The sequence below is a fragment of the Shimia haliotis genome (assembly GCF_900114415.1).
Classification (GTDB): domain Bacteria; phylum Pseudomonadota; class Alphaproteobacteria; order Rhodobacterales; family Rhodobacteraceae; genus Shimia; species Shimia haliotis.
In genome coordinates, this window is sequence record NZ_FOSZ01000008.1 from 1 (window position 1) to 54694 (window position 54694).

61 protein-coding genes, 1 tRNA gene, 2 pseudogenes and 1 riboswitch (1 of these 65 cut by a window edge) are annotated in these 54694 nt (G+C 57.7%); of the genes and pseudogenes, 22 read left to right on the top strand and 42 right to left on the bottom strand.

The genetic code is table 11. The annotated features are described in order from the left end of the window. On the top strand, positions 1–2919 hold a 2919-nt coding region (locus tag BM069_RS16190), incomplete at its 5' end, for a VCBS domain-containing protein (protein ID WP_093325290.1). Positions 2920–3105: 186 nt separating this feature from the next. Here the strand turns inward: BM069_RS16190 and BM069_RS19940 are convergent. From BM069_RS19940 to BM069_RS16220, 7 genes are all read right to left on the bottom strand, one after another. Further along, positions 3106–3327, bottom strand: coding sequence for a hypothetical protein (locus BM069_RS19940; RefSeq protein WP_212611551.1), 222 nt, complete (start codon positions 3325–3327; stop codon positions 3106–3108). Then, positions 3275–3460: an AAA family ATPase gene (locus BM069_RS19945; RefSeq protein ID WP_212611552.1), complete on the bottom strand. Its 186-nt coding sequence runs from the start codon at positions 3458–3460 to the stop codon at positions 3275–3277. The genes BM069_RS19940 and BM069_RS19945 overlap by 53 nt, the downstream gene beginning before the upstream one ends. Positions 3461–3643: 183 nt before the next feature. After that, positions 3644–4018, bottom strand: coding sequence for a hypothetical protein (locus BM069_RS16200; protein ID WP_093325292.1), 375 nt, complete (start codon positions 4016–4018; stop codon positions 3644–3646). Then, positions 4015–4233, bottom strand: a complete 219-nt coding sequence (locus BM069_RS16205; RefSeq protein ID WP_139216228.1) for a DUF3955 domain-containing protein — start codon at positions 4231–4233, stop codon at positions 4015–4017. Before BM069_RS16205 ends, BM069_RS16200 begins: the two co-directional genes overlap by 4 nt. A 76-nt stretch (positions 4234–4309) precedes the next feature. Beyond that, positions 4310–4594: a hypothetical protein gene (locus BM069_RS16210; RefSeq protein ID WP_093325295.1), complete on the bottom strand. Its 285-nt coding sequence runs from the start codon at positions 4592–4594 to the stop codon at positions 4310–4312. A 236-nt stretch (positions 4595–4830) separates the two neighbouring features. Then, positions 4831–5601, bottom strand: coding sequence for a hypothetical protein (locus BM069_RS16215; RefSeq protein ID WP_093325296.1), 771 nt, complete (start codon positions 5599–5601; stop codon positions 4831–4833). A 44-nt stretch (positions 5602–5645) separates the two neighbouring features. Continuing rightward, entirely contained in the window at positions 5646–6161 is a 516-nt protein-coding gene (locus BM069_RS16220; RefSeq protein WP_093325430.1) for a DUF805 domain-containing protein, read from the bottom strand. 134 nt (positions 6162–6295) lie between these two features. On the opposite strand from BM069_RS16220, the gene BM069_RS16225 reads away from it, so the two are divergent. Next, positions 6296–6514: a hypothetical protein gene (locus BM069_RS16225; RefSeq protein WP_212611553.1), complete on the top strand. Its 219-nt coding sequence runs from the start codon at positions 6296–6298 to the stop codon at positions 6512–6514. A gap of 164 nt (positions 6515–6678) precedes the next feature. Here the strand turns inward: BM069_RS16225 and BM069_RS16230 are convergent. From BM069_RS16230 to BM069_RS19865, 4 genes and pseudogenes are all read right to left on the bottom strand, one after another. Then, positions 6679–6852 (bottom strand): annotated as a pseudogene (locus BM069_RS16230) (transposase zinc-binding domain-containing protein); the annotation flags it as partial. Between the two features lie 12 nt (positions 6853–6864). Beyond that, positions 6865–7752: a tyrosine-type recombinase/integrase gene (locus tag BM069_RS16235; protein WP_093325300.1), complete on the bottom strand. Its 888-nt coding sequence runs from the start codon at positions 7750–7752 to the stop codon at positions 6865–6867. Positions 7753–8124: 372 nt separating this feature from the next. Continuing rightward, a complete protein-coding gene (locus BM069_RS19860) occupies positions 8125–8427 on the bottom strand; it encodes a hypothetical protein (RefSeq protein ID WP_170846767.1) in 303 nt (100 codons plus the stop codon). After that, entirely contained in the window at positions 8428–8889 is a 462-nt protein-coding gene (locus BM069_RS19865) for a hypothetical protein (RefSeq protein WP_170846768.1), read from the bottom strand. It abuts the gene before it with no gap. Positions 8890–9096: 207 nt separating this feature from the next. Between BM069_RS19865 and BM069_RS16245 the strand changes: the two genes are divergently transcribed. Beyond that, the gene (locus tag BM069_RS16245; protein ID WP_093325301.1) at positions 9097–10089 is read left to right on the top strand and encodes a toll/interleukin-1 receptor domain-containing protein; all 993 of its coding nucleotides are present in this window, start codon (positions 9097–9099) and stop codon (positions 10087–10089) included. Positions 10090–10217: 128 nt separating this feature from the next. On the opposite strand, the gene BM069_RS16250 is transcribed toward BM069_RS16245, so the two are convergent. Together BM069_RS16250 and BM069_RS16255 are read right to left on the bottom strand one after the other, a co-directional pair. Then, on the bottom strand, positions 10218–11075 hold the full coding sequence (locus BM069_RS16250) for a hypothetical protein (protein WP_093325303.1): 858 nt from the start codon (positions 11073–11075) through the stop codon (positions 10218–10220). Between the two features lie 216 nt (positions 11076–11291). Then, a complete protein-coding gene (locus BM069_RS16255; protein ID WP_050687582.1) occupies positions 11292–12386 on the bottom strand; it encodes a tyrosine-type recombinase/integrase in 1095 nt (364 codons plus the stop codon). A gap of 253 nt (positions 12387–12639) precedes the next feature. On the opposite strand from BM069_RS16255, the gene BM069_RS16260 reads away from it, so the two are divergent. From BM069_RS16260 to BM069_RS16285, 5 genes are all read left to right on the top strand, one after another. Further along, on the top strand, positions 12640–13176 hold the full coding sequence (locus BM069_RS16260) for a helix-turn-helix domain-containing protein (RefSeq protein WP_242656127.1): 537 nt from the start codon (positions 12640–12642) through the stop codon (positions 13174–13176). Positions 13177–13180: 4 nt separating this feature from the next. Continuing rightward, the gene (locus BM069_RS16265; RefSeq protein ID WP_050687580.1) at positions 13181–13477 is read left to right on the top strand and encodes a hypothetical protein; all 297 of its coding nucleotides are present in this window, start codon (positions 13181–13183) and stop codon (positions 13475–13477) included. Positions 13478–13481: 4 nt separating this feature from the next. Next, positions 13482–14381 (top strand): HNH endonuclease, encoded by a 900-nt coding sequence (locus tag BM069_RS16270; protein WP_050687578.1) that lies wholly within the window; start codon positions 13482–13484, stop codon positions 14379–14381. 130 nt (positions 14382–14511) lie between these two features. Further along, the gene (locus BM069_RS16275) at positions 14512–15897 is read left to right on the top strand and encodes a transposase (protein WP_093325306.1); all 1386 of its coding nucleotides are present in this window, start codon (positions 14512–14514) and stop codon (positions 15895–15897) included. A gap of 388 nt (positions 15898–16285) precedes the next feature. After that, entirely contained in the window at positions 16286–16948 is a 663-nt protein-coding gene (locus BM069_RS16285) for a L,D-transpeptidase (protein ID WP_046212120.1), read from the top strand. 73 nt (positions 16949–17021) lie between these two features. Here BM069_RS16285 and BM069_RS20075 read toward each other — a convergent pair whose 3' ends face one another. Continuing rightward, on the bottom strand, positions 17022–17294 hold the full coding sequence (locus BM069_RS20075) for a hypothetical protein (protein WP_081806555.1): 273 nt from the start codon (positions 17292–17294) through the stop codon (positions 17022–17024). Between the two features lie 184 nt (positions 17295–17478). Here BM069_RS20075 and BM069_RS16295 point away from each other — a divergent pair, with 184 nt between their 5' ends. Beyond that, the gene (locus tag BM069_RS16295; RefSeq protein ID WP_081806556.1) at positions 17479–19827 is read left to right on the top strand and encodes a heavy metal translocating P-type ATPase; all 2349 of its coding nucleotides are present in this window, start codon (positions 17479–17481) and stop codon (positions 19825–19827) included. Positions 19828–19921: 94 nt separating this feature from the next. Beyond that, positions 19922–20398: pseudogene (locus tag BM069_RS16300) on the top strand (L,D-transpeptidase family protein). Between the two features lie 240 nt (positions 20399–20638). Here the strand turns inward: BM069_RS16300 and phnE are convergent. From phnE to BM069_RS16320, 4 genes are read right to left on the bottom strand one after another with little or no spacing between them, the layout of a single operon-like run. Continuing rightward, positions 20639–21382, bottom strand: coding sequence for a phosphonate ABC transporter, permease protein PhnE (gene phnE / locus BM069_RS16305; protein ID WP_046212119.1), 744 nt, complete (start codon positions 21380–21382; stop codon positions 20639–20641). Further along, on the bottom strand, positions 21382–22152 hold the full coding sequence (locus tag BM069_RS16310; RefSeq protein ID WP_035253388.1) for a phosphonate ABC transporter ATP-binding protein: 771 nt from the start codon (positions 22150–22152) through the stop codon (positions 21382–21384). The genes phnE and BM069_RS16310 overlap by 1 nt, the downstream gene beginning before the upstream one ends. Continuing rightward, on the bottom strand, positions 22149–23009 hold the full coding sequence (locus BM069_RS16315) for a phosphate/phosphite/phosphonate ABC transporter substrate-binding protein (protein ID WP_035253390.1): 861 nt from the start codon (positions 23007–23009) through the stop codon (positions 22149–22151). Before BM069_RS16315 ends, BM069_RS16310 begins: the two co-directional genes overlap by 4 nt. Continuing rightward, positions 23009–24862 carry a cytochrome c peroxidase gene (locus BM069_RS16320; RefSeq protein ID WP_035253393.1) on the bottom strand — a complete coding sequence of 618 codons (1854 nt, stop codon included), beginning with the start codon at positions 24860–24862 and terminating at the stop codon, positions 23009–23011. Before BM069_RS16320 ends, BM069_RS16315 begins: the two co-directional genes overlap by 1 nt. Before the next feature lie 137 nt (positions 24863–24999). On the opposite strand from BM069_RS16320, the gene mntR reads away from it, so the two are divergent. After that, positions 25000–25449 (top strand): manganese-binding transcriptional regulator MntR, encoded by a 450-nt coding sequence (gene mntR / locus BM069_RS16325; protein ID WP_035253395.1) that lies wholly within the window; start codon positions 25000–25002, stop codon positions 25447–25449. A 138-nt stretch (positions 25450–25587) separates the two neighbouring features. Here the strand turns inward: mntR and BM069_RS16330 are convergent, their stop codons facing one another. From BM069_RS16330 to BM069_RS16385, 12 genes are all read right to left on the bottom strand, one after another. Further along, positions 25588–26091 (bottom strand): hypothetical protein, encoded by a 504-nt coding sequence (locus tag BM069_RS16330; RefSeq protein WP_035253397.1) that lies wholly within the window; start codon positions 26089–26091, stop codon positions 25588–25590. A 68-nt stretch (positions 26092–26159) separates the two neighbouring features. Then, entirely contained in the window at positions 26160–26858 is a 699-nt protein-coding gene (locus BM069_RS16335) for a CbtA family protein (protein ID WP_035253423.1), read from the bottom strand. A 4-nt stretch (positions 26859–26862) separates the two neighbouring features. Beyond that, positions 26863–27033, bottom strand: a complete 171-nt coding sequence (locus BM069_RS16340) for a CbtB domain-containing protein (RefSeq protein ID WP_074964317.1) — start codon at positions 27031–27033, stop codon at positions 26863–26865. A 34-nt stretch (positions 27034–27067) separates the two neighbouring features. Next, positions 27068–27281, bottom strand: a riboswitch (cobalamin riboswitch). 144 nt (positions 27282–27425) lie between these two features. Then, positions 27426–27761: a DUF1636 family protein gene (locus BM069_RS16345; RefSeq protein WP_035253399.1), complete on the bottom strand. Its 336-nt coding sequence runs from the start codon at positions 27759–27761 to the stop codon at positions 27426–27428. Between the two features lie 265 nt (positions 27762–28026). After that, complete coding sequence (lspA, locus tag BM069_RS16350) at positions 28027–28509, bottom strand: signal peptidase II (RefSeq protein WP_035253400.1); 483 nt, start codon at positions 28507–28509, stop codon at positions 28027–28029. Between the two features lie 99 nt (positions 28510–28608). After that, a complete protein-coding gene (locus BM069_RS16355) occupies positions 28609–29064 on the bottom strand; it encodes a DUF411 domain-containing protein (protein WP_035253402.1) in 456 nt (151 codons plus the stop codon). A 3-nt stretch (positions 29065–29067) separates the two neighbouring features. Further along, on the bottom strand, positions 29068–30222 hold the full coding sequence (locus tag BM069_RS16360) for a M23 family metallopeptidase (protein ID WP_425288689.1): 1155 nt from the start codon (positions 30220–30222) through the stop codon (positions 29068–29070). A gap of 208 nt (positions 30223–30430) precedes the next feature. Further along, a complete protein-coding gene (locus tag BM069_RS16365; protein WP_035253406.1) occupies positions 30431–31063 on the bottom strand; it encodes an SCO family protein in 633 nt (210 codons plus the stop codon). Continuing rightward, entirely contained in the window at positions 31063–31503 is a 441-nt protein-coding gene (locus tag BM069_RS16370) for a copper chaperone PCu(A)C (protein WP_035253414.1), read from the bottom strand. The genes BM069_RS16365 and BM069_RS16370 overlap by 1 nt, the downstream gene beginning before the upstream one ends. A 46-nt stretch (positions 31504–31549) precedes the next feature. After that, entirely contained in the window at positions 31550–32209 is a 660-nt protein-coding gene (locus BM069_RS16375; protein WP_035253415.1) for a DsbA family protein, read from the bottom strand. After that, a complete protein-coding gene (locus BM069_RS16380) occupies positions 32206–32628 on the bottom strand; it encodes a disulfide bond formation protein B (protein ID WP_035253416.1) in 423 nt (140 codons plus the stop codon). Before BM069_RS16380 ends, BM069_RS16375 begins: the two co-directional genes overlap by 4 nt. Before the next feature lie 5 nt (positions 32629–32633). Beyond that, positions 32634–33197 (bottom strand): SCO family protein, encoded by a 564-nt coding sequence (locus BM069_RS16385; RefSeq protein ID WP_046212147.1) that lies wholly within the window; start codon positions 33195–33197, stop codon positions 32634–32636. Between the two features lie 206 nt (positions 33198–33403). On the opposite strand from BM069_RS16385, the gene BM069_RS16390 reads away from it, so the two are divergent. The 3 genes from BM069_RS16390 (at position 33404) to BM069_RS16400 (ending at position 35613) form a co-directional block, all read left to right on the top strand. Next, positions 33404–33832, top strand: coding sequence for a MerR family transcriptional regulator (locus tag BM069_RS16390; RefSeq protein ID WP_035253418.1), 429 nt, complete (start codon positions 33404–33406; stop codon positions 33830–33832). 91 nt (positions 33833–33923) lie between these two features. Beyond that, the gene (locus BM069_RS16395; protein WP_035253419.1) at positions 33924–34685 is read left to right on the top strand and encodes a transglutaminase-like domain-containing protein; all 762 of its coding nucleotides are present in this window, start codon (positions 33924–33926) and stop codon (positions 34683–34685) included. Further along, a complete protein-coding gene (locus BM069_RS16400; RefSeq protein WP_035253420.1) occupies positions 34675–35613 on the top strand; it encodes a cation diffusion facilitator family transporter in 939 nt (312 codons plus the stop codon). The genes BM069_RS16395 and BM069_RS16400 overlap by 11 nt, the downstream gene beginning before the upstream one ends. 267 nt (positions 35614–35880) lie before the next feature. Here BM069_RS16400 and BM069_RS16405 read toward each other — a convergent pair whose 3' ends face one another. Further along, positions 35881–36441, bottom strand: a complete 561-nt coding sequence (locus BM069_RS16405) for an ester cyclase (RefSeq protein ID WP_050687619.1) — start codon at positions 36439–36441, stop codon at positions 35881–35883. Positions 36442–36568: 127 nt separating this feature from the next. Further along, positions 36569–37465, bottom strand: coding sequence for a LysR family transcriptional regulator (locus BM069_RS16410; protein ID WP_050687543.1), 897 nt, complete (start codon positions 37463–37465; stop codon positions 36569–36571). Between the two features lie 127 nt (positions 37466–37592). Here BM069_RS16410 and BM069_RS16415 point away from each other — a divergent pair, with 127 nt between their 5' ends. Genes BM069_RS16415 through BM069_RS16430 form a run of 4 tightly spaced genes read left to right on the top strand, consistent with a single transcriptional unit; the run spans position 37593 to position 40470 of the window. Then, positions 37593–38168 carry an NADPH-dependent F420 reductase gene (locus BM069_RS16415; protein WP_050687541.1) on the top strand — a complete coding sequence of 192 codons (576 nt, stop codon included), beginning with the start codon at positions 37593–37595 and terminating at the stop codon, positions 38166–38168. A gap of 23 nt (positions 38169–38191) precedes the next feature. Continuing rightward, positions 38192–38614 (top strand): DoxX family protein, encoded by a 423-nt coding sequence (locus BM069_RS16420; RefSeq protein ID WP_050687539.1) that lies wholly within the window; start codon positions 38192–38194, stop codon positions 38612–38614. A gap of 49 nt (positions 38615–38663) precedes the next feature. Further along, entirely contained in the window at positions 38664–39494 is an 831-nt protein-coding gene (gene ygiD / locus BM069_RS16425) for a 4,5-DOPA-extradiol-dioxygenase (protein ID WP_093325309.1), read from the top strand. A 13-nt stretch (positions 39495–39507) separates the two neighbouring features. Next, positions 39508–40470 (top strand): glutathione S-transferase family protein, encoded by a 963-nt coding sequence (locus BM069_RS16430; RefSeq protein WP_050687535.1) that lies wholly within the window; start codon positions 39508–39510, stop codon positions 40468–40470. A 468-nt stretch (positions 40471–40938) separates the two neighbouring features. On the opposite strand, the gene BM069_RS16435 is transcribed toward BM069_RS16430, so the two are convergent. From BM069_RS16435 to BM069_RS16450, 4 genes are all read right to left on the bottom strand, one after another. After that, positions 40939–42495 carry a relaxase family protein gene (locus tag BM069_RS16435; RefSeq protein WP_093325311.1) on the bottom strand — a complete coding sequence of 519 codons (1557 nt, stop codon included), beginning with the start codon at positions 42493–42495 and terminating at the stop codon, positions 40939–40941. After that, positions 42492–42962: a plasmid mobilization protein gene (locus BM069_RS20080; RefSeq protein ID WP_244503646.1), complete on the bottom strand. Its 471-nt coding sequence runs from the start codon at positions 42960–42962 to the stop codon at positions 42492–42494. The genes BM069_RS16435 and BM069_RS20080 overlap by 4 nt, the downstream gene beginning before the upstream one ends. Continuing rightward, entirely contained in the window at positions 42959–43816 is an 858-nt protein-coding gene (locus tag BM069_RS16445) for a hypothetical protein (RefSeq protein WP_093325312.1), read from the bottom strand. Before BM069_RS16445 ends, BM069_RS20080 begins: the two co-directional genes overlap by 4 nt. A 155-nt stretch (positions 43817–43971) precedes the next feature. After that, a tRNA-Arg gene (locus tag BM069_RS16450) sits at positions 43972–44048 on the bottom strand. 202 nt (positions 44049–44250) lie between these two features. On the opposite strand from BM069_RS16450, the gene BM069_RS16455 reads away from it, so the two are divergent. The 4 genes from BM069_RS16455 to BM069_RS16470 are packed head-to-tail and all read left to right on the top strand — an operon-like array spanning position 44251 to position 47456. After that, positions 44251–45018, top strand: coding sequence for a glycosyltransferase family 2 protein (locus tag BM069_RS16455; protein ID WP_093325313.1), 768 nt, complete (start codon positions 44251–44253; stop codon positions 45016–45018). Then, positions 45018–45329, top strand: a complete 312-nt coding sequence (locus BM069_RS16460; RefSeq protein ID WP_093325315.1) for a lipid-A-disaccharide synthase N-terminal domain-containing protein — start codon at positions 45018–45020, stop codon at positions 45327–45329. Before BM069_RS16455 ends, BM069_RS16460 begins: the two co-directional genes overlap by 1 nt. After that, positions 45316–46770: an ArnT family glycosyltransferase gene (locus tag BM069_RS16465; RefSeq protein ID WP_093325317.1), complete on the top strand. Its 1455-nt coding sequence runs from the start codon at positions 45316–45318 to the stop codon at positions 46768–46770. Before BM069_RS16460 ends, BM069_RS16465 begins: the two co-directional genes overlap by 14 nt. Continuing rightward, complete coding sequence (locus tag BM069_RS16470; protein ID WP_093325318.1) at positions 46758–47456, top strand: phosphatase PAP2 family protein; 699 nt, start codon at positions 46758–46760, stop codon at positions 47454–47456. Before BM069_RS16465 ends, BM069_RS16470 begins: the two co-directional genes overlap by 13 nt. A 3-nt stretch (positions 47457–47459) precedes the next feature. On the opposite strand, the gene BM069_RS16475 is transcribed toward BM069_RS16470, so the two are convergent. The 6 genes from BM069_RS16475 to BM069_RS16500 form a co-directional block, all read right to left on the bottom strand. Further along, entirely contained in the window at positions 47460–47942 is a 483-nt protein-coding gene (locus BM069_RS16475) for an RNA pyrophosphohydrolase (RefSeq protein WP_093325319.1), read from the bottom strand. A gap of 183 nt (positions 47943–48125) precedes the next feature. Continuing rightward, positions 48126–49460, bottom strand: coding sequence for a S41 family peptidase (locus BM069_RS16480; RefSeq protein ID WP_093325321.1), 1335 nt, complete (start codon positions 49458–49460; stop codon positions 48126–48128). Positions 49461–49463: 3 nt separating this feature from the next. Further along, complete coding sequence (locus BM069_RS16485) at positions 49464–50609, bottom strand: murein hydrolase activator EnvC family protein (RefSeq protein ID WP_093325322.1); 1146 nt, start codon at positions 50607–50609, stop codon at positions 49464–49466. Next, the gene (gpmI, locus tag BM069_RS16490; RefSeq protein ID WP_093325323.1) at positions 50606–52126 is read right to left on the bottom strand and encodes a 2,3-bisphosphoglycerate-independent phosphoglycerate mutase; all 1521 of its coding nucleotides are present in this window, start codon (positions 52124–52126) and stop codon (positions 50606–50608) included. Before gpmI ends, BM069_RS16485 begins: the two co-directional genes overlap by 4 nt. Positions 52127–52279: 153 nt before the next feature. Then, on the bottom strand, positions 52280–54325 hold the full coding sequence (locus BM069_RS16495) for a glutamine amidotransferase (RefSeq protein WP_093325325.1): 2046 nt from the start codon (positions 54323–54325) through the stop codon (positions 52280–52282). Next, on the bottom strand, positions 54322–54694 hold the 3' end of the coding sequence (locus tag BM069_RS16500; RefSeq protein WP_093325326.1) for a DUF4159 domain-containing protein. The gene runs 2369 nt beyond the window's last position; 373 of the gene's 2742 nt are visible here — the last part of the coding sequence; the start codon falls outside the window, past its right edge; the stop codon is at positions 54322–54324. The genes BM069_RS16495 and BM069_RS16500 overlap by 4 nt, the downstream gene beginning before the upstream one ends.

Here is a 54694-nt window from a genome sequence, read left to right on the forward strand (position 1 = left end):
AACGGCTTTACCTTCACACCGGACCCCAACTACAACGGCCCTGTCAGCCTGAGCTACACCGTCACCGATGGCCATGGCGGCACCGTCGCGCAGACCGCAAGCCTGACGCTCGGCGCCGTTGGAGACCCGGCCGTGATAACCGAAGTCAGCATTCCGTCGGTGACCGAAGACCGGGGTTACATCAACACGCATTACGAACTGCAAGTTGACGGCAAACTCGACATCACGGATCCAGATCCGGGCGAAGCGCAGTTCGATATCAACAGGGGTCCGCAGACGTATCAGGGTATGGGTTACGATACCCAGCTTGGCGGCCATGTGCTGCTGATGCGAGATGGAAACTTTACCTACTTCATAGACAACCGCAAACCTGTGATCCAGTCGCTTGGTGACGGACAAACAACGACAGACAGCGTAACGATCCGCTCTTCCGACGGCACAACGCATCAGATTCAGATCACGATTCACGGGACGAATGACGCACCGGTTCTGAGTGCGTCGACGGCCTCGGCAACCGAGGACGGTCAGTCCGTGACGGGACAAATGTCGGGCACGGATGTGGATAGCGGTGACACGCTGACCTATTCACTGGCCCAGACCGCGCCGGCTGGTTTCACGTTCAATGCCGATGGGTCCTGGAGCTTTGATCCAACAAATGCGGCCTATCAACACCTTGCGGCTGGCGCGACGCAGCAGGTGACAGTGCCGGTGACGGTCACCGACAGCACAGGTGCGACAGACACACAGAACCTCGTCATCACCGTCACAGGCACAAATGATGTCGCGCAAATAGCAGGTGTGAAAACAAAAGCTGTTGTCGAGGACACCAACGTAAACGCTAGCAATACTTTGCAAACGGGAGGCACACTGACTGTAACAGATGTGGACACTGGCGAAGCTAGCTTTGTGCCGCAAAGCCACGTTGCTGGAACATATGGGACCTTTGTAGTTCAAGCGAATGGTCTCTGGGTCTATTCGGTGGATAACAGTCTGAAATCTATTCAAGATTTGGGTTCTGGCGACCATTTGACGGACACGCTGACTGTAGCGACGGTGGACGGCACCACGACGACTTTGAGTGTCCGAATCGATGGCTCCAATGACGGGCCGACTGTTTCGGCCTCACCCGCAACCTTGAGTGAGGTACACGAGGATCAGGCAAAACTGTACACAGAATCCGAACTTCTTAACGCGGTTGGTGCGCAGGATCCTGAAGGGGATACATTGAGTGTTTCATCCGTTGGGGTCGACGCGGCCTATGGTTCCATCACGGACAATCATGATGGCACCTTTACCTTTACACCGGCGGCCAATGTCCATCACGACAATGTGCCCCTGACGATCTCAATCACGGATGGAACGGACACGACGGTTGCGCAGGCTGTCGTCGACATCACCCCGGTCACAGACACCGCGTCGCCAACATTGACGGTCTCGGCTCAGCAGGACGTGATGTCGTTTGACAAAAACTCTGCCAGCGCGATTTTCACAAACCAAAACCTGCCTGCGACCGCCATGTCTGGTTTCGCCATCGAAATGACGGTGATCGGCGGCCAACAGGTAGCGTCGGCGGGAATCCATGGTGCGACGCTGATGAGCTACGAGACCTCGCCCCATAATGACGAAATCTATATCTACAAGCCGGATTCGTTGACGGTTCGAGTCGGCGGAGTGGAACATGATACCGGAATTGCCTTGCCCAATGACGGGCATGACCACCGTATCGGCGTGGCCTGGGACGGCGCCCATGGAACGCTGGACCTGATGATCGACGGGCAAGTGGCCAAGCATATGACCGGTGTAGCACAAGGTTATTCCGTTCCCGGAGGTGGGGCCCTCGCCTTTGGAGGAGATCAGGACACGATGCGCGGTGGGTTCAGCAACAACGACGCATTCAACGGCCAGATATTCAGCGCGGCCATGTCGTCGGTTGCGGTTGATCCGGGAGATTTACAAGGGGTGTCCTTGGGCCAGCATTTGGCAGGGCAGCCGGGCTTGCTGACCGATATCCTCATGGTGAACGGCCAAGTGCAAGATCAGACCGGGCACTTTACCTATGGAACTCACGGAGGCTTCACACACAACACGGTGAAAGTGGACACGACAATTGCAATGCCAAACCCAGGCGCCACGCTCGAGATATCACTGACTGACGGGGCGCCCGCAGATACTGATGACGATATCACGGGTCGTAGTCTGACTGGTTTCCTAGCGGGGACAACCGTCTCGGATGGCCACGGGCACCAAACTCAGGTTGCCGGGCCGACAGATGTTGTCGACCTCGACGGATGGGCTTTGGACAGCCTGACAGCGCAGCTTCCCGCAGGGGTGCGGGCCAACATACAAGTGGGCTTGATCGTTGAAACGACCGGCCCAGATGGGGCCACTGAAACGGTGGTGACGAACCATCCGGTGATGCTTGACCCCACACAGGCTGTGCCAGCAGCCAACGTCGCACCGGCACCGGCACCGGTAGTATCTCACGATGAACCAATGGATATCGGTTTTCAGTCTTCAAGCGCCTCGCTCGTAGCGGATTCGCCGGACATGGCCCCGCAAGACACGGTCAGATCCGAGGGTGCAGATGAAATTCACATGGTCGAGCATTCGGCCACTGAGGACGCCGGCGACGGCCATACGAACCCTTACCTTGAAGCAGTACGCGCGGGCTCGGGTGCGGACGGCTCATCACAAACGCCCGACAACGGGCATGATAACCCCTACACTGCGGCGCTCGGAGTCGATGCGACCATGCCGATCGATGATCCGACGATGGACCCAACCACGCTGGACGATCCTACGACGTCTGACGATCAGATCGTTGGTGGCGCGAGCGATCATGCCGAGGCAGACCTGCCTCCGGATGACCCGAGCGTGCCGCTGCCGGAAGACGACGATCCTTCCACCAACTCCGGCTAGGCCGATATCCGACAATTCAGCCTGTTCGTGACTGTCATGCGATCAAAGGCGATGCAGGGGTCTCTGGCCGGCTTGCATATTTGTCGTCCGTCACGTTGTCAGAAAGCTCTAGCTGTTTCTGGCAATCGGCTTCCGTTCGAAGGAAGCCGCCTTGGCTCTGCAATCAAGATACGCTCCATCGAGACTTTACTCGAACAGATTACCATCCTGATCAGACTGGTCCGCCTCCCGGGACGCTTTCATCTCGTGAAACGCGTCCGCGACGAACTCGGAAGGCGACTGAATGAACTCCCGGAAGAGCTTGAAGTGCTGGGTCTCTTCCAGTGTCGTTTCGGCAATCCCGTGTCGTTTGATTTCAAGCAAGCGGGCATTCGGCAAGGCCATCAGGATTGGAGAATGGGTAGCCATGATGACTTGCGAGATAGCCCTTGCCGCCCCCGGCCTCGTCATAGCCGCTGAGCGCCGCAATGGCCTCCACCAAGGTCGATTTCCCGGCGCCGTTTTCGCCGATCAGAATGGTCACAGGGGTCGTGAACCGCAACTCGAACGCGTCGCAGTCCAACCAGGGAAGGTCGTGGGGTAGCCGGATTTCCGCGCCATGATGTCGTCTCGCACGACGACGCGTTGAAGAAATGGCGCGGGCAGCTTGGTGATTGCTCTGCGACGGCTCATTTGTGGCCAGTGCTGCTACAAGACGGTCGGGAAGGGCGAAGAGGCGACCGGCTCAACGGCGCGGCACGGTGTAGAGAGTGTAGCTGTTGGTCTGCGTGACCATCGAGGACGAGGTTTCGGACACCAATGTTGCTGCCGCCGCGCTCCCCGTCGAGCATGTTACGAGGTCTGCCGCATCATCCAGGAACTCGACCGTGAAGGCGGACTCGCCGGTGAGTTTGCAGTCGTCATCAGCGGAACGGTAGCCCCTCACGAAAACCAGATCGGGGTCTGGCTCGCTGATCCCGCCGCTCGGCACCGGCTCGCTACAACCGGCGAACATCCCGGCACATAGCAGCAAGCCGACTGCGCTCAGGCGCTTGCTTGCGTTAACTGACGGCACAAACCCGTCGGTGGAGGAATCGCGATATGTGAAGCGGGTCTTCATTTTGAGGTCTTCCATTTCTTGATGATACGGACGACCAGCGCGCTCGCCAGGGTGACCGCTCCGGCCAGGACGAAAAGCCAGCCTAGGGCCAGCAGGTGGAAAGGCTCCTGCAGGATGCCGTCCTCGTCGACATATGATCCCTGCGCCGCGTATCCCGCCCAAAGCGCAAGGCCCAAGCCCAGCAATACAATAGAGATGAGCGTCAGCTTGCTCATGTCCGTACCCTCCATCCTGCGCCGCGATGAAGAGGGCAAAACGCTACGGGGCCGTCGATCGGCCTTCCCACACGGGTCACTCCCACTCGGCGGCAGCCGTTCGCCATTGTTTCTCGTCACTGTCCCATGTGCTGGCCGTCACACAAGGAGTCGGGTTGATGCCGCCGCATTGCGAGCCATGGACATCCACCAGAAGGATCCTGTTCGGCCCAAGATCGGCCAAGCCCCATCCCTGGTTCAACAGGGACTGGAGGACATCTTCCACGAGAAAATGCGACATGCATCCACCGGTGCCGCAGTAAAGCGATGCGGCCGTCGAACAGGAGAAGCCGCGCTCGTTCAGCACCCAGTCGTGGCTCATATCGCCGTCTAGGTCGATCCGGTCAACGGCCTCCCATTCGAGGTGGAAGGCGCCGTCTTCGAAATCTGCGCAAGCCTAACGGGCCGTCTCGACTTTTTGCTGCAGCTGCTCGGGCAAATCGGACATATCGGCAGACGAGGCCGGCACAATCAAAGAAAGCCAGAATGCGGCACAAACCCCGAGAAAATTCAAGGATTTGCCCGCCCGATTCTGCGGTTTCACGTCACGCCAGAGCATCAGTTGCATTTGTCATACTGGTAATCCCCATATTCCAGCCAGTCCTTGCCACCATCCTGAAAGACCAGCGTTTCCGATCGATCCTCGCCAAGGAGCGCAACGACGAACCCTCGCGGCGCTTCCGTATTTCCAAAGAAGCTATAGGCCGTCATGGCGCGGGTCACCTCGCCATTCACAGTCAGCAAGGCATCCCATTCGCCATCCGGGGTGTCGAGGATCACGTACTCAATCTGGCGTTTCACCGCGCCGCCACCGCAATAGACCACGCCCTCCGGTGCCTCGGTGCGTGCAGCCTGCTGTATTGCACCGCCACAGGCAGATTTCAGCGACTTGATGGCAGCGCTCGACCCTGTCAGGTCGAAGATACCGTAAGTGACGTCCTGATCGATCATGGAAAGGTTGACCGAGGCATTAGCCGCCAACTGATCCAGAACGAAGCCGTAATCCTCCGCATCGTTGAACGAGATCTCGACCGGGAAGTTGTCAACGATCTGAACGTTGGCGTTGTCCTGCCCGACCTGGAAGGCACCAACTTCGGTCGTTCCGTCCTTCATGAAGCGGATGGACAGTCCCTGCTTGGTCTCGATGTCCTCGCTATCCTCATAGCCCGCGGGCGCGAAACGGATCCGGCCACATTGAAGTTCCAGCGTCGAATCGTTGGATTGAATGAACGCATTGGCCGTTGGGGCGGCTACGAACGTCCACTCGGCCAGAACAGGCGTGGCAACACCGGCGGCCAAGACCAGTCCCAAGGATATCTTGCACTTCATTTGAGTCTTCCCTCCATTATCGGCAGCTCAATCTGGCACGTCATTCACGCCGCGGGTGGGCCATATGCGTTCTCCCCCTCCTGCGACGGCCGGGTCAGCCACCAGATCATCATGACGGACAGCACCAGTTGCAGCCCCCACACCACGATCATCCCGGTCAAGCCGAGGAATGCCGCAGGTCCACGGAGCGCCTCCGGGTCGTCCACCCCGCCTTCCAGCACCGAGAAGACCGCAACACCGCTCAGAAGCGCAACCATGGTTGCGACCCCCAACGCCATTGGCAGGAGTAGATACCATCCCGGTCGCCCGGTATCGTGCAAGCGGCGCCAGCCCGCAGCAAGCATTGGCAAAAAAACCGCGAGTTGAAATCCCGAGTTGAGGATGTTTGCACTTTCGCCAGTGTCTGGGTTGGTGCCGAAAAACGCCTGGTCCAGAAACGTCAGGACGATGCTGCTCAGGATGACGAAGAGCGCAAACCACCAGTACTCGGACCGCGTCGCCCGTCCGGAAAACACAGCGTATTTCGAAAGGCAGACCTTGATCGATTGCACGAACCCCATGGCGAACACTCCCTATCCGTGAACTCTTCGTATCGTTCTGCAGTTCATAGAAGAATCCTGCGCAGGTCAAGTCGCCAGATCGGGCATTCGCAGCCGCCTGACGAGGTTTCAATCAGGGAGGACTTTGGATACCTTTGGAACGAAAAGCATCGGCGGCCATCGTCATCGCGGCGCTCGCGGCCGCTTTCTGGGCCGGCTCGGAGGTGCAGAAGGCGGCGTATCTCGACCAGTGCCTCGATCTGGGCGGCGGTCAGAACCCCGGCAATCACCCGATATGGGTGATCGAACAGGCCCCGCCCTCCCTTCAGCTTGGACCGGTCGTGATAGCGGCGCAGGGGGGGTGTCGGCGGTGAAATTCGTGGAGATCCGGATGGCCAGTCGCTCGTCGAATTGAGATTGGCCCCCGACCTTGCGGCGACCCTGGCAGCCTTCACCAAGGCCTCTGTTGGCAGCACACTCGACATCCGGGTGGATGGAAACCTGGTCCGCTCGGTCAACATCGCCGAAGGCATTGAGGGTGGCCGCACTTGGTGCAACCGGCCACATGTCCACCGAGTGCCTCGGTTCGGCAGGTCTCAAGCGCTGACATCACTTTGAGCTGGCTCAGGTTAATGTGCCCTTCGTTTGCCTGCCTATACGCAGGGCCATGTTTGCGAAAGATGTCTGCAATCTCCAGCGTCGGACGAGACAACGTCCCGGCGCGTCACTCCAAGCTTCGGCGCAGGGTCTGATCCTGCAGGCCAGCCAGCAACTCGTAGGGGCTGACCGTGTCCTTGATCGTCTTGGTGGCCACAAGGGTGTACTGCGCCGTTGTCGTCAGCTTGGCATGGCCCAGCAGCACCTGAATGACCCGCACGTCGGTGTTGGCCTCGAGCAGATGGGTCGCAAAGCTGTGCCGAAGTGTATGCAACGTTGCCGGTTTGCTGATCCCAGCCATGTGTTTGGCGGAGGTGAACGCCCGGTTCAACTGGCGTGATGAGATCGGGTTGATCTTGGGCTTTCCCGTAAAAAGCCACCCTTCAGGCCGCGCCTCTTTCCAATACTCGCGCAGCAATCCCAATAGCCCGGGCGACAACATCACTTTGCGATCTTTGCCGCACTTGCCCTGATCCACATGGATCAGCATCCGATCGCTGTCGATATCGCTGATCTTGAGGTTGCAAACTTCCGAGGCACGCAGCCCCCCGCCATAGGAGATGCTGAGGGCGGCCCGATAACTCAGCCCAGGTCCCGGCGTCGCCATCAACAGGTCTGATACCTCCTGCACGCTGAAAACCACCGGCAGCTTCTTGGGTTGGGTCTTGAACTGCATGAAGCGCTTCATGTCCTCGCGCCCGCAGGTGATGCCGAAAAAGAACCGCAGCGCAACGATCCGAGTGTTGAAGGTCGATGGCGTCACACCTGCGTCGGTCATGTGCAACTGATAGGCGCGAAGCTCTTCCGGCGTGGCCGCATCAGGCGAATGGCCAAGGAATGCCGCAAAATCTTTGATTGCCCGGATATGGGACTTCTGGGCCTTATCACCCATCCCCCGAATACGCATATCCTCCATCATCCGCGCACGCAGCGGGCTCATCTTCTCCTCTGTCATGAAATCCTCCTGTCATCAGATTGAGAAACCTCAATCCTCAAACAGGTTCGACAGATCGCAAAATGCACCACCTAGCGTCTCGTACGCTACAAAAGCAAAACGCGCCAATGCCGCGGAGCGGCTTAGTCCTTGGGACGTTCGCACCAGTTGAACCGATCCATGCGCAGGGCCGCAAGGTCCCGCAACACGGCCATCCTTCTCAGGCTCGCGAATGACTGGTTTCTCCGCTGCGCACTCCTCAAGGAAATCGCATACATGCAGCGTTTTGCTGAAGATCGAATTTAGGGTTCCTGCTAAAGACCTTCGAACCACGTCAAAAATTGCAATAAGATCAAAGCGAATGTCCGGCGCTGCGGTGGCTATCTCTTGCGTCTAACTCTCGCTCAGCCGTTTCTCGGCGTCTTTCGCTAGTTTCCAGCTGGTCTCTAGTCCCGCCTGAAGCGTCTCGTAATTCTGTTCCTCTTGCAGCAAGTCGGCCAATGTAGTGACTGACGTGAGATGTGATTTCATCAATAGCGCCACGCAATGCGCCAAGCCATTCACCTTGCTTTCGATCCTGCTGGTCGAGCGTTTCTCCAAGGCGTGCAGTTCCTTGGCTGAGCTCTCGCAGGCCGTCACCAACCGTTCGACGGATGCGAGCAATTCGCGTTCCAATGCTGTCAGGGTCTGTGTCATCTAGGGTTCCATTATCTCGATGCAGATGATCGGCGTCCCCGCCATCGTGCAGGTCTTCAACTCCGTCCGGTTCGGGTCCAACGACACCCATGTCTGCCCGGACTGTTCGATCCGTGTCAGGCCAAGTTCCGTCAACTCCGAATCCGCCATCAAACCCATCCAAAACCAACTCGCCAGCAGCACTGTCGCGATCCAGGCTGAGACCATCACCACGATCACCCAGGGTGAGATCGTCAACCAGCGCCTGATCGTCTCGCTCCGCCGCTCCAACTCGCTCTTGCTGTCGCTGAGAAAGAACCTGATATCGGTCTCGATTGTATGCAGCGCGCTGGTCGCAATGCTGCTGAAATCGCTCCTGAAGCTCTCCAGTTGAGATGCCATCAAGGCGGCGTGGTCGCTCCGGATCGTCTCCAGGTCCGCGTTCAATTTCTCGGCGAGGCGGTTCGGCTTGCCAGTCGTCATGGAAAATCTCTCCTTTCAAACGCCAGCGCTCGCCGGTGTCGGGGTCTTTCGCTGTGAGATGGGCTTTGCCGACGCGGGGCAGGTCAAAGCCTGCGTCGGCGAGAGCGTCCAACATGCTGGCGCGATAGCTTCTGGAAAGCTTGGGGTTACAAAGCTATAGGTTGTGCCAGATACAGCGTTTGCGAGATAACGAGAGAGGGGTTTGAATTGAAAGTATTTATTAGCTGGAGCGGCGACCGAAGCAAAGAAATGGCGAAGGCGTTGCGAGATTGGTTGCCAATGGCGCTCAACTACGTTGAGCCATTTGTATCAGATAAAGATATTCAAGCCGGTGATCGCTGGGCACAAAAGATTGCGGGCGAACTGGAAAGCGCGAACTTTGGGATAATTTGTATTACTCCTGAGAATATTTCTTCAGAATGGATACTTTTTGAGTCCGGCGCTCTTTCCAAGTCAATGTTGGATGGCAAAGTAATCCCTCTTCTTTTCGACCTTGAATTAAGCGACCTGACTGGGCCGCTGTCGCAATTTCAAGCGCAAAAACTTGAAGCAAGCGGCATCATGGAAGTTGTGAAATCAATCAATGAGATCGCAGAGAAGAAAACTGCCGACGACATTATTGCTCGGTCTGTTCCTGCTCTTTGGCCTCAATTGGAAACTGCTCTCACTGAAATACCGAGTATAGCTCCGACCGCAAAACATCGCCGACCAACGCCTGAAATTTTGGAAGAGCTTGTGACAGATGTTCGAGGCTTAAATTCTCGAATGAGAGGTTTTGATCCTGAGCTTTTTGAGCGTGAGCGTTTCATGCGGAGCCGGAAGTTCCGGTTCCATCCCATGATGTTTGAAGAGCTAGCACATATGTCAGGCGATCCTGACGACGGACCAATCGCTTTGGTTGCGATGGCCGGTATGGTTCGGGATGACATGCCGTGGCTCGCCGAGATGCTCACCGAAGCTTACCGAGAAGTGCGCGACAGTGGTCCAGAAAAGGCTGAGCGAGCACTTCATAGAATTCGCCGCTCAATAAAACACATGTCCCATAGCAAGATGTCGCGCGAACTGATGGGTGGCTCCAAAGAGAGAATGATGATGATGGAAGAATTGCCAATGCTATTGGATATGGCGCTTCATCGGATCTCCGATAGGGCCGAGGCCAAAGAAAGCAATTTCAGCGACGAAGATGATCCACTCGAATAGCGGCTCTTTGGTGCGGGCTTTTCCCGCGCCGGTGGGGTTTGAAGGGGAGGCTTGCCGCCCCTCACAAGTCCCGCCGATGTAATCGGTGGGTAACCTTGCTCTCCGCTCTTTGTGGGGGTCTGTCGCACTCATGCTCTGAACCCAGCCGCTTCGATTTCAGCAGGGCTGGCGAGGTTCGCGGCCAGCAAAGCGGTCACTTGGCCGGGTGTTATGTGGCGGCAAAGGGGGTGCTTGTCCTTGACCCAGTCGGACAAACCTTTCAGCAATTCGGCCTCTTTGGCCTTACCAGCTTCTCGTGCGTCCTCTACGTCCTGAAGGTATTTCAACCAACGTCCAGACGTGAACCAATTGTCGGAGAAGCACACCTTGGAGCGGGTGAAACCTTCGCTCTCGGTCGCATATGCCCGCACGGCGTCCTCGAGGCCTTTGGCGTCCACTCCGTCGGCCAGCGCTTGGCGGATTTGCGAGATACAAACCGCTTTGCCGCGAGCGCGATCCTCGGGATAGGCGGACAAAATCTTTTCTGAAATCTCATCCTCCACCGCTACCTTCGCGTGCGAAGGACTTGGTTTTTGATATGGTTTATATCTGTTCTTAAAGGATTTGCCCTCAGGGGCAGATGGCTTGCCCTCAGGGGCAAATGCATCATTTTCCCTTTCGGTCGGATCGATTTTCCCATTTGGGCAAATGGAGTTGCCCAAGGCATACCAACAGGTCCGGTCATAGCGATCATCGCTGAAATTGCCCTTGATGATCAGTTCTGCGCTGACCAACTTTTCGAGCGCTGTTCGGATCTGCTTTTCGCTCAGATAGGGGAACAACTCACTAAAGGCCGAGATCGAATTGTAAGTCCAATACCGCCCGTCTCGAAGGTTGCGGCGATTGGCTTGGTTCTTCTCGATCCAGAAGGTGATGTTCTGGAAAATCACCGCCGCGTTCAGACCAACACGTCCCGCGATTTCGGGATCAAAGCTATGCCGGCTCATGATTGGCCCCCGAAATACGCACAAACGTGCGAATTTTGTACAGGTTTTGTACGAGAAATCGGCCGTTTCAGCCGATTTCGGCCTGAAAGCTCACAGGCCTTTTTGCAAGCTTCCGCACAACGTCCTGTAAATAAGCCATATTTTTCAAATGGTTTTGGCGACCCCGGCAGGATTCGAACCTGCAACCTGCCCCTTAGGAGGGATGCGTTCATAGCGCTATTCCTTTTGTGATTTCTTAGAGTTGGGTGTTTGTACAGCGTCATCCTGTACGTGGTTTGTACGAAAACGGGCCCTAATGTCAGCCTCATCGGTCTCGGCGTGGGCATAGATGCGCATGGGCAAATTAGGGTCTGACCAGCGGCCAGCCTTGGCCGCGGTGACGGGATCGACGCCCTGCCGGACGACTAATTCAGTGAAGAACCCGTGCCGTCCGGCTGGGTGCGCAGAAAGGTACGGGATGCCCGCCCGCTTGCAGATTGTCTTCCAGCGCGTGTTGTAACCTGTCGAGCTGCCATAGCCGAAGATGCGCGCTTTCATCAGCTTGCCGGTCTTGCGGTTCTTGGGGCGTTTGGGCAGCAACGCGAGAAGCTCGTCCATCATCTGAGGTGAGACAGTGATCCAGCTTTCTGGGTGGCCCTTCTGCGCCTTCACTCGGACTTTGTTCTCGTGCGGCCGAAGGTCATCCGGCTCCAGCGATACGGCCTGATCAATCCTTGCAGCCGTCTCAAACATGAAACGGACCAGCGCGGCATTGTACGGATCAGCAGCACCGCAAAAGGCTTCGATCCATTCCTTGTCAGCTGGCGTGCGCTCTACACGGCTAAGCTTCCCGCGCCGCTTGTCCTGCGCGATCCGCTCGAATTTATCATAAGGCTTTACGCGGATCAGAGGTGTGCCTTCCAATTCGTGCGCATTGTTGATCACCGCACTCGCGGGCGTCACGATTTCGCGCCACCAAGTATCGGTCGACGCTTTGGGTTTCAGTTTCGGCCCAAGGCTCTTCAATAGTGCGCCAGATATCGCACCGAGCGACAAGTCACCGATTGCTTCGACAATCGGGATCAACTGCTTCGCTGCTTTGGGGGACGCGTTGTAGAGCATGATTGCATCAGAGAACGTCTTGCTCGGTTCGTCGCCCACGACATAGCGTCGAATTTGGCGTTCGGTCTCATGGTTTATCCAGTCCCGTGCACCCTCTTCTGTAGATGCCTTAGTGCTTCGCCGGTATGGGCCGGCGATTGGCCTGCCGTTGTATTCGATCCACCCCTTGGCCCAATAGACGCGGCCCCTCTTATAAATTTGGAGCGGCATGACTGGCCTCCTTCAAAAATCGTGTCGATCTGCGCGGGCGTGATCAGCATGGTCCGCCCAAGGCGGTAAAATGCGCCCGTCTCGTTTGCCCGCTCACGCAACGTGCGTTCTGAAATATCGATCCCCATCCCGGCCATAACTTCGACCCACTGCGCGGGCGTTTTCCCGAGCCCCAGGATCTGAGAGCTGTCTGAATAGTTGGTCTCTGCCATTTCAGTTGTCCTTGTCCGCTTAAGTTGAATCGGCGACACGCATGGAATCGCTTGTTCTGCACCTTCTGACGTGGTCAGATGTGATTAACAGTAAATGTTCGTCATTTTTTGCAAAGTTCGCGAATTTCGACGAAGTAGTCAATTGGAAAATTTCGATGCCGCAGAAACATGCTGATCTTTTTGCTGCAATGGGTGCTCGTCTCACCATTGCTCGCAATGAAATCGGCTTCTCACAAGCGGCCATGGCGGAAGCTATCGGCGTCTCACCCCGCGCGTATCACAGCTACGAAAAGGGCCAGCGCGGAATGCCTGTAGAAGCCTTGGTCGCGATGGGTGAGCGGTTCGAGGTGGACGTGCCCTGGCTGCTACTCGGCACCAAATCCATTCGGGCTGGGCATGATTTCGAGGCGCTCAAACACATCGAAAGCTCGCTGGATAAGCACCTCACCGATGAGGGCATAAGAATCAAAAGCGAAAAGCGCGGGGCCATTGTCGCGCGCTGGTATCAATCGCATGTCGAAGGTCGTGAAGTGACGGATGATGACGTGCACACATGGATCGAGTTGGTAAGGGAGTAATCTGGTGAACAAGGCAAGCAAACGCTGGAACATGTTGCGGCATTCGGTCTTGGAGCGCACTCGCCGTGAGGTGATCGAACCCTTCGGGCCGCTTTACCTGATCTTCCTGGGAACCAGCGTGTTCTTCCTGATTGGCTTGGGTCGACTATCACTGGCACAACAGACCGCCGAATACTCGGTTTTGGCCGCCATCATGATTTTTGCCATCGCTGCGGCTGGCTTTGCACTTCCATTTTTGACAGGCGCGGTGCTGACCCTTCGCGCGGCCGATCGAAAACTGGAACGTCTCCAACGCGGGTGAACCGATGGCTTTCGGCGTCTTCATCCACCGCAGCGACTCGATCTACGACGATATTCCCTCGGAGCGGTATCAGTTTCCCAAGCAATACCTCTCTCGCGCCCAACAGTGCGAAGGGGATTGGATCGTCTACCTGGAGCCAAGCAAGGTCAAAGAGACCAAAGGCTATTTTGCTGTCGCTATGGTCCAGGAGATCATTCCGGATCCTAGGAAACCGGACATGTTCTTGGCCGTGATTGAGCCGGGAACGTATCTTGATTTCGGCGACCCAGTTTCATTCCGGGACGAGAATTCGATCATCGAAAGAGGATTGCTGAACGATCAAGGCAAGATATCTGGACGCGCGCAAGCTGCGGTAAGAGCCCTTTCAGCTGAAGACTTTGCCCGAATAGTCGAACGTGGACTTGGACGAGATGAGGGCATCCTGCCTCGCGTAGGCGGCATGATGCAAATGCCTGGGTTTCAAGATGCTCAAACACCTTTCCAACACCTGCCTGCACGGGAACGCGTCAACCAGCTGACCAACCGCGCGGTTCGCGATCGAAATTTCAGAAAGAACGTCCTGCGCGCCTACGGCGAGCGCTGCGCCATCACTGGTTTACGTCTGATCAATGGCGGCGGCCGTGCCGAAGTGGAAGCCGCTCATATCAGACCTGTAGAGCATGACGGCCCCGACATTGTCAGCAACGGTCTCGCCCTGTCCGGAACCGCGCATTGGATGTTTGATCGGGGCCTCGTTGGATTAGCCGACGACCTGACTATTCTGGTTTCCCGCCAAAGCAATGACATCGAAGCCGTGACATCGATGATCAACTCATCCGGCAAGATCTTGGTGCCGGACCGCCTCGCCAACCGGCCAAGGACTGAGTTTGTAACCTGGCACAGAGAGAACTGTTTCAAGCATTAACGATACTCAGTGCGGACCTTGGTGCAAAACGCAGCTAACGGCAGAAAAGAGCCTATTCTGTTGAAAAACTCACCCTTGATCGAGGCCGAAGTCACTGATTCAATTTCCATATTGAACGGGGGATTGAGTGATGATGGGACCGAGACAAGAAGCGCAGGCGGCTTTGTTTTACGAGTTTTCGCTGGAAGATCATGTGCCTCAAGCCCACCTGTTGCGCTCGATTGATCGGTTTGTCGATCTGAGTGGCATTCGCACCCATCTTGCGGAGTTCTACAGCCACACGGGCCGCCCTTCTGTCGACCCTGAACTCCTGATCCGCATGCTTCTGGTGGGGTATTGCTTTGGCATCCGCTCCGAACGCCGCCTGTGCGAGGAAGTGCATCTGAACCTGGCCTATCGATGGTTCTGTCGGCTCGACCTCAATGACCGCGTGCCCGACCATTCGACCTTCTCGAAAAACCTACATGGGCGGTTTCGGGAGAGCGAACTGCTGCGCCATTTGTTTGAGACGACTGTTACCCGTTGCATCGCAGAGGGTCTCGTGAGCGGCCAACGTATGGCCATCGACGCCAGTCTGATCGAGGCTGACGCCAACAAGCAGAACTCGACACCGAAGGAAGAATGGGACGCGACAACCATTGATCCCATGGATGCACCACGCGCCGTTCGAGAGTATCTCGACACATTGGATGAGGCGGCCTTTGGCGCTGCCAGCAATGTGCAGCCGAAGTTCACATCACATTCCGACCCCGCCAGTCAATGGACGGCAGCCCGCAAAGGTCCTGCATTCTTCAGCTATTCCGACAATTATCTGATCGATACGGATTATGGGGTCATCGTCGACGTCGAGGCCACACGATCCATTCGGCAGGCCGAGGTTGGGTCCACCAAAACAATGCTCAGGCGCGTGAAAGACAGGTTTGATCTGCACCCGGAGCGCCTGATCGCAGATACCGCCTATGGCACCGGGCCGATGTTGGGCTGGCTTGTCGAACGCAAGATCGCCCCACACATTCCTGTCTTTGACAAGTCCAGCCGCAGCGATGGCACATGGACGCGTGCTGACTTCGAATGGGATGCAGAGAACGATCAATACATCTGTCCGGAGGGGCACGCGCTGAAGCAGTTCCGTCGCAACTATTCCGACCCGAACCGAGGACCCACCGGCAAAGGCACAGCCCGCTATCGCGCATTGAAACTGACCTGCCAGGCCTGCCCATCAAAGGCCAAATGCTGCCCGAATGCCGACGCTCGCAAGATCACACGTGAAGAACACGAAGACGCACGTCAAGTCGCTCGCGACATCGCCAAGACCCGCCAATACGAGATCTCAATGAAGCTCCGAAAGAAGGTCGAGATGCTCTTCGCTCACCTCAAACGCATTCTCGGCCTCGGGCGGCTCCGATTACGCGGACCATGCGGTGCAAATGACGAATTCCTCCTCGCCGCAACCGCCCAAAACCTCCGCAAACTGGCAAAGATCTTTCCCGCACCGCAGCAAACGCGCAAAGCCTGATAGAAAAGGCGCTCGCGCTATGTTCAGCACCGCGCTTTCTGCGTCAGCAACACGTTGTTTTTCCACAGAATCAGCCCAAAGTGAACAATGCTGCATCGCGTTCCAATGTAGGCTCTCATAGCCGAGGATGAAAAAGTGACAAAATCAAACCGAGTTTCGCCAAGGGTTTGTGGCAGAGTATCGACACCGGTAAGATCCAAAATGCTTGTAAAATTGGCCTGTGATCTGTCAGATGCCAGCGGCAGAAGGAGAGCCATCCCTTCACGAGGACTTGATCATCGCTCATAAATGAGGCCTTGAACCTATAGTGGCTTGAGGTTCTACAAGGCACTCGAGGCATCCAAGCCGCGGCTGGAGGTGCACAAACAATTTCTTTGGAGTAGGACCTATGCTGACCCGGCGCCATTTCATTTCCACGTCCACTGCGATGTTTTCGTTACCGATCGCGGGACCGGCTTTGGCCAGTAGCTGGCCAACGACCGGCCAAAAAGCGTCGTGGGATTCTCAGGTAACGCCCAGCAACTATGACCCGGCGACATCCAATCCGTGGGGGCTGCATCCCCGTTTCTTGCCGCAACGTGTTGCTGCGAAAGATGGCCTTGTGCCAGGTGACATCCATGTCGATGCAGTCGCCCGCTATCTCTATCACATTGAAGAAGGTGGTACAGCGATGCGGTATGGAGTGGCGATCGCGCGTGGAAATCTCTACGAACCAGGAACCTACACCATTCGGCGAAAGGTCGAATGGCCACACTGGACCCCAACAGCGTCAATGATCGAACGAAATCCGGAAAACGCAGAATTTGCGGATGGGATGGAGCCGGGGCCGAAGAATGCACTCGGGTCACGTGCTCTTTATCTCTACGTTGGCAACCGAGACACTTACCTTCGCATCCACGGGACACCTAAACCTTGGTCGATTGGCGGTCGAGCGAGTTCTGGCTGCGTCCGGATGGTCATGGCACATATCAATGATCTCTATTCAAACGTCGCCATAGGGTCGACCGTATACCTGTATTCTGCCGAACAGAGTGTTGTTTCGGACAGCTAGTGCAGGATTGTGACGCGTTGATCTTCGCTCCGGCCCTCAACGTGGGCCGGAGATGTCAGGAAGATCGTTACGTTTACCGAGCAACACAAATCGGGTTGCCACCAGCGGTTCTGAGGGGAAGCAAGGTCTTTTCTACGGGTCCGTTGTGTTCATACCAGTAGCATCCGTCTTCTTCGCGGAGCCGGGCTGTTGCAAGGTTTTGACTTGGATCAGCCAGTTCCACGATAGCCTCTGGCACGTTTCCGATTTTTTGGGATCCGTTCTGATCTGTCGTCGCGCATGCGCCAAGCAGCAGTACCCCAAGTAGCGGTAGTCCGATCGGTCCGGCAAATTGCTGAGTCTTCATAAATTCCTTGTCGCCTTTCTTCGTTGATTGCGTGTCCGCCGATTGGTTTTATACTCGCGCGCCCCTTGGCAGCCGAAAACTATATACGAAACAAAATACCTCTTGAACCTCTAGCGACTGTAGGAGTTATGGTCCAGCCAAGCAATGATTCTGGAGATGCCGAATGGCCGCCAAAACTGAAACTGTGGTATCTGAAGTACACCCAACTGATAGAGCCAAGTCAGAAACATGTGCAAGTGAACATGCCTGCTGTGGAGGAAGCCATTCACACGAAGAGTTTGGTCCCGTGCCACAAGATGGAGCGGGCCGGAGTTTTCAGGTCAGCGGTCTTGATTGCGCAGAAGAAGTGGCGATCCTCAACAAGGTCGTTGGACCGAAAGTCGGCGGGGCGGAGCACCTGGCATTCGATGTCATCAACGGACGCATGATCATACTCCACAGCGCTGCCGCAGTGTCGGATGGAGAGATCACTCAACTGGTTGCGACCACGGGTATGAGCGCAAAACCCTGGGATGCCGAGAACGCTTCGGAGGATCAAGCTGCGCATCTTGCCCGTCAGCGCCTGTTCACAATGCTGAGCGGAGGCTTTTGGGCGGCAGGATTTCTGTATCACATCGCAGAAACCGGGATGGGCGGTGCGATCGGTCTCTTTTCCGGCCATGGAGAAGCAGTGATGCCTTTGGTCGAAGCGGGGCTTTTTGCTATCGCGATCCTGGCTGGCGTTTGGCTTGTCGCCCCGAAGGCGTGGTCATCCGCGCGGCGCGTATCGCCCGACATGAACCTCTTGATGGTGGTCGCTGTGGCCGGGGCTATCGGCCTTGGCGAGTTTTTCGAGGCGGCAACGGTCGCGTTCTTCTTCTCTCTCTCGCTGTACCTTGAAAGCTGGAGTGTCGGGCGGGCGCGGAACGCTGTCTCGGCTTTGCTCGACCTAGCGCCACCTACTGCAAGGGTTGTCTACGAAGATGGTTCTGAAGCAGATGTTCCGGCGTCAGCCGTCGCCATCGATGCACATTTCGTGGTGCGTGGCGGGGACCGCATTCCATTGGACGGGCAAGTGATCGAAGGCGCCGGGGCCGTTGATCAAGCCCCGATCACTGGCGAAAGCGCATTGGTGCCGAAGGAGCCGGGTGACGAGGTCTATGCGGGCACGATCAATGGCGAGGGCACGCTGACGGTACGCGCGACCAGGGCGGCCTCCGACACGGTGCTCGCCAAGATCATCCGCATGGTAGGCGACGCCCACACCCGCCGCGCGCCCGTGGAGCAATGGGTGGCGAAATTTGCGCGCGTCTATACGCCCATCGTGATGGCGCTCGCCATTGCCGTCGCGATGCTGCCACCGCTCGTATTTGGTGGAGCCTGGGATGACTGGTTCTACAACGCCCTCGTCCTTCTGGTGATCGCCTGCCCTTGTGCGCTGGTCATTTCGACGCCCGTGTCCATCGTCGCCGCGCTCACAGCCTCGGCCCGCGCCGGGGTGCTGATCAAGGGCGGTGCTTATGTCGAAGCTCCGGGACGCACTTCAGCCTTGGCCATGGACAAGACCGGTACGATCACCATCGGCGAGCCTGAAGTTGCTGCAATGTATCCGCTAGGGAATGCGTCGACGCAGGATCTGATGGGCGTAGCGGCGGCGCTTGAAGCGCGATCCTCCCACCCGTTAGCGCGCGCTATCCTTGTACGTGCAGAAGTCGACGGCCTTGATGTATCCGCGGCGGACGATACGCGGACCGTACCGGGGCGTGGGCTTGAAGGCAGGGTACAGGATCGGGCGGTCTGGCTCGGCTCTGACCGGTTCGCCGAGGAAAAAGGGCTTGGAAGTGCCATTCCGACAGACCTTCGGCACCGTATCGAAGTTGCCGGTAGTACGTTGGTGGCTGTTGGTGATGCAAATGGGGTGATGGGTATTCTGGAACTGCGCGACCGCATCCGCCCCGACGCCAAGGGAATCGTGGCTCGTCTGCATGCGCAGGGCGTGAAAACCATCGTCATGCTGACGGGCGACAATGAACGCACCGCGCGCGCGGTCGCGACAGAGGTCGGCATCGACGAGGTGCGCGCGGAGCTTCTGCCCGAGGACAAGGTGACGGCCATCGAAGACCTGGTCGAAGCGCACGATATGGTGGCCATGATTGGCGATGGCGTAAACGATGCCCCCGCCATGGCGCGGGCCCACTATGCTATCGCCATGGGCGCGGTTGGTTCCGACGCGGCCATCGAGACGGCGGACATTGCCTTGATGACTGATGACATTGGCAGGGTGCCCTGGCTCATAGGCCATTCCCGCCGTGCGATGTCGATCATCCGTCAAAACATCGCAACCTCGCTGGCAACCAAGGCCGTTTTCGTGGTGGCGACAGCGTTTGGGATGGCATCGATGTGGGGGGCCATTGCCGCAGATGTTGGCGTGTCACTGCTGGTTGTCGCAAATGCGCTCAGGCTGTTAAACGGACACCACGCGGAGACTCCGCCCAAAGGCGGTGACCGCGTCGGCGACAGACTGGCCGAAGGTGCTTTGGCGCACGGCCATTGAACGGGCTGGCACAGCACGCTAGTGTCAAGTTTGAAAAACCTCATGAAAGAGGCATTGAGCAGTGAATTTTCGAGTTACACGTCGCACAATCCTCCTGGGAGCTCTGGCGACAATTCTTTCTGGATGTGCAAACAAATTCCGCACTTAGAGGGGGCCGGAGGTGACCCGGGTGCGGGTCTACAAGGGGCAGCGCATGATTGTCCTTGATGGACCAGAGGGTGTTTTGCGCACTATCCCAATGGACCTTGGCTTTGCGCCTGAGGGTCACAAGCAATTCGAAGGGGACGGGCGCACGCCAGAAGGATCATACGTGATTGACAGGCGAAATCCCGAAAGCCTGTTTCATCTTTCCATCGGGATCTCGTACCCGAACGAGGCGGATATCGCATACGCAAAGGCTCAGGGCCGTTCCCCTGGTGGAGATATTTTCATCCATGGGGGGCCGCGCCCTGGCATTGACCCGACAAACAAGCGCGACTGGACGGCCGGATGCATTGCCGTTTCGGATCGGGAGATAGAAGATATCTATGCAATGGTGAAGAACGGGACACCTATTGATATCTACTCATAACCGAATTTGTCTGGAAACGGTGGCGGCTGTGCTTCTCAAAAAAACTGTTGTCGGTGCGGCAGACTGACAGTTTCAAGGTAGACTGATCAAACCGAAGAACACAGGTAATGAGCAAGATAGGCGAACCCCAGTTCAGTGGGGCTGGCGAACGATGAATGGTAGGGAAAGCTCTTCGAATGGCACTACGAAACTGAAAACGCTGCGAAATCTGAATTTTCCGACCTTCCTTGATCAAAATCGTCACGAAAACCGCTTTTGTAAAACCGAATTTAGACCTTCGAACAGCAGCACAAGAGCGATGATGGCAAGCGTGACAGTTGCAGCTTTGTCGTATTGGAACGAACGCACGTAAGTCTGAACGTACAGACCGATGCCCCCGGCGCCAACGATACCTAAGATCAAGCTTTCGCGGAGGTTCAGTTCAAAGCGGAAGACAGTGTCGCGGAGCACAACTGGTGCCATCTGTGGCCAGATCGCCCACCGCAATAATTGCGCTCGGCTGGCACCTGCGCTTTCCAATGCAGCAAGTGGTGCGGCACCGACATTGTCGATTGCTTCAGCATAGAATTTGGCCAGCATGCCGGTGGCATGAAAAGTGATTGCAAGAATACCGGGCAGTGGGCCCAGCCCGACTGCCCCCACCATCAGCATCGCCACCAAGATCAGCGGAATCGACCGGATCACTGCCAGCAGCGCACGTACCGGGCGCCAGATGGCTGCGGGTACAAGGGTCTCAGACGCAAGTACAGCCAGCCCCGCCGACAGGACGACCGCAAACAGCGTCCCAAGAATGGCGATTCTCAGTGTCTCGGTTAGGCCTGTAAGGACTTCCGGCCAGACAGAAAGGTCCGGTGGTATCATCCGGCCTAGAAATTCTGCTAGCCTCGGACCCGCTCCGGGCAGTTTTTCCAAGCCGATGTCAGCGTTTCCTGCAGCCCACAGCACAGCAAGCCCGAGTACCATCCAAACCAAGATCCGGCTCATCAGCTCACCACCCGCAATCCGTCACCAGGTACTGTTCCATGGTACAAATCGCTGATGTCATCGTTGCCGACCATCGCGGAGGGCTTGTCAAACAGCACCGCGCCCGCGCGCAATCCAACGATACGGTCGGCAAAGCGCCGCGAAAGCTCTGGCTGATGCGAACTGAAGACTACAGCGATGCCGCGATTTCGCGCTGTGTTGGTGATCAGTTCCAGAATGCGTTCGGCGTGGGCTGGATCGAGGTTGCTGACCGGTTCATCCGCCAGTATCAACTCAGGCTCCTGCGCCAGGCAGCGGGCGATGGCCACTCGCTGGCGCTGACCACCTGAAAGCTGATCTGCACGGCGCTGTGCCAACTCCGTTAGGCCGGTGTCCTCCAGCGCGATGGTCGTCTTGAGGTGATCCTGCGCACCGTATCGCCCCCAAAGCGACGGCCAGAGGCGCATTCGCCCCAGCCGCCCGTTCATCGCATTCTGGTAAACGCTCTGCCGGTCAACCAGGGCGAACTCCTGAAAGATGAAGCCAGTCTCTAGCCGGGTTTTTCGTTCTGGTGCCCGATCATTTGGAAGCCGGTTGCCCAGTACCTCAGCCCGACCGCGCCATCCCCGGACCCGCCCATCCAGCAAGGCCAGCAGGGTCGACTTGCCGGCGCCCGAAGGCCCCAGCAAGGCCACACATTCCCCCGGTGCCACCTGCAGCGACACATCCTGCAGGGCCTCAGCGTCGTCAAAGCAATGCGACACAGCATGGAGGGCAAGCGCTTGGGTCATTTTAGATAGCCGTAACGGCGTGCCATCTGCCTGACCCCGTCATAGACCTTGGGATCTGCTGCCACATAGCCGTCTGGGCCGTAGAGATAGGCCAGCAAATACTGGTTCTCAGCCTGGTTCAGGCGCAGCATGGCATCCACGAAGCGGGCCTGCAAGGCCGCATCTAGACCAGGCCGGGCAATGATGGCATGGCTGGGGATCTGCGCGCTTTCGCCCAGCACCCTGACCTCGGCCTGCTGCTCAGGCGTCAGATAAAGATCGGCATACTGGCTGGCACCCGCAGCATCCACTAACCCGTTGGCCATAGCCTGCATTGCCTGCTGATAACCACCGGCAAAGAACTTCTGGCCAAAGAACCGGTCCGCATCGCCTGCATCCGCAACGAGTCCTTCGCGCACAAACAGGTCGAGCGGATAGAGATAGCCGGACTCCGACACCGGATCGGCAAAGGCAATGTCACGGCCCTGCAGGTCGGCCAGCGTCTCGATGCCGCTGTCCTTGCGCACAAACACCCGGCCCGAATAGCTCGGCTGGCCGCGGTAAACCTCGGACAGAAGTGGCACCGCCCCGATCTGGTCTTCTGCCAGCACAAAGGGCAAGGCACCCATGAAGGAGATATCGGCATCACCATTGCGCAATGCCTCAACTGCCGCAGCATGATCAAAGGTAACAAAGCCGGTGACTGGAACCTCCAACTGCTGGGACAGCCAGGCAGTGATCGCCTCGATATCCCCCAACAGCTTCTCTGGGTTTTCTTGCGGAATGAAGGCGAGTTTCAGTGCCTCTTCCGCAGAGGCAGTTGCTGGCACTGTTAGGGCGGCAGCGACAGTGGTCAAAAAGGTACGGCGCGACAGCATCAGAACATCCTCTCATCAATCTCGGCTTGCATGGTTTTGAAAGCGTCCCACTGGAGGCTCGCCTCAGCCCAGTCGCCAGCGGCGCTGGCATCGCCAACTGCCTGAAGAATTGCGGCAAATCGGTAGATTTCTGGCTTAGCGTTTTGATTGATCATAACGCTCGCATCTGCCGCCAGATCCGGTGCAACAGTATCAATCAATACGGCGATGTTCTCCGCATCCCGCATCGGGATCAGTGTGTCCAGCGTCGAAGCAAAAGTGGTAAGCTCTTCCCACGACAGGCGGAACACGCTGTCTCGGCCTTCAAAGCGCTGGTAGGGCTCCTCACCATCTCCTACCGCGCGCAGATAGGCAGTTAAATCGGCGCGCTGTTCCGCATCCAAGCCCAGATCCTTGGTATCGTTGAACCAGTCTACAACCCCCGCTAGGGTCGCCAGCGATCCGTCATGCATGTAGGGCGCGGTGAAGTTGACATTGCGCAATGTGGGCGTTTCGAATGGGGTTGCGGTGCCGCCCGGGAACGGCGGCTCGGCCGAGCCAATGTCATAGGTCTGCCCATCTCGGAAAAACCGGTCCGGGGTGTGGCAGGAGGCGCAGGACCTGTCGCCAAGCCCGGCAAATTCGGTATTGAACAGTACCTCACCGCGTTTCGCAGCCTCAGAGGCCTTGTCAGTCAGCCGCCCGGCCTCGTCTATCTGTGGGTTGGGCAGAAAGTCAAAGGCGCGCAAGTAGGCGACCATCGCATCGAGTTGGAACGGCGTTGGCTCCGCTCCGGCAAACTCGGTCACGATCACATTGCGTACAAAACTGCGCAGGCTCGGCTCGCGCCCATCACGCCCGTAAGGCGCTGTAAAGCGGATGCCTCGCATTGACGGCGTATCCAGGTGATCGTCTTCCCGGTCATTGAACATCGGATTGAAGAAGGAGCTGTCCACATCCATCCCGCCAGCATGGCTAGAGAGGCCGGGGATAAAGAAATCCCGGTTCACATCGGACCGGTTGTGGCAAGTTGAACAGGCAATGCCCAGGTCACGTGCTGGGGAACCAAAGATTTCAGGGCTGTCGAACAGCATGTCGCCATAGGCCACAAGCGGCAGGTTGGCCTCATCCTCGCCAGCCTCTTCAAACTGGAGCACCAGCCGGGGTAGCTCGCGCTGATCAGCAATATTGGAGCCCGGTGGGAGTGTGGCGGGCAACACTACCGGCGTACCGGAGCGCACTGCGCTCTCCGGTGCCGGGGTCAGCTTGCCACGTTCGACAAAAACGGAGGGCAGATAGTTTGTCTCAATGTACTCCACGATAACTTTTTGCGCCTCAGCAAATCGCGCCACATTCGGGTCTTGAGCGCCATTGTTCAAAATACCGGTGCTACCCAGAGAAGAATTCAGAACCAGCCAGGCGCGACCTAGGTCGTGTGCGGCCTGCTTGTCCGCCGCCAGGATGCCGTCCTCGAACGCGCGGTACAAGGCCGCAGACTGCGCAACCTCAAATGCGGCTTCAGGCTGGCCAAGTGTCGCCTCGGCTGCCTCTAGGTGCTGCAGAATACCTTTGGCCAATGCCGTTGTAATGGCAGCAAACAGGGCCTGTCGGTCTTCCGCAGCCAGCGCTGCACGAATGTTCTGGGCGTCGCTATCCGATACCCGTGACAGTGCCTCCACCGCAACTGCGCTGCCGGGTGCCGGAGCAGTCCAATTGTTTTCAATCTTCTCCCAGGGAACGGGTGTCAAGTTCGCCATGAATAGGCTCAGCCGGTAGGCTGCGGCCCGAGGTGCCCAAGGGGCTTCTTCAATGGCAGTGGCCCCCACACTAAGCGGAAGCAGGCCAATCAAGGCAGATGCAATCAGGTGTTTCATGGTTCAGTCTATAATTATTAGCCTTGGCTAAGTTTTGTAGAAAAGTCTATGTCATTGTCAAGGCCCGCGTCGCTGGTGCATACACAATAAGGCGCGGCAAGCAGGGTTCCGCACCAGCAATAGACACCGAGAGCAGAATGACCGATCAGAAACCACAACTATTCGGACGTAAACCTGACGACCAGGTGAGCGGTTTCGAGGCAGCCCGCGCCGCCCGACAAAGCGAAGTTGTGGAGGATTATGTCGAGCTGATCGCGGAGCTGATTCACCAGAACGGTTCAGCGAGGCCCGTGGAGATTGCCGAGCGGCTCGGCGTGACCCAGCCCACTGTGTCCAAGAACCTGACCCGGCTTAAACGCGAGGGCTTCATTGTGCAGGAACCTTACCGATCAATACGCCTAACGGATGCTGGGCGGCGATTGGCCGAGGCTTGTCGAAAGCGGCACCGAATTGTTGTGGAGTTCCTTATCGCCCTGGGTATTTCCAAAGACGTGGCCGAGCACGATGCTGAAGGTATCGAGCATCATGTAAGCGAAGAGACGCTTCGCGTATTCAAGGATTTTTCACAGAGTAAAATGAGCCGATAGCGAGTTGGTTCATGCTATTGCCATTTGCCATAATGATGCGCTCAGGGGAGGATTGCATTCGATCCTGACATGCAAACCATGGCAATGCAGGGGCGCAAGGCCCCTGCGACCGAAGTTCAGTCAAGATCTGAGTTTTGCTCAGGAGCCGTCATCGTCTGCTTGAACGATTAGTTTGGCCTCGACGGGCAAGCCCCCAACCATTAGCGGGCTGTGGCTGTTGCCATTGAGGGAAACTTTTATCTCAACGTCGCCATCCGGCAGTGATGGGAGGTGTATCCAGTTGGCATAAAGGCGCCCCAGCTTTTCGCCGTTGATATAGACATGCGCGTGACCTTCACCAAGTATTTCCTCAGTAGAGGCATTCTCAGGAGAAAATCGGAAGTTTTGCGGTGTCACGTGCAAGTTCCAACCTGCCATCGGATCTTTAATCATCTTGATCGCCACGCTGGGGGCATTGCTGTCGGCCGGTAAGTTAGTGACAGCAGAGTGGTCATGGGCTGCCATCTCCGCATTGCTACCATGTTGAGACGGGTCAGCATGGTCGTGGCTGTCAAAGGTGCTGCCGCTGCCGGCCGCGATCACAAAGCCGACGCCGCCGCCAAAAATCAGCCCGATGGCGAAGAGAGCGAGTGAACGGGACATTTTGTCCTCCTCAATAAATGAAAGCTCCCGCCGGCGGTGACCGGCGGGAAAGCAATAGAGGAAAGGAATCAGGCGGCGGCGTTCGCGCGTTTGCCTTCAGCCTGCCAGAAGTATCCGGCAAAGCTTCCCAGCAACACCCAAGCGGCCATGCCGATGCCAAAGGCTCGGGCGGCAAATAGCGCGCCGATCTCGGTCGGAACCGGGCCAGCGAAGGTGTCGGGTTCAGGCGCACCGACGACGTGAGGCGCTATCAGCAGTCCAGCGGCGATCAGATAGCTCACCAAGTTGCCTCCAAAGGCGATCAACCACATGGCGACGCCAGCTGTGGCAACAGTAGCAGTCCACCATACTTGGCGCACACCGACATCTGCTGCGGCTACGCCTGGCACTTCAGGCGCCAGCGACAAGCCAGGCGCAAAGTGGAAGGCAACAAAGCCAGCCAAGCCCCAAAGCAAACCGGTGCGACCGTTAATCTCACGACCCTGTTGTTCGGCAATCGACATAAGCGCCACAAGGGCCAATGCATAGCCAGTATACGTCAGCATCGTGAAGATGATGCTTAGGCCGTCGCGCACCGGCTCGGCGAACATGCCGGGCAACTCGGGATGCGCAGTCACAGGATCAGCGCCAAAATGCACCAAATCGCCACCCTCATAAAGTTCGGCGTGGAGAAGTACAGGCTGCACGAAATAAAGCTGCAGCAAGGCGGCAATCAGCCCCGCTGCAGCACCAGCGAACAACGCGCTGGTCAGAATACGACTGAACATGGTCTTAGTGGCAGGGAAAGCCAGTTGCGTGGCGCACATCGTGAGCAGCGTCATGCAGGCCAGAAGCTTGAGCATGGCCGGTCACAGTAACAACACCCAAACCCAGAATAAGGGCGAACACTGCGGGCAGAATGGTTGATCCTACAGCGGATGCTTTGATAGCGTTTGTCGTCATTTTAGTCCTCCTTGCCGTCACACCCGACGGCGCAAGTTACGTTCAATATACGGCCGGTCTCCTGACTCGCGGGTCGATGCCGTCTTCCCCCTTCCCAGCACTCTCGCACCAGTGGAAATGGAAGGTAGCTCGCCGCTCACAGTCGCGGGGGCGGTTGAGGTTTCGGTGCCGCGATTTGGTCCACCGTCCTCATTCCCGTTTCAGCTCTAATGCATTTGCACCTTTGAGCACCGTAATGACTGTTTCTGTCCGATTAGGCGGTAGCAGGTCAAGTACGAAACCGGCATGCCTAAGTTCCGCAGCGCCAAATTGATTTGAAATCTGCTGCTGTCAACACTGTACTGAATGCAATAATTCACCGCAGGAGCTACTAATATCGTGGTGCGGGTGGTTTACTGCACATCTGCGGGAATGCGAGCAATAGCCTTGAAACGCAGCTTTCCAAGTGGCCTTGCATCCGCGAAGTTACCGTCTGGGCTTTCCTGATACATCCGGATGAATGTCAGGATGTCCGGCAGGTCTTGAGCAGTTATCTCACCGAAAAGATAAGCAGTCTTGTCGTTCTGTCGGACTGCAAGCGTTTGTGGTCGCATGCAGCCGGACATGCAATCGACGTGCTGCAATTTTGCCTTCACATTCGCTGCCTTTAGCGTTGATACCACTTGATCATACAGGGTTGGATCCGCGTCACGGCAGGTTCGGCATAAAGTAAGCGTTGGTAGGTGCATGCGCCGAGCAAGTCCTTTTTTGAGCAACCTTCTTTATGATTCAATATCTGCGGGTGGTTACTGGTTCGATTTCGAAACTTGGTTTTGTCGCGGTGCCTTTAGAAAAGTCAATACTTGAGCGATCGGCAAGCTCGCCGGAGTAGGCACCTACAATGCCAACATAGATTATTCAGACTTGTGGCACGAGAAATTTTTCTTGTCCGGCAAATCGAGGAAACAGTTGCTCAGGCAAAAAATCCGCCGAATGAAACTTGGGGCAATGTCTTCAATGATCGCCCTCGAAGTGCCTCTGGATCACTGGTACCACCAGCAGTAATCCGGCACCTCCGACAATGAATACGTCTGCCATGTTGAAAGTCGGCCAGTGTGCAGATCCAATGAAAAAATCAAGGAAGTCTGTTACGGCTCCATAATGGATGCGATCAACGACATTGCCGAGCGCGCCACCTATGATCGCCCCATACGCAATCGCTTCTATACTGCTCTCTGTGCGAAGCATCATGATCAGGAGCCAGGCACAAATGATAAGCGCAAGAAGCAAGAGGCCCCACCAGGGGGCGCCACCCAAAAGCCCGAAGGTTACGCCATCATTGCGATGGAACGTGAGATTAAGCCCGGGAAAGACAGCGATCCCGTCTTTTAGGGTATCGGCGCTCGCGACAACCCAGGCTTTTGTTACCTGATCAGTGGCGACGGCGCCGACGACAGCTAGTATGCCGAGTACTTGTGTTTTGTTGACTGTCAACATGTTGCAACGTAACTACTTTGGATACCATTGGCCGGTCTGCGCTGAAGCGGCTGAATAGGTTAGCTAGATTGGGGAAAGGACTTCCATAATTCGGCTCGGTTACCCTGCTGGGTAGCTCGAAAATATTTCGGTCGAGCCGTCTTTCTGGATCAAGAAGACGTCGTAGGCATCGCGTTCGTCTTCCGGCCCCATCCCTGGCGAACCATAGGGCATTCCGGGGACTGCGAGACCGACCGCATCGGGGCGTTCGTTCAGAAGGCGGCGGATGTCGGCTGCAGGCACATGTCCCTCGATCACGTAACCGTCCACGAGCCCAGTGTGACAGGAGACCATGCGCTGCGGCACTCCGTTGTCGAGTTTGAAGCGCACGAGAAGGCCGCCGAACATGTCCTGGCCTATTGGTGCGAAGCCGTTCTCCTCAAGATGATTCATCCAGGACAGACAGCAACCGCATCCATTGGTCTTGCGGACGTCTATTGGGGTTGCCTCCGCGAGGGCCTGCGCCGCCGGTAACAGGGCGAGTGTGATGGCAAGAGCTTGGATCATGCGTCTCATGGGTCAGAGCCTTTCGGTTGTCGTTTCGGCAATGTCGCTGCCGAGGTTTTCATTCAGAAGCGCCCGCGCCTCGACCAGACGCAAAAGCGCGGCTGTATCATCCGCTTCGCTCTCAGCCGCTTCGGCAAGTCTGTCGTCAGAGAGGGGGTCAGTAGGGCGTCCATCCACGAGGACTTCGTAGTGCAGGTTCGGGCCCGTCGCCGTGCCAGTCGCGCCGACGCGACCGATCACATCTCCCGCCGCAACGCGTTGGCCTTGTGCCAGGCCCTCGGGCACAGCGCTGAGATGCGCATAGCGTGTCATTGTGTCTGAGCCGTGGGCGATTTCGACCACGCGACCATAGCCGCCCCGCCAGCCGATGAAGCTGATCCGTCCCGGTGCTGTCGCTTGAACCGGCGTTCCGCTTGCCGTCGCGAAATCGACACCTGTGTGCATCCGGACATTGCCGTAGACCGGGTGCGTACGGCGGCCAAATACCGAGCTTAATCGCGCCCCTTCGACAGGCTGTGCAAAAACGCGGAGAACCGTGCCATTGACGTAAATCGTTGCCCGATCGCTACCGCTTACCGGCCAGACAACTTCATAAAGTGCGCCGCCGATCTCCAGCGATGCAAAGGTAAGTTCCGGCTGACCAATTCTGTCTTCGCCAACACGGGCCTCGCGCCACAGTAGCCGAAGCGTTTCTTCGCCGGTCACCTCACGACGGAAGTCGACGATTCCACCCAGCATCTGTGCCAAATCGACAGCGAAGCGGGCAGGCATCTCGGCTTCTTCCAGCGCGGCAAAAAGCGAGCTGTCGATCACCGCTTCGCCCGCCGATGTTATGAAGTCGGGAGCCGGGGTCACGACCTGCGTGGCCAACTCTTCGCCAAAGATCGCCTCGATCCGCACACCGTCCTCGACGGAGAGCGCGACGCTGCGCGGGCTGCCGTCCATCGTCGAGACAACGGTGACCGAATGCCCAGGCCTAAGTCGCCTCAGATCATATTCCGCGCCGAGGGCCAGAGCGACCTCGGCACGGTCAGTCGCTGAGAGACCTGCTTCTTCAAGAACGGTGTCGAGCGTCTCGCCGGTTGCGATATCGCGTGACCAGTTGGAGAGCGGAGGTTCTATCGTCGGTAAGAGAGTATCGGCGCTCGCAACCTCCAGACGTGGCATGGACTGGAGTGGTATTGCGGGCTCCACACGTGTTTGTGCGACCTGCGGTGTTTCCGTTTCAATAGAAGTGGGAAGCGGGAGTTGAGGTGGCGACCAAGTGGTTGCAGCTGCCAGACCGGGAGGGATCGGATCCTTCGACCAGATGCCCGATATTGCCAACCCGCCCACCGACAGCACCGATACGAATGCGAAACCTGCCGCGATTGTTCTAATTCTCATGTTGCCCCCCAGTTTCTCTATTGAGCGCACGCCGGATTTTCGGCACTGCGAATTCCCTCGGCTCGTGATAGTCGATCATGGTGCTGAACCGGCCTTTCGCGTCGAAAAGGAAAACGCTGGCAGTGTGGTTCATGGTGTAGTCGCCACCTTCGGTCGGCACCCGCCCATAGCGTGCGCGGAAGCCCTGTGCTGCGCGCGCAATTTCCTCTTCCGGGCCAGTCCACCCGCGGATCGACGGATGGAAATAGCCGACATACTCGGCCATTGCCTCGACAGTATCCCGCTCTGGATCGACGGTGATGAACACCACGTTCATTCCCTCCGCCTCTTCGCCCAGGTCATCAAGCCAGCCGGAAATATCCGACAGAGTCGTCGGACAAACGTCCGGGCAATAGGTGAAGCCGAAGAAGACCATTGACGGGCTGCCGATAAGGTTTTCGGGTCCAACCTCGTTACCTTCGTGATCTGTCAGGCGGAATTCCATTTCAGATAGGGCAACCGGGCGCAACCCCGCTTGTTCGGGCGCGCCGGGGCCATCGACCTGCCACCACCCAACAACAAGTGTCAGGATGATCGCCGCGATGCCAGCGAAGGCATACTTGAGGATCGACCGTCGGGTCATTAGCTCTCGGGACCGCGCGCTGCAATACCTAGAATTGGAACCTCGACCACGATCTCACCACCGTCCGAGAAGTCGAGCGTCAAGGAAAAGCTTTCGCCCTTGGCCATCGGTCGCTGCAAGCGCATCAGCATGGCGTGAAGGCCACCCGGTTCCAGAGACACAGATTCACCCGGCGCAATCTCGATCTCGCCTGCAGGTGCCATTGAGCTAACACCATCGGCATTTGTGGATGTCTGGTGAATATCAGGCATCATCGCCAAATCCGTGCGGAGGCCAGTAAGTATCACAGCCTCGTCGCCTGTATTGCGGATTGTCATATACGCGACACCCGGACGGTTTACGCCGATTGACGCGCGCGCCCAGGCATCTTCGACGACAACGTCTTCCGAACCAGCTTCTACCGGGGTCGCTGTGCTTGATGCGAACATGCTTGCGGCCATCAGGCCATAGAGTACTGTCTTCACTTTGCGGTTCCCTTTTTGACCACTAGCTGCCAACTGCAGCTACTTCGGCGTCAACCTGTTGTCTCAATTCGTCCATTCCAAACGGATCTAGCGGCTTGCCATTGATGTAGAACGTTGGGGTCTGGCGAACGCCCATTGTTTCTACGTCCGCTTTGTCCTGATTGACGATTGCCACGATATCGGGTGATTTCATCTGCTCTATCGCAAGTTCGAGATCGAGCCCGGCTCCGGCCGCGATCTTTCCCAGCTTTTGTTGATCAAACGCCCCATGCGCCGCCCACGCGTCTTGATAAGCCATTAGAGCATTTAGCACCTGTTCGAACTTGCCCTGCATCCGGGCCGCTTCTAGCAACTTGACGGCTATATCCGAAATCGGTCCGTGAAACGGGGTGTATCGTATGACAACACGCACGGCTTCGGGATTTTTGTCCAAAATATCTTTTACGACGGGGTGAAATGCGCGACAGGCCTCGCAGGCTGGATCGAGGAACTCAACGATGGTCACGGGGGCTTCAGCGGGCCCCAAAACAGGCGAATATGGTCGCATCAAAGCGTCCGCCAACTCTGGCGCGACAACCGCACGTTCAGATGACGGTTTTGGTTGGTTTACATACCACGCGGCCCCACCAAAACCGGCAGCACCCATTGCGAGAACGGAAATAATCAACCCGCGTCGGTTCATGATTTTTTCTCCTTGAGAGATAGGACTGAAAGCGCACCAATAAGCGCAAATGTAACAACGGCCATCAGCGGAATGGGGATGCCTAACACCAACTGGTTGTCGTCAGTGCAAGAGGGCCCCGTCGCAGTACAAGGTTGGACGCGTTCAGGTATGATCCCGACATATAACCCCATATGCCAAGCAGCCACTGCTGCGCCACCAAGTGCGAGTACGACACCGTACCGACCAACACGCGGATCTTGCCACCATAGTCCCAGCCCAAGAATTATCGCCAGTGGAAACATGAAGGCGCGCTGGAACCAGCAAAGAACACAAGGTGTCTGCCCCAGCACTTCGCCAATGAACAGAACAGCAAGCGAGGCGATGAGGGCGATCACCCAAGCCAGCCCGAGGGCAGTTTCTCCGTATAATCGGTTCATTTGGGTCAGAGCCTCTCTCTTAGATCGGTAAGTATCTCTTCGGCAGAGGTGCCATAAGCCCAAGAGTCGGTGAAGCGCGCCTTTGGATCGAAGAGGAATAGATGCGATGTGTGGCCCATTGTGTAGCCATTTGGTGCTGAGGCCTCCTCGATCCGCTCATAGAAGATCGGAAAGGTCTCGGACGTCTCAGCAATCTGCTCCGGCGTGCCGGTCAGCCCAATGATGCCTGCATTGAACAAGGGCACATACTCGGCCAGCGCAGCGGGTGTGTCGCGTTCAGGATCAATCGAGATGAAGATAGGCTGTATTTTCTCTGCATCTGTTCCTAGGTCTTCCATGACGGCGGCAACTTCGGCGAGCGTCGTTGGGCATACATCTGGGCAGTTGGCAAAGCCAAAAAAGACAAGCATCCACCGCCCGGCAAAGTACTCATCCGTCTGCACCAATCCACGATGATCGGTCAGTTCGAAATCGGCGTAAAACGCAGGGTTAGAGGCATTAGCGTCGGTATCGGTCGAAGGTTCGAAATACTGGAATGCCGCAAAGGCAAGAAGCGCTGTGCCTGCCAGACCCCACAATAGTCTCTGAATAACTGAAAGACGCACGTTATTTCGCCCGTTTGATTCTCGGTTTTGAGCCGGTTTACATCCTCTAGCTACTGTAGGTTCAAGTGGTTTTCTAAAGAGCGCGCCAGAGATCGCCAAAACGTGATTTCCGCGGTTGCGCCATGAGTGAGATAAATCTACATTCACTAGAGGATTAACGGGGTTTCGACATGCTCACAATTGGGACTCTTGCGAAGAGGACCGGCACCAAGGTTCAGACGATCCGCTACTATGAGCAGATTGGATTGATGCCGGAACCTGGTCGGACTGAAGGCGGGCAACGTCGCTATGGTGACGCTGAACTTGATCGCCTCGCATTCATCCGGCACAGCAGACAGTTGGGATTTCCGCTCGACGCGATCCGGGAGTTGCTTGATTTGTCCGACGCGCCGGACCGGCCCTGTCACGAAGCCGATGAGATCGCACGCCGACAATTGAAGCTCGTTGAGCAGAGAATGGAGCGCTTGAAAGCGTTGCGCGCGGAATTGAAACGCATGGTCAAGGAATGTAGTGGCGGCAACGCATCGCAATGCCGCGTCCTTGAAGTGCTAAGAGACCATTCGGAGTGTCTGACCGAGCACGATCAAATTGGGGTGTGAGTGAGCACAGAAAACTATTCGAAGTTTTTGCTTGAACCTACAGCGACTGTAGCAATTATCTCTGTACTCGAAAGATTCGAGGAGCCCCATCGTGGCACATAATGACCCTTTATTGACCGCAACCCCGATCCTGGATTTTGGGGCGGCGCCCATAGCGGAGCTCATCGCTGCAAGGGGTTGGCGTGATCTGTCCGACACCGACAAGATTGGCGCGATCTATGACTATATCCGCAACGAGATCGCCTTCGGCTACAACCGCGCCGACGACATTCCAGCGTCCGAGGTGCTGTCTGATGGCTATGGTCAGTGCAATACGAAGGGCACGCTCCTTATGGCGCTCCTTCGGGGTGTGGGCATAAAGTGCAGAATCCACGGGTTCACGATCCACAAGGGCCTTCAGCGCGGTGTTGTGCCGGAGCTGGTCTACCCGATTGCGCCGGAAGAGATCCTGCATTCGTGGATCGAGGTCGCACTGGACGGCAAGTGGATCAATCTCGAAGGCTTCATTCTCGACAGCGCGTTCCTGAAGGTTCTGCAATCGTCGTTTACCGACCGCGAGAGTCTGTGCGGTTACGGTGCTGGGACGGATTGCCTCAACGCGCCGCCTGTCGAGTGGACAGGGCAGGACACATATATCCAGGATACCGGGATCGTGCAGGATTTCGGAACGTTCGACACGCCCGACGCTTTCTATGCAGAGCATGAGCAGAAATTCGGGCGTTTGCGCGGATGGCTCTATCGGAACATCATCCGGCACTGGATGAATGCGCGTGTGCGGGCCTTCCGCGCAGGCCGTCTGAAACCCGACGCCTCAATTGCGCACCAGCATGAGGGAGAGACCCGTGCCGCATGATCACCATGGTCACAGCCATGCCCATCTGGACCCGTCCAGCGGGGATCGCCGGGTAGCAATTGCGATTTGGGCGAACGGTCTTCTGACGGTTGCGCAGATCGTCGGCGGCATCTTCGCAGGGTCTCTCGCCCTGATCGCGGATGCGCTGCATAACTTCTCGGACATGGCCGCGCTTGTCATTGCCTTTGCGGCCCGCAAGATCGCGCGGCGGCCCGCTGATGAGCGAATGACCTTCGGCTATGGCCGGATCGAGACCGTGGCGGCCTTGATCAACTACACGACGCTGATCGTGATCGGGCTCTATCTGATCTATGAAGGCGGCATGCGCCTTATCGAGCCGCCTGAGGTGAAAGGGTGGACAGTCGTCATCATCGCGGGACTGGCACTGGTGGTTGATGCCCTGACGGCGGGGTTGACCTATTCCATGCAGAAGGGCAGCCAGAACATCCGCGCCTTGTTCCTCCACAACCTCTCCGACGCTTTGGCTTCAGTCGCTGTGATTGTCGGTGGCACGCTGATCATCCTCTATGACATGCGTTGGGTTGATCCTGCGATCACGATTGGTATCGCGCTCTATATTCTGTACCTGGCCTTCGCTGAGATTGGTGGCCCGATCCGGACGCTGATGCTTGGCAGCCCGCCGGACATTGATGGAGGTGACGTGGTGGCCGTTTTGCGCCAAACAGAGGGCGTTAGCGACGTCCACCATGTGCACTTGTGGCAGATGGAAGAGAATGCTCCAGCGCTCGATGCGCATGTCGTCGTCGAAGATGTTGCATGGGGCCAGTTGGAGCAGATCAAGGCAGAGCTAAAGACGCAAATTGGCGCTGAGTTTGGGATTGATCATTCCACGCTGGAATTTGAGCGTAATGAAGCTTGTGACGTCGAGGCGCCGCTGTTTGGACATGACAAGCACCAGATCGAATAGCTTAGGTGATATGCATGATTGATATCTTTGGGGCGGCACCTAGGACGACGTGGAAGCAGACCTTGTTGCTGCTGCAGCGAAAGGGCACTTTGTCCGCTCAGCGGACCTTTGCCGCAGGCCACATCAAGGTCTGCAATGCGGGACTTAGTTAGCTTTCGCTGCACCGCTCAGGTTGAACGCTGCTTATGCCACACCAGCGACCAAGGTTGGTAAAGCGCCGCTCCAGGGTCTGGAACGGCGTCGAATTATTACCGATCTGATAGTGGTTTAGTCAATCAGACCGATTTGTTTGTAAAAGGCATGGTTGTCCCAGAACAGGTATTCTTCATCCATGACACCTTCGTCGGTCCAGTGGCCCACAGTGGCCATGGTCAGCTTATAGCTTTGGCCGGTGGGTTGGATGAACTGATCGCCACCGATCGGCATCGGTTCCGAAAACGTGCCTTCGATCACACCAACTACGCCGGTCCATTCACCCTGGCCAATGCGGACAGGGTGGGTTTCGATCCGGGTGTCCGGTGCGAAGACGAAAAACGCTTTGAGGTCTTCGATATGCACGTCGAGACCTTCGGTCACGCGGCCATCGGGCCAATGCACTTTGATGTCTTCGGCGTGGCTTTCATGCAGCCGGTCCCATTGCTGGTTCGAAAACACTTCGAAATCGAGCATGTCGAAGGTTTCCAGGTTCTTGGCAATGCGCGCGTCTTCGGCCTGACGCTGGGCCAGTTCGGCCAGGGCGGCAGTGGTGACATCGTTATCCTGCGCAGCAGAAACCGTACCAAATGTGGCGGCCATAACGGCGGCGGTGATAAGGGTTGCGGTTTTCATTTCAGCTTTCCTTTGCTCTGTGTTCTGCATCATCTGTGATGCGATAAACGGAACATAGGTCCGCCAAATTCAGCCGAAAATGTTGAAGTTGCAGTATCACTTGGAACAAAATGTTCGCAATTTGCGATTATAAAACATCCGAGGTTTTTATGTCTTCCACGGCAAAGTCGATCAGCGCTCGGATCTTCCGGGGCAGCGCCCGACCCTCCAAGTAGACCGCATTCACGGTGGTCGTGTCACCGGAATAGTTCTGCATCAGCTCGACAAGCTTGCCAGCGGACAGCCCGTCGCAGATTGCGAAGCGCGGGGCATAGGCGATGCCAAGCCCATTGGTCGCCAGTTCTGCTGCGGCGCGGGCGGAATTGACATGAAAGCGGCCTTGTACCTGTACCTCCAGATCCTCTTCCCCCCTGTGAAAGACCCAGCGGCGCGGCGCGCGGCGGTTGGTGTCAACGATGCAGGCATGATGCGCCAGATCCGCTGGATGGTCTGGCTGCCCCTGCGCGGTAAGATAGGTGGGGCTGGCCACAAGGCGAGAGCGCAAGGTGCCCAATTTGCGTTCCTTAAGCGAGAGCATCTCGGATCGGCCGATGCGGAAAGCCAGGTCGATCCCGTCGCGCGCGAGATCCACATAGGCGTCGCTGAGACGCAGGTCGAAACTCAGGCCGGGATTTGCATCGGCAAAGCGGCGCAGCATCCCAACGACATAAAGCTCGCCAAAGGTAACTGGCGCCGAGACGCGGATCACACCGGTAAAACCGCGTGACCCTTCAGAGACCTCGGCCAGCAGGTCATCGAGATCGTCCAGCAAAGCCGGCGCGCGGGCCAGAAGATCCTCACCTGCCGGTGTCAGGCCAACCTTGCGCGTTGTGCGCTGGAACAGCCGCACGCCAAGCCGTGCCTCAAGCTCGGCCACATATTTCGAAGTCAGCCGGTTCGACACGCCAAGCTGATCAGCCGCCGCGGTGAACGACCCTGTCTGTGCGGTGGCCACGAAGGCCTTGAGTTCATCGGTGAGGTCCATGGGAAATTATTGCGAACACTTTGTGGATAGTCATTCAATAGCTTCGCCATTTTGTTGAATGTTTGCAAGCCGTAAATAGGGGTCAGAACACAGGCCGCGACAACGCGGCGAATAAAGGAGTAAAGACATGAAAATCGCAGTTATTGGAAATGGGAATGTCGGGTCAGGCCTGACCGCTGTACTGGCCAAGGCGGGTCACGATGTCGCCGCCTATGGCAAAGAAGACGACCTGGCAAGCGCCGTCGCAGCGGCCGACACCGTGATCCTCGCCACGCCCTATGGCGCGGCCAAGGATGTGGCCGGACAGGCGGATTTCACCGGCAAGCTGGTGATCGATGTATCGAACCCGGTGACAGACGATTTCTCGGGCCTGCAGGTCGCAGGAAACAGCTCGGCTGCAGAAGAGATCGCGGCAATGTTGCCCGGTGCCTCGGTCGCGAAGGCGTTCAACACCATCTTCGCCCAGCATTATGGCACCGGTCTGACCATCGGCGACCAGCCCTTGCAAACCTTTGTGGCCGCCGATGACAACGCCGCACGCGACAAGGTGAAAGCCCTCGCAAGTGAGATCGGCCTTGTCCCGGTGGATGCAGGACCGCTGAAAAACGCCCGCTACCTTGAGCCGCTTGGCTTCATGAACATTCAGTTTGGCTATGTGCTGGGCCAGGGCGCAGAAATCGCCCCTCAATGGCAAGCCGCGTAACCCCAAAAACAGGAGACAGAACCATGACCAATTATTCAAACGCCGACTACGCAGCAACCATCTTGCGCGTGTCCAGCGGCGTGCTGTTTCTGGCCCACGGGCTTCTCAAGGTGAATGTCTTCACCATCGCGGGAACCGTCGGCTATTTCGAAAGCCTCGGCCTGCCCGGCCTTTTCGCCTATCTCACCATTTTCGCCGAATTGGCGGGGGGCGTGGCCCTGATCGCAGGCGTGGCCACACGGTTGGCCGCCCTGGCGCTGATCCCGGTGCTGCTGGGCGCGACCTGGGTGCATTCATCCAACGGATGGCTGTTTTCGGGTGAAGGTGGCGGATGGGAATTCCCGCTCTACTGGGCGGTTGTGCTTGGTGCCATCGCTTTGCTTGGAAACGGCGCCTATGCGCTGAAAATCCCTGTCCTACAAACTACGTTGGGCCGTTTCGCCTGAAGCCATGGGGGCCGCTTTTGGGCGTCCCCCAAATCAACGGAGCATCGTCATGAACACCGCACAATCCCTTAATGATCTCAAAGAGCGGCTCTCTCCGAGCGACCGGATGCCGCTGGTTTTCCTTGGTCACGGCAGCCCGATGAATGCCATCGAAGCCACAGACTACAGCCGCGCCTGGACCAAGCTGGGCCGCAGCTTGCCCCGACCCAAGGCCATTCTGGTCGTGTCCGCACATTGGATGAGCACGGGCACAACCCTGGTGGATGTGTCCGCCATGCCGCGCACAATCCACGATTTCTATGGCTTCCCCGAGGCGCTTTTTGCGCAGCAATACCCGGCTCAAGGCGATCCGAAGCTGGCGCGTGAGGTGGTGTCACTTCTGGCCAGCCACCATGCCGAAGAGGACGATCTCTGGGGCCTCGATCACGGGGCCTGGATGGTGCTGAAATACCTCTACCCCAGTGCGGATGTGCCGGTGTTTCAGGTCTCGATCGACATGCGACAAGACCTTGGCTACCAGCTTGAGATCGGCCAGGCTCTGTCAGAGCTGCGCGACCGCGGTGTTCTGATCCTTGGGTCAGGCAATGTGGTGCATAACCTGCGCGCCGCCCGTTGGGGCGCAGGCAGCGCACCGCAGGACTTCGCCGTCGAATTCGACACGCTATTTGCCGAAAAGCTCAAGGACCGGGACTTCGCCGCGTTGAGCAACCGCAAAGGTCTAGGGTCACTGCTGCGCATGGCGCATCCATCTGTGGATCACTATCTTCCCGCGCTCACCATTGCAGGGGCGTCTGACAAGCGCGATGCGCTGACCTTCATGACCGACGATATCGACCTTGGGTCGATCTCGATGCGCTCTTTTGTATTTCACGCCGCTTAAGGAGGGCGAATCAATGCTTGTAGACGGCAAATGGATGGAAAACTGGCAGCCGGTGCAAAAGGCGGACGAAAAGGGCCGTTTCGTGCGGCAAGTGTCGAGCTTTCGCAACTGGATCACCCCCGATGGCAGCGCTGGCCCAACCGGCGAGGGGGGCTTCAAGGCCGAACCTGGCCGCTACCGGCTTTATGTCGCCTTGATCTGCCCCTGGGCCTCGCGCGCGCTGATCGCCCGCAAACTCAAGGGGCTGGATGACATGATCCCGGTCACGGTGGTCAACCCGACACTCAGCGATCAGGGCTGGTCCTTTGGCGAATATCCCGGCAGCGACGAAGACCCTCTTTTCGGCGCGCGTTACATGCACGAGATCTATACCCGCGCCGATCCGCATTTCACCGGACGCGCGACGGTACCGGTTCTTTGGGACGAAAAGCAGGGCGTGATGGTGAGTAACGAAAGCGCCGACATCCTGCGCATGTTCGACACAGCCTTCGAGCATATCGCGCCCTCCGACCACCGGCTTTACCCCGAGGCACAGGGGGCCGAGATAAACGCGCTGAATGCTGTGATCTACGACAAGCTCAACAATGGCGTCTATAAATGCGGCTTTGCAAGCTCGCAGGAAGCCTATGACGAGGCCGTGGAAGGCGTGTTCTCAACGCTTGAGATGCTGGAAGACCGGCTGATCGGGGACTATCTTTTCGGCGACCACCTGACCGAAACCGATGTTCGCCTGTTCGTTACGCTGATCCGATTTGACGTCGCTTATCACGGTCTCTTCAAGGCAAACCGCAGACAGATCGCAAGCTATCCCCGGCTGTCGGCATTGATGGCGCGCATCTATCGCCTGCCAGGCATCGCCGAGACGGTGAATATGGATCACATTACCCGTGGCTATCATTCGATCAAAGCGCTGAACCCATCGGGCATTCGCCCCACCGGTCCCGCCAATATTAGGGCCTTGATCTCGGAAACCTAAGAAATTCCAGAATGTCTCACTGAGCACGTGTTGCGGAGCGCCTGTTCAGCGCTTCGCAAGAACTCGATCCCTTCCTGCTCGTGATCGCTTTGCCCCGCAGGCTGCCCCGGCGAACAGTGCTCGATTTTGAGGACGCACCGAATGACAAGCCCGATGAAACTGCGACCTCCGGGGATTTGGATGGAATGGCAGCTCAAACGGGTCGTCCCTGACCAGGGTTAAGATTCGGCTTCTCGAACATACTGCCTAAAACCTAACGGCAGCAGAGAGCGGTTCGCACCCGTTCACACCAAACGCAGCACTAAGCAGTTTGGGCTCGTTCGAGCTTTTCGCTGCATTCTACATGAAGTGCCGGTTTATCCGCATACGCACCCAGCAAAGAAATCGCAGACGTGTGGTGAATTGCTGTAGAACGAATCTAAGATTCCCACTGTTGACCCTCGAACCACGCCAACATTTGCAGTTAGATCAAAGCGAATGTCCGGCGCTGCGGTGGCTATCTCTCGCGTTTAACTCTCTTTCAGTCGCTTCTCGGCGTCTTTCGCTAGTTTCCAGCTGGTCTCTAACCCCGCCTGCAGCGTCGCGTAATTCTGCTCCTCGCGCAGCAAGTCGGCCAATGTGGTGACGGACGTGAGATGTGATTTCATCAATAGCGCCACGCAATGCGCCAAGCCATTCACCTTGCTTTCGATCCTGCTGGTCGAGCGCTTCTCCAAGGCGTGCAATTCCTTGGCTGAACTCTCGCAGGCCGTCACCAACCGCTCGACGGATGCGAGCAATTCGCGTTCCAATGCTGTCAGGGTCTCTGTCATCTAGGGTTCCTTGATCTCGATACAGATGACCGGCGTCCCGGCCATGGTGCAGGTCTTCAATTCGGTCCGGTCGGGGTCGAGCGTCAACCATGTCTGCCCGGACTGTTCGATCCGTGTCAGGCCAAGTTCCGTCATCTCCGAATGCGCCATCAAACCCATCCAAAACCCACTCGCGATCAGCACTGTCGCGATCCAGGCTGAAGCCATCCCCACGATCACCCAGGGTGAGATCGTCAACCAGCGCCTGATCGTCTCGCTCCGCCTCTCCAACTCGCTCCTGCTGTCGCTCAGAAAGAACCTGATATCGGTCTCGATTGTATGCAGCGCGCTGGTCGCAATGCTGCTGAAATCGCTCCTGAAGCTCTCCAGTTGAGATGCCATCAAGGCGGCGTGGTCGCTGCGTACTGCCTCCAGGTCCGCGTTCAATTTCTCGGCGAGGCGGTTCGGCTTGCCAGTCGTCATGGAAAATCTCTCCTTTCAAACGCCAACGCTCGCCGGTGTCGGGGTCTTTGGCGGTGATGTAATTCTTGCTGGCACGGGGGATCTCGAAGCCCGCGTCTGTGAGCGCGTCGATCATGCTGGCGCGGTCGCTGATGGTGCCGACACTGATCTGATCGAGGATCCAATCGTGCAGCGCTTCGCGACCTCGCGCGCGCGTCGGCGCTTCAATCGTCGCCCTCACTTCGCGAGCGCGATCTGGCTCCAAAGGGTCTGCCCAACCGTGCGTCTTGTTCATCAAATCACGCAGGCTGGAAAAGGCGTTTTCATGGCCTGGCGGTGCGATGTTCAACGCTTTGCCCGTGCTCAGCTCAAGGCGTGGCGTGCAGAAGTGCAGCTCGACATTGCCTTCATGCGAGTGGCGCACCCAGAGGCAATCGTATTGATCCCTGTCCAGCCCGGCAAAGGCCAGAGCCTCAAATAGCTCAATGGCCTCTTGCTGGGCGGCGGGACTGGGATCGTCGCTGTCGGCAAAGCTGATCACGCCTGCCGTGTAGCTCCACTTATTGGGGCTCGCGTCGATCAGGCGGTGGGTCTGATCGGGGTTGCCGTGCAGCACCTCGGGCAGCGGGTCGCGGATCTTGATTTGCGGCTGGCCGGTGTCGTCGCGGATCAGATTGCGGTTATCGTCATAGGCCAGAACTTCGCGAGCTGTCAGGTAATCCACGGGAGTTGCACCGCCGCCAGTGCCGGTGGAGAAGAACGAGATGATCATTCGCCACCGCCTGTGTGTGCCGCCACGATCTGCGCCAATTGCCGTTCAATGACCACCAACTGAGCCGTGACTTTGAGCGCATCGATCTGGCTCGCGCGGCCGGATTTGACCGCACCGTTGATCCAGCGGGAGAGCTGATTGAGGTTGCCGCCGACACGGGCAATCGCAAAGGTCAGCTTTGGGTCAACACGGGGGACGGGCTTGCGCCGACGTGCCTCTATCAGCCCCAAGGCCTCGCGCATCAGCGTGGCATTGGGTAGACCAGCGGCGCGCGCCTTGGCCACAAGCGCTGCCTTTTCCGACGGGGTGCATCGAAAGATCACGCTCTCGGAAAGGCCCTCTTTGACGCCGCTTGCGTGCGTCTGGTTGGGGTTTGAAGGGGAGGCTTGCCGCCCCTCACAAGTCCCGCCGATGTAATCGGTGGGTAACCTTGCTCTCTGCTCTTCGTGGAGATCGGTCGCACTCATGCTCTGAGCCCCGCCGCCTCGATTTCAGCAGGGCTGACCAGGTTTGCGGCCAGCAACGCGGTCACTTGGCCGGGTGTTATGTGGCGGCAAAGGGGGTGCTTGTCCGTGACCCAGTCGGCCAAACCTTTCAGCAATCCAGCCTCTTTGGCTTTGCCCGCTTCTCGCGCCTCCTCAACGTCGTGGAGATATTTCAGCCAGCGGCCAGAGGAGAACCAATTGTCGGAGAAGCACACCTTGGAGCGGGTGAAACCTTCACTATCACTCGCATAGGCCCGCACGGCGTCCTCGAGGTCTTTTGCATCCACACCGTCGGCCAGCGCTTGGCGGATTTGCGAGAGGCAAACCGCTTTGCCGCGAATTCTATCCTCTGGATAGGCGGACAAAATCTTTTCTGAAACCTCATCCTCCACCGCCGCCTTCGCATGCGAAGGATTTGGTTTTTGATATGGTTTATATCTGTTCTTATAGGATTTGCCCTCTGGGGCAGATGGCTTGCCCTCAGGGGCAAATACATCATTTTCCCTTTCGGTCGGATCGATTTGCCCAATTGGGCAAATGGAGTTGCCCAAGGCATACCAACAGGTCCGGTCATAGCGATCATCGCTGAAGTTGCCCTTGATGATCAGCTCTGCGCTGACCAGCTTTTCGAGCGCTGTTCGGATCTGCTTTTCGCTCAGATAGGGGAACAACTCACCAAAAGCCGAGATCGAGTTGTAGGTCCAATACCGCCCGTCTCGAAGGTTACGGCGATTGGCTCGGTTCTTCTCGATCCAGAAGGTGATGTTCTGGAAAATCACCGCTGCGTTCAGGCCAACACGTCCCGCGATTTCGGGATCAAAGCTATGGCGGCTCATGATTGGCCCCCGAAATACGCACAAACGTGCGAATTTTGTACAGGTTTTGTACGAGAAATCGGCTGTTTCAGCCGATTACGCCGCGAAAGCCGACGGGACTTTCTGCACGCTTCCGCGCAACGTCCTGTAAATAAGCCATATTTTTCAGGTAGTTTTGGCGACCCCGGCAGGATTCGAACCTGCAACCTGCCCCTTAGGAGGGGGCTGCTCTATCCAGTTGAGCCACGGGGCCGCTGCGGTCGTTCTAGCGCTGTAAGTTCAGGTTGTCATGCGCATTTCAATGGCTGGCAACTCTTCGCGCGGCCATGCAGGAGCACCCCCAAACACAGCGTGTCGCAGATGGTGGTCTTGACGCGCCCCGCCGAAAAGGATTGAAGGGGCGGAATGCCCGCTCGGGAGAAGGTGCGCCCGACGAACCATCAACAAGGTGCAGAATGTCCGAGATAATGATGTCACCCGCCGTTTCTGTTGTCGTTCCGGCAAAGAACGAAAAGGGCAATTTGCCCGACCTGGTCCGCGATATCCAAAACGCCTTTGATGGCCACGCCGAAGCGATCGAAATCATCATTGTTGATGACGGCTCCGACGACGGTTCTCTTGAGGTACTGCAGGCGCTGCAAACCGAGATGGACAATCTGCGTCTTCTTAGCCACGCACAATCCGGCGGCCAATCCGCGGCCGTACATTCCGGCACGCGCGCGGCTCGTGGCCGGATTGTGTGCACGCTTGACGGCGATGGCCAGAACCCGCCGTTGGAGCTTCCCAATCTTGTGGCCCCGCTGTTGGCGGCTGATGCGCCCGCCGACCTTGGCCTTGTTGCCGGTCAGCGGGTGAACCGTCAGGACACCCTGTCCAAGAAATGGGCCTCCAAGGCGGCCAATGCCATTCGTTCCTTTATTCTAAAGGACAAGACACGCGACACAGGTTGCGGTCTCAAAGCATTCAAGCGGGAGGCTTTTCTCGACCTCCCCTATTTCGATCACATGCACCGCTATCTTCCCGCGTTGTTCTCAATGAACGGATACAGCGTCGCTCATGTGGATGTGACGCACCGCGAGCGCGGCGCAGGTCGGTCCAACTATTCCAATTTCCAACGCGCGCTGGTGGGCCTTGTTGATCTCTTCGGAGTCGCGTGGCTGATCCGCCGCCGCAAAAAAGCGCGCGCCACAGAACTCGGAGCAGCCACGAAGGGGCAGAACTGATGGATAGCCTTCATTCCTTTCTCGGGGTCAACAACTGGGTTGAATTCTGGTGGGTTGCTTTTGGCCTGTTCGGCCAACTGATGTTCACCGGACGCTTTGTCGTTCAATGGATCGCCTCGGAGCGTGCCAAGCGCTCCACCGTACCGCTGGCCTTCTGGTATTTCTCCATTGCCGGCGCGGTCATTCTGTTTGCATATGCCGTCTATCGGCAGGATCCTGTGTTCATCCTCGGCCAATCCTTTGGCATCGTGGTGTATTCGCGTAATCTCTGGCTGATCCACAAGGAGAAGCAGGAAAATGGCGCGGCCTGACACTGTTGAATTCTGGCGTCCACTGCTGATTGCAGTTGGATTGGTCACAGCTGCCCGTGTCCTGCTTTTGTGGATAAGCCCCACAGATCTTTATGTGGATGAATCCCAATATTGGGTCTGGGGGCAAAATCTCGACTTCGGATATTATTCGAAACCCCCGATGATCGGCTGGGTGCTGCGGGCGTTTGACGAGCTGGCAATCCACCGCTCGGCCTTCACAGTACGACTGCCCGCGCCGCTCTTTCATGGTGTCACCGCGCTTTTGCTGGCGGTTTGGGCCCGATCTCTGCTGCCCCAGCACCGCTACGCCGGTCTGCTGGTTGCACTGGCCTACCTCAGCCTGCCCATCGTGACCGTCGGCAGTTTCCTGATCTCAACTGACACCATTATGGTGCCCTTTCTGGTCGGGGCCTTGCTCCTTTATTGGAAACTCTGCGAAGGCGGCAAGTTCTGGCATGCGCTGCTTGGCGGAGGTCTGCTGGGCTTGGCCTTTATGTCAAAATACGCGGCGATCTACTTCCTTCCCGGAGCGGTGATTGCCTATGCGCTGTATCCGGCCATGCGTCCCAAAGGACGGCACCTTGTGACCTTTTTGGCCGGCTTTCTGCTCGCAGCCGGCCCCAACATCCTTTGGAACATTGCCAACGATCTGACCACAGTCAGTCACACGATGGACAACGTTGGCTGGATCAAGGAAGAAAGCAAAGGGCCAAGCCTGAATTTCGCCAGCCTCGCGGAATTCGCAGCCTCGCAATTCGCGGTCTTTGGTCCTGTTTTCATGGTCTTTTGGCTGCGCGCCCTACGTGCCCCCGCACCGAGCCGCCGGCGCGCGCTTTTGTGGTTCTCCATTCCCGTCTGGTTCATTGTTCTGACACAGGCTCTACTCAGTCGCGCCTATGCGAACTGGGCCTTCGCCGCTATTCCACCTGCCACCATTGTCGCGATCCTTTGGGCTTTGGAACGCGGCGCCACCCGTTGGCTGCGCATCGGTTTCGGTATCAACGTGGCGCTCGCACTAATAATCTCTTTCCTTGTTGCCGCTCCGATGGCGATCAAAGCGGGCGATGGCCAGCCTTTCGCCAAACGCTATGTGAACATCGACGGCGTCAGCCATGATGCCTTTGCGCTGGCGCACGAGAACGATCTGACGACGGTTGTGGCCCACAATCGCGGCATTCTGGCGGATCTGTTTTTCACAGGCGCCGACGGGGATCTGGCCCTTTATGCCCGCCCGCAATCCGGAGCGCCAAGCCACTACTACGCCCAAAAGAAAGCCCTGCCCGCCGACTTCGAAGGCACCGTGCTTTATGTCGGATTTTTCGAAAAACTGTCTTGTGACGGCACCGAAATCCAACCCATCGCCAATCTGCAACAGGACGTTGGCACGTGGTCCAGCGCCGAGCTGCCTGCCTATATAGTGGACGCCGAATGCCTGCGCTGACTGCCAACACCCGCGCCCTGCAAAGCTGCGTGATCCTCACCGCCCTTCTCGCGATGTTTTTTCTCAACTGGCCAGGCGTGGACCTGTGGTTTTCCGCATTGTTTTATCGTCCTCAAGACGGCTTCTGGCTCGCCCACTTGGAAACTGTGAATGCCCTGCGGGAAGTCATCTGGAAACTCATCATCCTGACCTTCCTCGTGGCCCTTGGCGGGCTGATCTTCACCAAGCTGTTTCGCTCTACCACTCCTGCCTTGAACAAGGTCTGGGAAGTCGCGATCATGACCTACGTGCTTGGACCGATGCTGCTGACGGATGTGATCCTCAAAAGTCACTGGGGCCGTGCCCGCCCGTCTACGACTGAGGAATTCGGCGGCACAGCACAATTCACCCCGCCTTTCGTGATCTCCGATCAATGTGCCAGCAACTGCTCCTTTGTCTCAGGTGAAGGTTCCGGCGTGACCGCGCTATTGATCACAGTGATGCTGGTTGTCCGCAATTCCGGCCCGTCCACTGCGTCCAAAATCGCCACCGGAGCCGCCTTTGCAGTCGCTGCGGCGGGCCTCAGCCTGCGTGTCATTATGGGGCGCCACTTCCTGTCGGACACGCTCTGCGCGGTGCTCTTTGTCACCATGATCACGCTGGCGCTTTTGCACCTCAAGCGCTACCGCAGCCTCAAGCTGTTCTAAAGTTCACAGATTGTCCGCAAACGCTGCCAAAACGGTTTCGTAGACCTCGCGTTTGAACGGCACGATATTGGCCACAAGCTGATCACAGGGCAGCCAGCGCCATTCCGAGAATTCCTGATGATCGACTTCGATGTTGATCTGGCTGTCCGCGCCGTGAAACCGGAAGAGAAACCATTTCTGCTCCTGCCCGCGATATCGCCCCTTCCAGATGCGTGGAACGATGTCATGCGGCAGATCATAGGCCACCCAGCCATCGGTTTCGGCCTCCACAGTCACCAAATCCGGCGATACGCCTGTCTCTTCTTCCAGCTCTCGCAAGGCTGCCTCACGCGGGGTTTCGCCTTTGTCGATACCCCCTTGCGGCATCTGCCAGGCCGCCACCTCGCTATCAAGGCGCTGCCCCACAAAGGCATGACCTTCGGCGTTCACCAGCATAACTCCGACGTTGCGGCGATAGGGCAGTTTGGCGATCTCTTCTGGCGTCATATCAGGGTCTCCTTGTGGTGCAGCTTAGTCCTAGCCATTTGCCGCGGCGGGCGCAATTGAGGGCGATGGGCCTCGGGACCAATCTCTTAGGTAGCGCGGTCATTCGGGCAAAAGGAAAATATGCCGTCACACAAAAAAGGGCGCCCCTTTCGGGACGCCCTGATATTCGGTTTTCTTGGTCCGTTACTCTTTCGGGCCAAGGGCCGACAGGCCTTTGAGAATATCCAGAGCATAAGCCAACTGATAATCCTCTTCGCGCAGCTTGGCGGCCTCTTCGGCCTTCGCACGGTCCTCTTCGATCTGACGGCGTTCGTCGTCTGTCAGACTGTCGTTGTTCAGGCTTCCGCGAAGATCCGCCTCACCGTTGAAACGACGGCCGGTATCCTCTTCTTCTTCCTCTGCTGGCTTACGGCGCGGTTGCTCCACAACGATGTCTGGGCTCACGCCCAACGCCTGAATGGACCGCCCCGACGGCGTGTAATACCGCGCAGTTGTCAAACGCATGGCCCCATCACCCCGCAGCGGCATCACCGTCTGCACGGAGCCTTTGCCAAAGCTCTTGGTGCCAACAACGATCGCACGGCGATGATCCTGAAGCGCACCGGCAACAATTTCAGACGCCGACGCGGACCCGCCGTTGATCAGCACCACAATCGGCTTCCCTTCTGCCAAATCACCGGGTTCCGCATTGTAGCGCTCGCCATCCTGCGGGTTGCGGCCACGGGTCGAAACGATCTCGCCTTTCTCAAGGAAACTGTCCGACACACGGATCGCCTGCGTCAGCAAACCACCGGGGTTGTTGCGCAGATCCAGAACGATGCCGTTCACGTTTTCCATACCACCGAGTTCCTCAACCTGCTTGGCAAAGCCGGCCTCAAGGTTCGGTGTGGTCTGATCGTTGAACGTCGTCACACGCAAAACAACGCTATCGCCAACAGTGCGCGAGCGCACCGCGGTCAACTTGATGGTGTCGCGGATGATGGTTACGTCAAACGGTTCCGGTTCGCCTTCACGCACCACAGTGATCACGATCTCGCTGCCAACCGGCCCACGCATCATCTCAACCGCCTGATCAAGCGTCAGACCCAGAACGCTTTCGTTGTCCACATGCGTGATGAAATCACCTGCCTCAATGCCTGCCGCATCTGCTGGCGTGTCATCAATCGGAGAGACAACTTTGACAAAGCCTTCCTCTTGCGTGACCTCAATGCCCAGTCCGCCAAACTCGCCGCGGGTCTGCACGCGCATATCCTCGGCATCGTCAGGCGACAGATACGAACTGTGCGGGTCCAGCGAGGTCAACATGCCGTTGATCGCCGCCTCAATCAGATCCGCCTCATCAACTTCTTCGACATATTGCACGCGAATGCGCTCGAAGATGTCGCCAAACAGATCAAGCTGCTGGTAGACGTTCGCCTTGCTTTCGTTTTCCTGGGCCAACAGGGGGCCGGCCACCTGTGTCGTGACCAGCGTTCCGACCAAAATGCCGGTCGCAGCCGCAGCGACAAACTTCTTCATATGTCATCCATCCTTGTTGGTTTTGAACCACGTTTCCGGGTCCACGGGCGCTTTGCCCTCTCTCACTTCTATATAGAGCGTTTCTGTGCGGTCCTGACCAGTGCCTTCACTAGACTGTGACAGGATGGCACCAACTTCGGGGTCATTTCCCCCCATCAAACCGACAGGCGTGCCTTCCGGCACCACTTCGCCGACGTTGCCATAGACCTGCGCAAGGCCGGCAATCACAAAAAGATACCCGGGTTGGGGTTCGAGAATCATCACATTGCCAAAATCCAGAAGCGGCCCGCGATACCGGATCGTGGCCGCGGTGGGGGACGTCACCAAGGCATTCGGCCGCGTGGCCAGCACCAAACCCGGCCGCGTGATGCCCGCCGCATCCGCCTCTCCCGCACGGCGCAGAACCCGTGCCTCCACCGGCAGGTCCAAGGTGCCCTTGCGCCCTGTCACATCAGGCAGATCAATCTCGGACATGCCTTCCACTTGCAAATCCACCAAAGCGCTCGCAAACCCTTCAAGCGTTTCAGTTGATGCGATCAACAATGCGGTCTGCACCGGATCTTCGGTGAACCGTTTGGGCACATCGGTCCGGTCCGCAATCGCCTTGCTCAATTCCTGACGGGCCGCCTGCGCGCCCGCCAATCCATCCTGAAGCGTTTCAGCCGCGCCTTCCTGAAGGCTGCGCAAAATCGTGACCTCTTCCAGATCCCGTCGCACGGCCGCCGCACGGGTTTCCAACGCCGGCGTCACATCCGCAAGGATCATGCCCGCCCGCGCTGTGCCCACCGGCCCCTCGGGATGCAGCAACATAACCGGCGACCGGTCCTGCCCCATGGTCTGAAGCACCCCCAGAAGGCGCGCGATCTCAACTTCTTGGGATTTCAACTGTTTGCTCAGTTGGGCCTCGCGGATCGCAGCACGACGCAACCCCGCCCGCAAAGCCGTCAGCCCCGCCTCATAGGCATGCACCACTCCGGTCAGGGATTTCACCCGATCCCGACTGCCCTTTGCCTCGCCCAAGGCCACAGACGCGGCCTCCAACTGTTCTGCCGCCGCCCGCGCTGCCCCTGCCGGATCGGTCTCGGCCCGCCCCGGAGCAGCAAGGGCAGTCACCACCGCCAGCATCAACAAGAGCGCAGGACATCTCATCGCGTAATCAGGCTCTCTCCGGTCATCTCAGCCGGCTTTTGCAGGGCCATCAACTCAAGCAAGGTCGGCGCAAGATCCGCCAATCGTCCCGCGCGCAGAGACACCCCTTCCGGCCCGTTCACAAGAACCACCGGTACAGGGTTCAGAGTATGCGCCGTATGCGGCCCACCGGTCACGGGATCCACCATCGTTTCACAGTTGCCGTGATCCGCAGTGACGATCATCGCACCACCCACAGCCTCAAGCGCAGCCCGAACCTTGCCCAGCCCGTCATCCACCGCCGCACACGCAGCCATCGCCGCTTCAAGGCTGCCTGTGTGCCCCACCATGTCAGGGTTCGCGTAGTTGGTAACAATCAGGTCATAGCCATGCTCAATCGCGGCCACGAATTTCTCGGTCACTTCGCCCGACGACATTTCAGGCTGCAAATCATAGGTCGCCACCTTGGGCGACTTGGGCATAAACCGGTCCTCGCCCTCCGAAGGCGTTTCCTCGCCACCGTTCAAAAAGAAAGTCACATGCGGGTATTTTTCTGTTTCCGCCAACCGGAACTGCGTCTTGCCGGCTTTGGCGACCCATTCGCCCAGCGTGTTCACGATCTCCTGCTTGGGATAGCAGGTGGTCATATAGGCGTTGTGCTGCTCCGAATAATCCACCATCCCCAGCATGGCTGCCCATTCCGGCCGTGCCGACACATCGAAGTCCGCAAAATCCGGTTGACCCAAGGCCGCCAGAATCTCCCGCGCACGATCGGCTCGGAAGTTCAGGCAGAAAAAACCGTCCCCATCCTTGGCCCCCGCATAATCACCAATCACGGTCGCTTCGATGAACTCGTCGTTCTGACCCCGCGCGTAACCGGTTTCAACCGCCTCTAGAACCGATCCGGCGGCCAACCCTTTGGCACCGACCCAAGCATCAAACGCCGTACTCACGCGTTCCCAGCGGTTGTCGCGGTCCATCGCAAAATAGCGCCCCGTCAGTGTCGCGACCTTGGCGCCCTCGGGCAGCCCCGCCATCAAAGCGCCGACATAATCAACTGCGGATTTTGGCGCCACATCACGCCCGTCAGTGATCGCATGCAGCGCCACCGGAACGCCCGCATTGGTGATCGCTTTCACCGCCGCCAGCACATGCGCCAGATGCCCATGAACGCCACCGTCCGAAATCACGCCCATCAGATGCGCGGTGCCGCCAGTCTCTTTCATCTTGGTAATGAACGCTGCAAGAGCGGCATTTTCAAAAAACGATCCATCCTCGATCGCCAAATCGATCTGCCCGAGATCCATCGCCACCACGCGGCCCGCACCGATGTTGGTGTGTCCCACCTCGGAATTGCCCATCTGTCCGCTGGGCAAACCCACGTCCGGCCCATGGGTGATCAACGTGGCATTCGGACAGCCCGCCATCATCGCATCAAAATTGGGAGTGTCCGCCAGATAAGGCGCATTGGCAGCAGTGTCGTCGCTGACGCCCCACCCATCCAGAATGCACAAAACAACGGGTTTGGGCGGTGTCATAGTCTGCTCCACTTACTGCTCAGCGCCGTTCTAGCCTGTGCGTCGCGCAGGGGGAACAGATTTTTGGGTCAAAGCTGGCACATGCCGTGTTCAAAACGCTGAATGTTTGCACGAAATTCTGGGACAAAATGCCCGACCGTTCTCTCATCCGCGCTACCGCCGACCCTCACGCAACCAGCCGGCGACAATGAACAAAGAGGCCAACATCAGCACTGCCCAAGGCGGCAACAGCGGTGTCCGTGCCACATCCAATGTCTCAAAGGCGCCGCGCGGTGTGATCCCGATCCAGCCACGCCCGATCGCAGGTCGCCCTGCCCGCACCTCACGTACCGCCGGCGCGCCATCTACCAAGGCCCAGTCTCCACCGTTCGTCGCATCCATAACCGGTGCCAGATTTTCCACACGCGCCAGCGTTTGTTCAAACTCACGAGGGGCCGCCGGCCCCAATCCAATCACCGCCCGCGCCGCACCATTGGCCAAACGATAAAGCCCGATCTCCGCGCCCTCATAAACCGCTTCAAAGCGTCCTGGTGCGGTTTCTTCCAGCGGCACGGAAACACTGTCGCCCTCAGGCGTGGTGATTTCTACCTCTCCGACATCGCTTTCCAAAGACCGCCGCACAATGCGCATCCGCTGGCCGGTGGCCTCGGCCCACAAAGCCTCTTCCTCAAGCTCGGGTTCCGCCATCATCCAATGCGCCAAACGCCTCAGCATCTCCAACTGCGGCCCGCCACCGTCATATCCCCGCGCCCAGAGCCATGCATGATCCGACGCCAAAAGCGCCACACGTCCTTCGCCCGCGCGGTTCAGCACCAACAACGGGCTGTCCTCGGCACCAGTCATCAAAACCTGCGCGCCCTCAACCGGCGTGACTTCAACCTGACGCAACCAAGCGCCCCAGTTTTCGGCATTCGGCAAGCCTGCTGTCACCGGATGGCGTGCGCCCACATCTGTGACGGTTGGCGCAAACCTTTGTTCGATCACCCGCGCTGTCGGCGCACCGGGCAAAATTTCCGACAAGGGTCCGCGATAAATGCTGCCCGCGCTGGCATAATCCGGCCCCGCCGCCACCAGAACCGCACCGCCGTTGCGGATGTATTCACGCACGTTTTCAAGATAAACCGACGGCAGAATGCCCCGCCGCTGATAGCGGTCAAAAATGATCAGGTCGAAATCGTCGATCTTCTCCATGAACAGTTCACGAGTCGGAAAGGCAATCAGCGACAACTCCGCCACCGGCACACCATCCTGCTTTTCCGGTGGCCGCAAAATTGTGAAATGCACAAGATCAACCGAAGCATCCGACTTCAGCAGATTGCGCCATGTACGCGCACCTTGATGTGGCTCACCAGACACCAAAAGCACCCGCAACCGGTCTCGGACACCGTTGATTTGCACCAGCGCGGCGTTATTGCGATCTGTCAGCTCGCCCGCCTCAAAAGGCACCGAAAACTGGATCACATTGCGCCCGCCGTGCGGCAAGGTCACTGGCAATTCAATGTCGCGCCCCAAAGGCACTTCAAACTCTTGTGGCTCTTCGCCATCAATGGAAATGAAAAGCGGCGCGCGCGTCACGCCAGAGGGCGCCGCGCCGCTGTCCTCGACCCGCAAGGTCAGGGTCACAGGCTCTCCCAAGATCGCAAACGCCGGAGCATTTTTGACGCTCAGACGTCGGTCCCAATCCGCCTCGCGCCCTGTGTGCAACAGGTGAAACGGCGCCGGCAGGTCCGGTGCCAGTTCCATGTCATGCACCACGCCATCGCTGATCGCCACAACACCGGCCACACGGCCGCGCGGTTCCTGCGCCAGAGCCTCGTTCAACGCCGCCATCATCTCGGTTCCGGCATCATTCAGGCCGTCGCCCACATCCACGCGCCGCACCTCGGTGTTTTCGCGCGCAGCCAATCTTGCCGCCATCGCCAAAGCGGCCGCTTCGGTCCGCTCCGCCCGATCATCCAGTTTCTGGCTCGCACTCTGATCCACCAGCATCAGAACAATATCACTCAGCGGTGCACGGTTTTCTGTCTGCAGCACCGGACCCGCCAATGCCGCCAAAATCACCAGCCCCGCCAGCCCGCGGAACGCCCAGCCATTGAGCCCGCGCCACAGCGCAAAAGACACCGCCACAGCACACAGCGCCGCCAACGACACCAACAGCCAAATCGGCACAATCGGGTCAAAAAGAACGTTTCCGGTCATTGCCCCAGCCGATCCAGCAACGCAGGCACATGCACCTGATCGCTTTTGTAGTTGCCCGTCAGAACATGCATCACAAGGTTCACGCCGAACCGATAGGCGATCTCGCGTTGCCGCTCTCCGCTTCGCCCACGCCCGACCGGATACATGGTGTTGCCCATCGCATCCCGCGCCCAAGCCGCGGCCCAGTCGTTGCCGCCAATCACCACCGGCGTCACCCCGTCATTGAGATTGCGAAACGGCATGCCTTCAATCTGCTCCGCATCCGGCGGCGCGGCCTCAACCCACACGTCGCGGCTTAGATACCGCCCCGGAAAATCCTGCAACAGATAAAAAGTCCGCGTCAGAACGTGATCCGAGGGCACGGGATCA

What these genes read in the sequence shown, in the direction of transcription:
- BM069_RS16340 (WP_074964317.1), bottom strand. Translation starts at nt 27,033, where the DNA reads ATGACGACAAACGCTATCAAAGCATCCGCTGTAGGATCAACCATTCTG.
- BM069_RS16465 (WP_093325317.1), top strand. Translation starts at nt 45,316, where the DNA reads ATGGCGCGGCCTGACACTGTTGAATTCTGGCGTCCACTGCTGATTGCA.
- BM069_RS16470 (WP_093325318.1), top strand. Translation starts at nt 46,758, where the DNA reads ATGCCTGCGCTGACTGCCAACACCCGCGCCCTGCAAAGCTGCGTGATC.
- BM069_RS16415 (WP_050687541.1), top strand. Translation starts at nt 37,593, where the DNA reads ATGAAAATCGCAGTTATTGGAAATGGGAATGTCGGGTCAGGCCTGACC.
- BM069_RS16460 (WP_093325315.1), top strand. Translation starts at nt 45,018, where the DNA reads ATGGATAGCCTTCATTCCTTTCTCGGGGTCAACAACTGGGTTGAATTC.
- BM069_RS16445 (WP_093325312.1), bottom strand. Translation starts at nt 43,816, where the DNA reads ATGAGCCGCCATAGCTTTGATCCCGAAATCGCGGGACGTGTTGGCCTG.
- BM069_RS16375 (WP_035253415.1), bottom strand. Translation starts at nt 32,209, where the DNA reads ATGAACCGACGCGGGTTGATTATTTCCGTTCTCGCAATGGGTGCTGCC.
- lspA (WP_035253400.1), bottom strand. Translation starts at nt 28,509, where the DNA reads ATGTTGACAGTCAACAAAACACAAGTACTCGGCATACTAGCTGTCGTC.
- BM069_RS16310 (WP_035253388.1), bottom strand. Translation starts at nt 22,152, where the DNA reads ATGACCCAAGCGCTTGCCCTCCATGCTGTGTCGCATTGCTTTGACGAC.
- BM069_RS16495 (WP_093325325.1), bottom strand. Translation starts at nt 54,325, where the DNA reads ATGACCGGAAACGTTCTTTTTGACCCGATTGTGCCGATTTGGCTGTTG.
- BM069_RS16335 (WP_035253423.1), bottom strand. Translation starts at nt 26,858, where the DNA reads ATGTTCAGTCGTATTCTGACCAGCGCGTTGTTCGCTGGTGCTGCAGCG.
- BM069_RS16435 (WP_093325311.1), bottom strand. Translation starts at nt 42,495, where the DNA reads ATGATCATCTCGTTCTTCTCCACCGGCACTGGCGGCGGTGCAACTCCC.
- BM069_RS16480 (WP_093325321.1), bottom strand. Translation starts at nt 49,460, where the DNA reads ATGAAGAAGTTTGTCGCTGCGGCTGCGACCGGCATTTTGGTCGGAACG.
- BM069_RS16260 (WP_242656127.1), top strand. Translation starts at nt 12,640, where the DNA reads ATGGAATCGCTTGTTCTGCACCTTCTGACGTGGTCAGATGTGATTAAC.
- phnE (WP_046212119.1), bottom strand. Translation starts at nt 21,382, where the DNA reads ATGAGCCGGATCTTGGTTTGGATGGTACTCGGGCTTGCTGTGCTGTGG.
- BM069_RS16430 (WP_050687535.1), top strand. Translation starts at nt 39,508, where the DNA reads ATGCTTGTAGACGGCAAATGGATGGAAAACTGGCAGCCGGTGCAAAAG.
- BM069_RS16380 (WP_035253416.1), bottom strand. Translation starts at nt 32,628, where the DNA reads ATGAACCGATTATACGGAGAAACTGCCCTCGGGCTGGCTTGGGTGATC.
- BM069_RS16220 (WP_093325430.1), bottom strand. Translation starts at nt 6,161, where the DNA reads ATGGGGTTCGTGCAATCGATCAAGGTCTGCCTTTCGAAATACGCTGTG.
- BM069_RS20075 (WP_081806555.1), bottom strand. Translation starts at nt 17,294, where the DNA reads ATGAAGACTCAGCAATTTGCCGGACCGATCGGACTACCGCTACTTGGG.
- BM069_RS16255 (WP_050687582.1), bottom strand. Translation starts at nt 12,386, where the DNA reads ATGCCGCTCCAAATTTATAAGAGGGGCCGCGTCTATTGGGCCAAGGGG.
- BM069_RS16205 (WP_139216228.1), bottom strand. Translation starts at nt 4,233, where the DNA reads ATGAGCAAGCTGACGCTCATCTCTATTGTATTGCTGGGCTTGGGCCTT.
- BM069_RS16355 (WP_035253402.1), bottom strand. Translation starts at nt 29,064, where the DNA reads ATGAGACGCATGATCCAAGCTCTTGCCATCACACTCGCCCTGTTACCG.
- BM069_RS16270 (WP_050687578.1), top strand. Translation starts at nt 13,482, where the DNA reads ATGGCTTTCGGCGTCTTCATCCACCGCAGCGACTCGATCTACGACGAT.
- BM069_RS16315 (WP_035253390.1), bottom strand. Translation starts at nt 23,009, where the DNA reads ATGCTGTCGCGCCGTACCTTTTTGACCACTGTCGCTGCCGCCCTAACA.
- BM069_RS16390 (WP_035253418.1), top strand. Translation starts at nt 33,404, where the DNA reads ATGCTCACAATTGGGACTCTTGCGAAGAGGACCGGCACCAAGGTTCAG.
- BM069_RS16485 (WP_093325322.1), bottom strand. Translation starts at nt 50,609, where the DNA reads ATGAGATGTCCTGCGCTCTTGTTGATGCTGGCGGTGGTGACTGCCCTT.
- BM069_RS19860 (WP_170846767.1), bottom strand. Translation starts at nt 8,427, where the DNA reads ATGACACAGACCCTGACAGCATTGGAACGCGAATTGCTCGCATCCGTC.
- BM069_RS16370 (WP_035253414.1), bottom strand. Translation starts at nt 31,503, where the DNA reads ATGGCCGCAAGCATGTTCGCATCAAGCACAGCGACCCCGGTAGAAGCT.
- BM069_RS16405 (WP_050687619.1), bottom strand. Translation starts at nt 36,441, where the DNA reads ATGAAAACCGCAACCCTTATCACCGCCGCCGTTATGGCCGCCACATTT.
- mntR (WP_035253395.1), top strand. Translation starts at nt 25,000, where the DNA reads ATGACCGATCAGAAACCACAACTATTCGGACGTAAACCTGACGACCAG.
- BM069_RS16235 (WP_093325300.1), bottom strand. Translation starts at nt 7,752, where the DNA reads ATGACAGAGGAGAAGATGAGCCCGCTGCGTGCGCGGATGATGGAGGAT.
- BM069_RS16285 (WP_046212120.1), top strand. Translation starts at nt 16,286, where the DNA reads ATGCTGACCCGGCGCCATTTCATTTCCACGTCCACTGCGATGTTTTCG.
- BM069_RS16410 (WP_050687543.1), bottom strand. Translation starts at nt 37,465, where the DNA reads ATGGACCTCACCGATGAACTCAAGGCCTTCGTGGCCACCGCACAGACA.
- ygiD (WP_093325309.1), top strand. Translation starts at nt 38,664, where the DNA reads ATGAACACCGCACAATCCCTTAATGATCTCAAAGAGCGGCTCTCTCCG.
- BM069_RS16275 (WP_093325306.1), top strand. Translation starts at nt 14,512, where the DNA reads ATGATGGGACCGAGACAAGAAGCGCAGGCGGCTTTGTTTTACGAGTTT.
- BM069_RS16320 (WP_035253393.1), bottom strand. Translation starts at nt 24,862, where the DNA reads ATGAAACACCTGATTGCATCTGCCTTGATTGGCCTGCTTCCGCTTAGT.
- BM069_RS16250 (WP_093325303.1), bottom strand. Translation starts at nt 11,075, where the DNA reads ATGAGCCGGCATAGCTTTGATCCCGAAATCGCGGGACGTGTTGGTCTG.
- BM069_RS19940 (WP_212611551.1), bottom strand. Translation starts at nt 3,327, where the DNA reads ATGGCTACCCATTCTCCAATCCTGATGGCCTTGCCGAATGCCCGCTTG.
- BM069_RS16345 (WP_035253399.1), bottom strand. Translation starts at nt 27,761, where the DNA reads ATGCACCTACCAACGCTTACTTTATGCCGAACCTGCCGTGACGCGGAT.
- BM069_RS16210 (WP_093325295.1), bottom strand. Translation starts at nt 4,594, where the DNA reads ATGAGCCACGACTGGGTGCTGAACGAGCGCGGCTTCTCCTGTTCGACG.
- BM069_RS16330 (WP_035253397.1), bottom strand. Translation starts at nt 26,091, where the DNA reads ATGTCCCGTTCACTCGCTCTCTTCGCCATCGGGCTGATTTTTGGCGGC.
- BM069_RS16215 (WP_093325296.1), bottom strand. Translation starts at nt 5,601, where the DNA reads ATGAAGTGCAAGATATCCTTGGGACTGGTCTTGGCCGCCGGTGTTGCC.
- BM069_RS16200 (WP_093325292.1), bottom strand. Translation starts at nt 4,018, where the DNA reads ATGAAGACCCGCTTCACATATCGCGATTCCTCCACCGACGGGTTTGTG.
- BM069_RS16455 (WP_093325313.1), top strand. Translation starts at nt 44,251, where the DNA reads ATGTCCGAGATAATGATGTCACCCGCCGTTTCTGTTGTCGTTCCGGCA.
- BM069_RS16420 (WP_050687539.1), top strand. Translation starts at nt 38,192, where the DNA reads ATGACCAATTATTCAAACGCCGACTACGCAGCAACCATCTTGCGCGTG.
- gpmI (WP_093325323.1), bottom strand. Translation starts at nt 52,126, where the DNA reads ATGACACCGCCCAAACCCGTTGTTTTGTGCATTCTGGATGGGTGGGGC.
- BM069_RS16360 (WP_425288689.1), bottom strand. Translation starts at nt 30,222, where the DNA reads ATGCCACGTCTGGAGGTTGCGAGCGCCGATACTCTCTTACCGACGATA.
- BM069_RS20080 (WP_244503646.1), bottom strand. Translation starts at nt 42,962, where the DNA reads ATGAGTGCGACCGATCTCCACGAAGAGCAGAGAGCAAGGTTACCCACC.
- BM069_RS19865 (WP_170846768.1), bottom strand. Translation starts at nt 8,889, where the DNA reads ATGACGACTGGCAAGCCGAACCGCCTCGCCGAGAAATTGAACGCGGAC.
- BM069_RS16475 (WP_093325319.1), bottom strand. Translation starts at nt 47,942, where the DNA reads ATGACGCCAGAAGAGATCGCCAAACTGCCCTATCGCCGCAACGTCGGA.
- BM069_RS16365 (WP_035253406.1), bottom strand. Translation starts at nt 31,063, where the DNA reads ATGACCCGACGGTCGATCCTCAAGTATGCCTTCGCTGGCATCGCGGCG.